At 71.3% G+C, this 56,976-nt stretch carries 54 protein-coding genes (2 of these 54 only partly in view); 24 read left to right on the forward strand and 30 right to left on the reverse strand.

Annotation, left to right across the window (positions count from 1 at the left end; all coding sequences use genetic code 11):
- A protein-coding gene (gene dhaK, locus Q9R26_RS07865) for a dihydroxyacetone kinase subunit DhaK (protein ID WP_259577856.1) crosses the window boundary here: on the reverse strand, nt 1-678 show its 5' portion. Its footprint begins 324 nt before the window's first position; the window shows 678 of its 1,002 coding nt (coding positions 1-678); its start codon is at nt 676-678; its stop codon lies beyond the left edge, outside the window.
- Nucleotides 679-994: 316 nt separating this feature from the next.
- Between dhaK and Q9R26_RS07870 the strand changes: the two genes are divergently transcribed.
- Nucleotides 995-1,720, forward strand: coding sequence for an MIP/aquaporin family protein (locus Q9R26_RS07870; protein WP_182065025.1), 726 nt, complete (start codon nt 995-997; stop codon nt 1,718-1,720).
- Nucleotides 1,721-1,803: 83 nt separating this feature from the next.
- On the forward strand, nt 1,804-3,315 hold the full coding sequence (gene glpK / locus Q9R26_RS07875) for a glycerol kinase GlpK (RefSeq protein WP_182065024.1): 1,512 nt from the start codon (nt 1,804-1,806) through the stop codon (nt 3,313-3,315).
- A gap of 306 nt (nt 3,316-3,621) precedes the next feature.
- Here glpK and trpD read toward each other — a convergent pair whose 3' ends face one another.
- Nucleotides 3,622-4,677: an anthranilate phosphoribosyltransferase gene (gene trpD / locus Q9R26_RS07880; protein WP_311226954.1), complete on the reverse strand. Its 1,056-nt coding sequence runs from the start codon at nt 4,675-4,677 to the stop codon at nt 3,622-3,624.
- A gap of 70 nt (nt 4,678-4,747) precedes the next feature.
- On the opposite strand from trpD, the gene Q9R26_RS07885 reads away from it, so the two are divergent.
- From Q9R26_RS07885 to Q9R26_RS07905, 5 genes are all read left to right on the forward strand, one after another.
- Entirely contained in the window at nt 4,748-5,386 is a 639-nt protein-coding gene (locus tag Q9R26_RS07885) for a heme-copper oxidase subunit III (RefSeq protein ID WP_027465617.1), read from the forward strand.
- A gap of 21 nt (nt 5,387-5,407) precedes the next feature.
- Nucleotides 5,408-6,217 carry a cytochrome c gene (locus Q9R26_RS07890; RefSeq protein WP_182065022.1) on the forward strand — a complete coding sequence of 270 codons (810 nt, stop codon included), beginning with the start codon at nt 5,408-5,410 and terminating at the stop codon, nt 6,215-6,217.
- A gap of 33 nt (nt 6,218-6,250) precedes the next feature.
- A complete protein-coding gene (locus tag Q9R26_RS07895; RefSeq protein WP_027465615.1) occupies nt 6,251-7,315 on the forward strand; it encodes a ubiquinol-cytochrome c reductase iron-sulfur subunit in 1,065 nt (354 codons plus the stop codon).
- Nucleotides 7,315-9,003: a ubiquinol-cytochrome c reductase cytochrome b subunit gene (locus tag Q9R26_RS07900; protein WP_071403835.1), complete on the forward strand. Its 1,689-nt coding sequence runs from the start codon at nt 7,315-7,317 to the stop codon at nt 9,001-9,003. The genes Q9R26_RS07895 and Q9R26_RS07900 overlap by 1 nt, the downstream gene beginning before the upstream one ends.
- Before the next feature lie 167 nt (nt 9,004-9,170).
- Entirely contained in the window at nt 9,171-10,130 is a 960-nt protein-coding gene (locus Q9R26_RS07905; RefSeq protein WP_182065021.1) for a phosphodiesterase, read from the forward strand.
- 569 nt (nt 10,131-10,699) lie between these two features.
- On the opposite strand, the gene Q9R26_RS07910 is transcribed toward Q9R26_RS07905, so the two are convergent.
- Genes Q9R26_RS07910 through Q9R26_RS07925 form a run of 4 tightly spaced genes read right to left on the reverse strand, consistent with a single transcriptional unit; the run spans nt 10,700 to nt 14,868 of the window.
- Nucleotides 10,700-12,274, reverse strand: coding sequence for a stealth conserved region 3 domain-containing protein (locus Q9R26_RS07910; protein WP_311226955.1), 1,575 nt, complete (start codon nt 12,272-12,274; stop codon nt 10,700-10,702).
- A 49-nt stretch (nt 12,275-12,323) separates the two neighbouring features.
- Nucleotides 12,324-12,755: a DUF6804 family protein gene (locus tag Q9R26_RS07915; protein ID WP_182065019.1), complete on the reverse strand. Its 432-nt coding sequence runs from the start codon at nt 12,753-12,755 to the stop codon at nt 12,324-12,326.
- Entirely contained in the window at nt 12,755-13,339 is a 585-nt protein-coding gene (locus Q9R26_RS07920) for a GDSL-type esterase/lipase family protein (RefSeq protein ID WP_311226956.1), read from the reverse strand. Before Q9R26_RS07920 ends, Q9R26_RS07915 begins: the two co-directional genes overlap by 1 nt.
- Nucleotides 13,336-14,868, reverse strand: coding sequence for an SDR family oxidoreductase (locus Q9R26_RS07925; protein WP_247737742.1), 1,533 nt, complete (start codon nt 14,866-14,868; stop codon nt 13,336-13,338). The genes Q9R26_RS07920 and Q9R26_RS07925 overlap by 4 nt, the downstream gene beginning before the upstream one ends.
- Before the next feature lie 43 nt (nt 14,869-14,911).
- Here Q9R26_RS07925 and deoC point away from each other — a divergent pair, with 43 nt between their 5' ends.
- From deoC to Q9R26_RS07940, 3 genes are all read left to right on the forward strand, one after another.
- Nucleotides 14,912-15,643: a deoxyribose-phosphate aldolase gene (gene deoC, locus Q9R26_RS07930; RefSeq protein WP_111223670.1), complete on the forward strand. Its 732-nt coding sequence runs from the start codon at nt 14,912-14,914 to the stop codon at nt 15,641-15,643.
- A gap of 185 nt (nt 15,644-15,828) precedes the next feature.
- Nucleotides 15,829-16,782 carry an ROK family protein gene (locus tag Q9R26_RS07935; RefSeq protein WP_311226957.1) on the forward strand — a complete coding sequence of 318 codons (954 nt, stop codon included), beginning with the start codon at nt 15,829-15,831 and terminating at the stop codon, nt 16,780-16,782.
- 195 nt (nt 16,783-16,977) lie between these two features.
- On the forward strand, nt 16,978-17,559 hold the full coding sequence (locus Q9R26_RS07940; RefSeq protein ID WP_311226958.1) for a hypothetical protein: 582 nt from the start codon (nt 16,978-16,980) through the stop codon (nt 17,557-17,559).
- 311 nt (nt 17,560-17,870) lie between these two features.
- Here the strand turns inward: Q9R26_RS07940 and Q9R26_RS07945 are convergent, their stop codons facing one another.
- From Q9R26_RS07945 to ybaK, 17 genes are all read right to left on the reverse strand, one after another.
- Nucleotides 17,871-20,195, reverse strand: coding sequence for a bifunctional (p)ppGpp synthetase/guanosine-3',5'-bis(diphosphate) 3'-pyrophosphohydrolase (locus Q9R26_RS07945; protein WP_228513657.1), 2,325 nt, complete (start codon nt 20,193-20,195; stop codon nt 17,871-17,873).
- A gap of 69 nt (nt 20,196-20,264) precedes the next feature.
- Nucleotides 20,265-20,612, reverse strand: a complete 348-nt coding sequence (locus Q9R26_RS07950) for a rhodanese-like domain-containing protein (RefSeq protein WP_182065014.1) — start codon at nt 20,610-20,612, stop codon at nt 20,265-20,267.
- Complete coding sequence (gene secF / locus Q9R26_RS07955) at nt 20,612-21,616, reverse strand: protein translocase subunit SecF (RefSeq protein ID WP_152377858.1); 1,005 nt, start codon at nt 21,614-21,616, stop codon at nt 20,612-20,614. The genes Q9R26_RS07950 and secF overlap by 1 nt, the downstream gene beginning before the upstream one ends.
- Nucleotides 21,616-23,367 (reverse strand): protein translocase subunit SecD, encoded by a 1,752-nt coding sequence (gene secD, locus Q9R26_RS07960; RefSeq protein WP_311226959.1) that lies wholly within the window; start codon nt 23,365-23,367, stop codon nt 21,616-21,618. Before secD ends, secF begins: the two co-directional genes overlap by 1 nt.
- 91 nt (nt 23,368-23,458) lie before the next feature.
- Nucleotides 23,459-23,860 carry a preprotein translocase subunit YajC gene (yajC, locus tag Q9R26_RS07965; protein WP_051596726.1) on the reverse strand — a complete coding sequence of 134 codons (402 nt, stop codon included), beginning with the start codon at nt 23,858-23,860 and terminating at the stop codon, nt 23,459-23,461.
- A gap of 90 nt (nt 23,861-23,950) precedes the next feature.
- A complete protein-coding gene (ruvB, locus tag Q9R26_RS07970; protein WP_182065012.1) occupies nt 23,951-24,994 on the reverse strand; it encodes a Holliday junction branch migration DNA helicase RuvB in 1,044 nt (347 codons plus the stop codon).
- Nucleotides 24,991-25,611: a Holliday junction branch migration protein RuvA gene (ruvA, locus tag Q9R26_RS07975; protein WP_209134403.1), complete on the reverse strand. Its 621-nt coding sequence runs from the start codon at nt 25,609-25,611 to the stop codon at nt 24,991-24,993. The genes ruvB and ruvA overlap by 4 nt, the downstream gene beginning before the upstream one ends.
- A complete protein-coding gene (gene ruvC, locus Q9R26_RS07980) occupies nt 25,608-26,255 on the reverse strand; it encodes a crossover junction endodeoxyribonuclease RuvC (protein WP_259577849.1) in 648 nt (215 codons plus the stop codon). Before ruvC ends, ruvA begins: the two co-directional genes overlap by 4 nt.
- Before the next feature lie 2 nt (nt 26,256-26,257).
- On the reverse strand, nt 26,258-27,025 hold the full coding sequence (locus tag Q9R26_RS07985) for a YebC/PmpR family DNA-binding transcriptional regulator (RefSeq protein ID WP_182065009.1): 768 nt from the start codon (nt 27,023-27,025) through the stop codon (nt 26,258-26,260).
- A gap of 119 nt (nt 27,026-27,144) precedes the next feature.
- Complete coding sequence (pdxT, locus tag Q9R26_RS07990) at nt 27,145-27,741, reverse strand: pyridoxal 5'-phosphate synthase glutaminase subunit PdxT (protein ID WP_396136822.1); 597 nt, start codon at nt 27,739-27,741, stop codon at nt 27,145-27,147.
- On the reverse strand, nt 27,735-28,655 hold the full coding sequence (gene pdxS, locus Q9R26_RS07995) for a pyridoxal 5'-phosphate synthase lyase subunit PdxS (protein WP_182065007.1): 921 nt from the start codon (nt 28,653-28,655) through the stop codon (nt 27,735-27,737). Before pdxS ends, pdxT begins: the two co-directional genes overlap by 7 nt.
- A 12-nt stretch (nt 28,656-28,667) precedes the next feature.
- Entirely contained in the window at nt 28,668-29,237 is a 570-nt protein-coding gene (locus tag Q9R26_RS08000; protein ID WP_311226961.1) for an HIT domain-containing protein, read from the reverse strand.
- On the reverse strand, nt 29,237-31,258 hold the full coding sequence (gene thrS / locus Q9R26_RS08005; protein WP_181436744.1) for a threonine--tRNA ligase: 2,022 nt from the start codon (nt 31,256-31,258) through the stop codon (nt 29,237-29,239). The genes Q9R26_RS08000 and thrS overlap by 1 nt, the downstream gene beginning before the upstream one ends.
- Before the next feature lie 122 nt (nt 31,259-31,380).
- Nucleotides 31,381-31,923: an adenine phosphoribosyltransferase gene (locus Q9R26_RS08010; RefSeq protein ID WP_017887364.1), complete on the reverse strand. Its 543-nt coding sequence runs from the start codon at nt 31,921-31,923 to the stop codon at nt 31,381-31,383.
- A gap of 173 nt (nt 31,924-32,096) precedes the next feature.
- Entirely contained in the window at nt 32,097-32,330 is a 234-nt protein-coding gene (locus tag Q9R26_RS08015) for a hypothetical protein (protein ID WP_311226962.1), read from the reverse strand.
- Between the two features lie 835 nt (nt 32,331-33,165).
- Nucleotides 33,166-35,775, reverse strand: coding sequence for an ATP-dependent Clp protease ATP-binding subunit (locus Q9R26_RS08020; RefSeq protein WP_311226963.1), 2,610 nt, complete (start codon nt 35,773-35,775; stop codon nt 33,166-33,168).
- A gap of 96 nt (nt 35,776-35,871) precedes the next feature.
- Nucleotides 35,872-36,357 (reverse strand): Cys-tRNA(Pro) deacylase, encoded by a 486-nt coding sequence (ybaK, locus tag Q9R26_RS08025; protein ID WP_071244681.1) that lies wholly within the window; start codon nt 36,355-36,357, stop codon nt 35,872-35,874.
- 66 nt (nt 36,358-36,423) lie between these two features.
- Here ybaK and Q9R26_RS08030 point away from each other — a divergent pair, with 66 nt between their 5' ends.
- Together Q9R26_RS08030 and Q9R26_RS08035 are read left to right on the forward strand one after the other, a co-directional pair.
- Entirely contained in the window at nt 36,424-36,717 is a 294-nt protein-coding gene (locus Q9R26_RS08030; RefSeq protein ID WP_182065001.1) for a hypothetical protein, read from the forward strand.
- Nucleotides 36,718-36,778: 61 nt separating this feature from the next.
- On the forward strand, nt 36,779-37,516 hold the full coding sequence (locus Q9R26_RS08035) for a membrane protein insertase YidC (protein ID WP_311226964.1): 738 nt from the start codon (nt 36,779-36,781) through the stop codon (nt 37,514-37,516).
- On the opposite strand, the gene Q9R26_RS08040 is transcribed toward Q9R26_RS08035, so the two are convergent.
- Nucleotides 37,513-37,728, reverse strand: coding sequence for a hypothetical protein (locus Q9R26_RS08040; protein ID WP_027465592.1), 216 nt, complete (start codon nt 37,726-37,728; stop codon nt 37,513-37,515). The genes Q9R26_RS08035 and Q9R26_RS08040 overlap by 4 nt on opposite strands.
- Nucleotides 37,729-38,133: 405 nt before the next feature.
- Here Q9R26_RS08040 and Q9R26_RS08045 point away from each other — a divergent pair, with 405 nt between their 5' ends.
- A complete protein-coding gene (locus Q9R26_RS08045; protein WP_146248620.1) occupies nt 38,134-38,739 on the forward strand; it encodes a hypothetical protein in 606 nt (201 codons plus the stop codon).
- A 229-nt stretch (nt 38,740-38,968) separates the two neighbouring features.
- Nucleotides 38,969-40,330 (forward strand): MFS transporter, encoded by a 1,362-nt coding sequence (locus Q9R26_RS08050; RefSeq protein WP_259577842.1) that lies wholly within the window; start codon nt 38,969-38,971, stop codon nt 40,328-40,330.
- A 189-nt stretch (nt 40,331-40,519) separates the two neighbouring features.
- Here Q9R26_RS08050 and Q9R26_RS08055 read toward each other — a convergent pair whose 3' ends face one another.
- Nucleotides 40,520-42,601 (reverse strand): carboxypeptidase regulatory-like domain-containing protein, encoded by a 2,082-nt coding sequence (locus tag Q9R26_RS08055; protein ID WP_311226965.1) that lies wholly within the window; start codon nt 42,599-42,601, stop codon nt 40,520-40,522.
- A gap of 208 nt (nt 42,602-42,809) precedes the next feature.
- Complete coding sequence (locus Q9R26_RS08060; protein ID WP_311226966.1) at nt 42,810-43,274, reverse strand: NUDIX domain-containing protein; 465 nt, start codon at nt 43,272-43,274, stop codon at nt 42,810-42,812.
- 175 nt (nt 43,275-43,449) lie between these two features.
- On the opposite strand from Q9R26_RS08060, the gene Q9R26_RS08065 reads away from it, so the two are divergent.
- Nucleotides 43,450-44,319 (forward strand): universal stress protein, encoded by an 870-nt coding sequence (locus Q9R26_RS08065; protein WP_209134414.1) that lies wholly within the window; start codon nt 43,450-43,452, stop codon nt 44,317-44,319.
- Here Q9R26_RS08065 and Q9R26_RS08070 read toward each other — a convergent pair.
- The 3 genes from Q9R26_RS08070 to Q9R26_RS08080 all read right to left on the reverse strand — a co-directional run bounded on the left by Q9R26_RS08070 (nt 44,276) and on the right by Q9R26_RS08080 (nt 46,808).
- Nucleotides 44,276-45,232 (reverse strand): SGNH/GDSL hydrolase family protein, encoded by a 957-nt coding sequence (locus Q9R26_RS08070; protein WP_311226967.1) that lies wholly within the window; start codon nt 45,230-45,232, stop codon nt 44,276-44,278. The two genes, Q9R26_RS08065 and Q9R26_RS08070, sit on opposite strands and share 44 nt — an antisense overlap.
- A 185-nt stretch (nt 45,233-45,417) precedes the next feature.
- Nucleotides 45,418-45,774 (reverse strand): PRC-barrel domain-containing protein, encoded by a 357-nt coding sequence (locus tag Q9R26_RS08075; protein WP_027465587.1) that lies wholly within the window; start codon nt 45,772-45,774, stop codon nt 45,418-45,420.
- Nucleotides 45,775-45,824: 50 nt separating this feature from the next.
- Nucleotides 45,825-46,808 carry a glycosyltransferase family 9 protein gene (locus Q9R26_RS08080; RefSeq protein ID WP_209134417.1) on the reverse strand — a complete coding sequence of 328 codons (984 nt, stop codon included), beginning with the start codon at nt 46,806-46,808 and terminating at the stop codon, nt 45,825-45,827.
- A 100-nt stretch (nt 46,809-46,908) separates the two neighbouring features.
- Between Q9R26_RS08080 and Q9R26_RS08085 the strand changes: the two genes are divergently transcribed.
- From Q9R26_RS08085 to Q9R26_RS08115, 7 genes are all read left to right on the forward strand, one after another.
- Complete coding sequence (locus Q9R26_RS08085) at nt 46,909-47,466, forward strand: HAD-IIIA family hydrolase (RefSeq protein WP_182067085.1); 558 nt, start codon at nt 46,909-46,911, stop codon at nt 47,464-47,466.
- Nucleotides 47,463-48,542 carry a glycosyltransferase family 9 protein gene (locus tag Q9R26_RS08090; RefSeq protein ID WP_311226968.1) on the forward strand — a complete coding sequence of 360 codons (1,080 nt, stop codon included), beginning with the start codon at nt 47,463-47,465 and terminating at the stop codon, nt 48,540-48,542. The genes Q9R26_RS08085 and Q9R26_RS08090 overlap by 4 nt, the downstream gene beginning before the upstream one ends.
- 87 nt (nt 48,543-48,629) lie before the next feature.
- Nucleotides 48,630-49,631 carry a glycosyltransferase gene (locus Q9R26_RS08095; RefSeq protein WP_311226969.1) on the forward strand — a complete coding sequence of 334 codons (1,002 nt, stop codon included), beginning with the start codon at nt 48,630-48,632 and terminating at the stop codon, nt 49,629-49,631.
- Complete coding sequence (locus Q9R26_RS08100; RefSeq protein WP_311226970.1) at nt 49,628-50,956, forward strand: glycosyltransferase; 1,329 nt, start codon at nt 49,628-49,630, stop codon at nt 50,954-50,956. Before Q9R26_RS08095 ends, Q9R26_RS08100 begins: the two co-directional genes overlap by 4 nt.
- Nucleotides 50,953-51,576, forward strand: coding sequence for an SIS domain-containing protein (locus tag Q9R26_RS08105; protein ID WP_110859969.1), 624 nt, complete (start codon nt 50,953-50,955; stop codon nt 51,574-51,576). The genes Q9R26_RS08100 and Q9R26_RS08105 overlap by 4 nt, the downstream gene beginning before the upstream one ends.
- Complete coding sequence (locus Q9R26_RS08110; protein WP_311226971.1) at nt 51,573-53,006, forward strand: PfkB family carbohydrate kinase; 1,434 nt, start codon at nt 51,573-51,575, stop codon at nt 53,004-53,006. The genes Q9R26_RS08105 and Q9R26_RS08110 overlap by 4 nt, the downstream gene beginning before the upstream one ends.
- Before the next feature lie 62 nt (nt 53,007-53,068).
- Nucleotides 53,069-53,773 carry an SDR family oxidoreductase gene (locus Q9R26_RS08115; protein ID WP_027465581.1) on the forward strand — a complete coding sequence of 235 codons (705 nt, stop codon included), beginning with the start codon at nt 53,069-53,071 and terminating at the stop codon, nt 53,771-53,773.
- 412 nt (nt 53,774-54,185) lie between these two features.
- Here the strand turns inward: Q9R26_RS08115 and Q9R26_RS08120 are convergent, their stop codons facing one another.
- Nucleotides 54,186-55,274 (reverse strand): glycosyltransferase family 9 protein, encoded by a 1,089-nt coding sequence (locus tag Q9R26_RS08120; protein WP_311226972.1) that lies wholly within the window; start codon nt 55,272-55,274, stop codon nt 54,186-54,188.
- A gap of 133 nt (nt 55,275-55,407) precedes the next feature.
- Here Q9R26_RS08120 and Q9R26_RS08125 point away from each other — a divergent pair, with 133 nt between their 5' ends.
- Entirely contained in the window at nt 55,408-56,946 is a 1,539-nt protein-coding gene (locus Q9R26_RS08125) for an aldehyde dehydrogenase family protein (protein ID WP_311226973.1), read from the forward strand.
- Nucleotides 56,943-56,976: the 5' end (the start) of a D-glycero-beta-D-manno-heptose 1-phosphate adenylyltransferase gene (rfaE2, locus tag Q9R26_RS08130; protein ID WP_259577827.1), read on the forward strand. 1,460 nt of this gene lie beyond the right edge of the window; 34 of the gene's 1,494 nt are visible here — the first part of the coding sequence; the start codon lies at nt 56,943-56,945; the stop codon falls past the right edge of the window. The genes Q9R26_RS08125 and rfaE2 overlap by 4 nt, the downstream gene beginning before the upstream one ends.

Consider the following 56,976-nt stretch of genomic DNA (forward strand, 5'->3'; position numbering starts at 1 on the left):
CCGCTCACGGCCCGGCTCGCCGTGGATGCCGATGCCGAGCTCGACCTCGTCGTCGGCCAGCACGAACGACGGCTCCCCCGCGTGCGGGACGGTGCCCGATGTCAGCGCGAGCCCCATCGACCGCGTGACGTCGTTGACGTGCCGGGCCACCGCGGCGACCGCGTCCAGGTCGTCCCCGCGCTCGGCGGCGGCGCCGGCGCACTTCTCCACCACGACGGTCCCGGCGACACCGCGACGGCCGGCGGTGAACAGGGAGTCCTGCACCGCGACGTCGTCATCCACCACGACGGACTCGACGCGGACGTCGTCCATCGCCGCGAGCTCGGCGGCCGTCTCGAAGTTGAGCACGTCGCCGGTGTAGTTCTTCACGATGTGCAGCACGCCCGCACCGCCGTCGACGGCCTTCGTCGCGGCGACGATCGGGTCGGGCGTCGGGCTCGTGAACACCGGGCCGGGCACCGCGGCGTCGAGCATGCCGTACCCGACGAAGCCGGCGTGCAGCGGCTCGTGGCCGCTGCCACCGCCGCTGACGATCCCGACCTTGCCGGCGACGGGTGCGTCAGCGCGGTGCAGGTGGATCGGGTCCTCGACCAGGACGACGTGCCCGGCGTGTGCCCGGGCGAAGCCCCGGACGGTCTCCTCGACCACGGCCTGCGGGTCGTTGATGAGCTTCTTCATGCGGTGCCTCCACGGGTACGGGGTCGAACCGTGGCGGTCACACCGCGCGTCGTCGACCGGAGTGCGCCCAATCTACATCGGCGGCACGAGCGGCCGTCCGGTCACGATGCACGTTCGTGCAGCGTGCCGAGGACGCGTCACCGGGTCAGGATCGTGCTGGGGACACTCGTCCTGCACGTTCGTGCACGATGCCGCACTTCGCTCACGAATTCATCGCCGGGCCGCGAACCGCATCACTATGGTTGGCCTCAATCACTCAACGGGGAGTGCGGCGCAGCACGGCCGGACCCCCACCCTCACGCACTGGAGGTCACCGATGGACGGCATCGGCGTCAATTTCCTGTCCGAGCTCGTCGGTACGGCGATGCTCATCATCCTGGGTGGCGGCGTCGTCGCCGCCGTCTCGCTGGCGAAGTCCAAGGGCTTCGGAGCCGGGTTCCTGATGGTCACGATCGGCTGGGGCTTCGCGGTCTTCGCCGGTGTCACCGTGTCCTACAAGTCCGGCGGACAGCTCAACCCCGCGGTCAGCCTCGCGCAGGCGATCCTCGGCAACATCACCGTCGGCGAGATGTTCCTCTACTGGCTCGCACAGCTGATCGGCGCGATCATCGGTGCGGTCATCGTCTGGCTCGCCTACAAGCAGCACTTCGACGAGGAGCCCGACGCGGCCGCCAAGCTCGGCGTCTTCTCGACCGGCCCCGCGATCCGCTCGTACGGCTGGAACCTCGTCACGGAGATCATCGGCACCTTCGTGCTGGTCTTCGTCGTCATCGCGTTCACCAACGGGCAGACCCCGTCGGAGCTCGGTGCGATCCCCGTCGCGTTCCTCGTGATCGCGATCGGTGTCAGCCTCGGTGGCCCCACCGGCTACGCCATCAACCCGGCCCGTGACCTCGGCCCCCGCATCGCGCACGCCTTCCTGCCCATCAAGGGCAAGGGCTCGAGCGACTGGGCCTACGCCTGGGTGCCGGTCGTCGGACCGCTGATCGGTGGCGCACTCGCCGCCGGGCTGTCCTACGCCCTGCTGCCCGTCGTCAGCTGACCAACCCCCACCCCGAAGGCGTGGACGGCCGTTCCGTACGACCGAACACGCACCCGCACCGAACACACCCGTAAGGAGCACCAATGGCCGACTACATCGTCGCCATCGACCAGGGCACGACCTCGACCCGAGCAATCGTGTTCGACCACTCCGGTTCGATCATCTCGACCGGGCAGAAGGAACACGAGCAGATCTTCCCGCGCGCCGGGTGGGTCGAGCACGACCCCGCCGAGATCTGGGACAACACCCGCGAGGTGATCGGTCAGGCACTGTCGCGTGCCGACATCACGCGCCACGACGTCGCAGCCGTCGGCATCACCAACCAGCGCGAGACCGCCGTCGTGTGGGACAAGACCACCGGCAAGCCGATCTACAACGCGATCGTCTGGCAGGACACCCGCACGCAGGCGCTGGTCGACAAGCTCGCCGACGGCGACACCGACAAGTACAAGGCCATCGTCGGCCTGCCGCTCGCGACGTACTTCGCCGGGACCAAGATCATGTGGATCCTCGAGAACGTCGAGGGTGCTCGTGAGAAGGCCGAGGCGGGCGACCTGCTCTTCGGCACCACCGACACCTGGGTCCTCTGGAACCTGACCGGTGGCGTCGACGGCGGCGTCCACAAGACCGACGTCACGAACGCGTCCCGCACGCTGTTCATGGACCTCGAGACGCTGCAGTGGCGCGATGACATCCTCGCCGACTTCGGCGTGCCGAAGTCGATGCTCCCCGAGATCGTCAGCTCCTCCGAGGTCTACGGCCACGTCGAGTCCTCGAGCCTGCTGCGCGAGGTCCCGATCGCCGGCATCCTCGGCGACCAGCAGGCCGCGACCTTCGGTCAGGCCGCGTTCGACCAGGGCGAGTCGAAGAACACGTACGGCACCGGCAACTTCCTGATCTTCAACACCGGTACCGAGATCGTCCGCTCCGAGAACGGCCTGCTCACCACCGTCGGCTACAAGCTCGGCGACCAGGAGACGCACTACGCCCTCGAGGGTTCGATCGCCGTCACGGGCTCGCTCATCCAGTGGCTCCGCGACAACCTCGGTCTGATCGGGAGCGCCCCGGAGGTCGAGGCCCTGGCCAAGACCGTCGAGGACAACGGCGGCGTGTACTTCGTACCGGCGTTCTCCGGGCTCTTCGCGCCGTACTGGCGCCCGGACGCCCGCGGTGCCATCGTCGGCCTCACCCGCTACGTCAACAAGGGCCACATCGCCCGTGCCGCCCTCGAGGCCACGGCGCTGCAGACCCGCGAGGTGCTCGACGCGGTCAACGCCGACTCCGGCGTGGACCTGACCGAGCTCAAGGTCGACGGCGGCATGACCGCGAACAGCGAGCTCATGCAGTTCCAGGCCGACATCCTCAACGTGCCGGTCGTCCGTCCGGTCGTCGCGGAGACGACCGCGCTCGGTGCGGCCTACGCTGCCGGTCTCGCGGTCGGCTTCTGGGCCAACCTCGACGAGCTCCGTGCCAACTGGCAGGAGGACAAGCGCTGGGAGCCCCAGCTCGACGACGCCGAGCGCGAGCGCACGCTCCGTCTGTGGAAGAAGGCCGTCACGAAGACCTTCGACTGGGTCGACGAGGACGTCCAGTAACGACGTGCAGTGACACTGCAGGCGCACGCTGACCGCGTGCACTGATCGCACCGACGGGAGGCCCGGTGCCGGTTCCAGGAACCGGCACCGGGCCTCCTGTGCGTTGCGTCTCCTGCGGGCCGGTCGCGGTCGGCCGGGCGTCGAGTGGTCGGGTGTTCGGGTGGTCGACGGTACGGCGCGGGGCGCGGTTGTTCACCGGGTGCAGCGCTGACCGATCGGTGCGCGCTCGCAGCGCAGCACCGAGCCGCCAGGCTCGCACCGGGCAACGCACCGCGCATGGTGCGAGCCGGGCGGAAGCGGCGCGGACTACGCGGCGGGAGCTACGCCGACCCAATCAGCCAGTTTGCGCGCACCGGCGCCCGAGTCGATCGCCTCGGCGGCGACGACGAGCTGTTCGCGGAAGCGCTGCAGGATCGGCCGGTCGGACTCGTTCGGGTCCTGTGCCAGCCGGAACGAGACGAGGCCGGCCGCGGCGTTCAGCAGGACGATGTCGCGGACGGGTCCGGACTCCCCCGCGAGCACCCGGTGGACGACGGCGGCGTTGTGCTCCGGGTCGCCGCCGAGCAGGTCCTCGGTGCGTGCCCGGGCGATGCCGAGGTCGCGCGGGTCGAGGTCGTGCTCGGTCACGCGGCCGCCGGTGACCTCCCAGATGTGGCTGTGCCCCGTGGTGGTCAGCTCGTCGAGACCGTCGTCGCCGCGGAACACGAGGGCCGTCGCGCCACGCGTCTGGAACACGCCCGTGATGATCGGGACGAGATCGAGCTGCGCGACGCCCACGGCGTTGGCCTCACACCGCGCGGGGTTGACGAGCGGGCCGAGGAAGTTGAACACCGTCGGCACGCCGATCTCGCGCCGGACCGGGCCTGCGTGGGCGAAACCGGGGTGGAACGCGTTGGCGAAGGCGAACGTCAGCCCGACACGCCGGAAGGTGTCCGCGACACGCGCGGCGTCCATCGTGAGATCGAGTCCGAGGGCGGCGAGCACGTCGCTCGAGCCGGACTTCGACGAGCTGGCCTTGTTGCCGTGCTTGACGACCGGGACCCCGGCAGCCGCGATCACGATGGCCGCCATGGTCGAGACGTTCACGGTGCCGACCACGTCGCCACCGGTGCCCACGATGTCGAGCGCCATCGGGTCGACGTCGAGCGGAACCGCGGCGTCCAGGATCGCGTCGCGGAACCCGACGACCTCGTCGACGGTCTCGCCCTTCGCGCGGAGCGTCACGGCGAAGGCTGCGATCTGTGCCTGGGTGGCCCGCCCGTGCACGATCTCCTCCATGGCCCATGTGGATTGCCTGATCGTCAGGTCTTCGCGCGCCATGAGCGCGCTGATCACCGCTGGCCAAGAAAGTGCGTCAGGCATGGCTCGATCGTAGTGAATTCGAGAGACCCGCCAGTCTCCTGCGAAAACACTGTCGGGGGTTTCGGCCATAATGGAGGACGTGACTAGCACCTCTCTCTCCAGATCAGCCAGCGGTCCGGCCCTCAACAGGCCGAACGCCGTGGCCGTGGGGACGATCGTGTGGCTGGGCAGCGAGGTCATGTTCTTCGCCGGCCTGTTCGCGATCTACTTCACGCTCCGCAGCACGTCCCCTGAGCTCTGGGCGACCGAGACCGCGAAGCTCGAGGTGCCCTTCGCCTCCGTGAACACGATCATCCTGGTGCTGTCCAGCTTCGCTTGCCAGTTCGCGGTGTTCGCTGCGGAGCGCTTCCAGGTGCACCGGACGAGCTGGAACCCGCGCCACTGGGGCATGACGGAGTGGTTCTTCGTCACCTACGCGATGGGCGCGATCTTCGTCTGCGGCCAGATCTTCGAGTACGCCAACCTCTGGCACGAGGGCGTGACGCTCTCCTCCAGCGCCTACGGCTCGGCGTTCTACATGACCACCGGGTTCCACGGACTCCACGTGACCGGTGGCCTCATCGCCTTCCTGCTGACGCTCGGCCGCGGTTTCGCCGCCAAGAACTTCGGTCACAAGGAAGCGACCACCGCCATCGTCGTGTCGTACTACTGGCACTTCGTCGACGTCGTGTGGATCTTCCTCTTCGCCGTCATCTACCTTCTCAAGTAGGAACTGGACACCCCCCAGCACATGTTCAACAGAACCAAGTCCAAGAAGGGCCGCCGTTCACCGATGGCGACCGTGTCGCTCATCGTCGTGGGTCTCATGACCACCGGTGGCGCGTACGCACTGTTCAGCTCCACGGCGAACGCCGACGACAGCACGAGCACCGTCGCCGCATCGAGCCAGTCGCAGGTGAACGAGGGCGAGAAGCTCTTCGCCTCGAACTGCGCCACCTGCCACGGTCTCTCCGCGCAGGGCACGAGCGAGGGCCCGTCCCTCATCGGTGTCGGCGCCGCCTCGGTCGACTTCCAGGTCGGCACCGGCCGCATGCCGATGGCCGCTCAGGGCCCGCAGGCAGAAGAGAAGCCCGCCCAGTTCACGGACGAGCAGGTCGACGCGCTCGCGCAGTACGTCGCTTCCCTCGGCCCCGGCCCGTCGGTCCCGTCCACCGAACTCACCAACGGTGAGGACGGCGACGCTGCCGAAGGCGCCGAGCTGTTCCGCATCAACTGCGCCATGTGCCACAACGTGGCCGGCGCCGGCGGCGCGCTGACTGAGGGCAAGTACGCCCCGAACCTCGAGACGGTCTCCGGCAAGCACATCTACGAGGCCATGCTCACCGGCCCGCAGAACATGCCGGTCTTCAACGACCTGAACCTGACGCCGGAGCAGAAGGCCGACATCATCACGTACCTCAAGTACGTGCAGGACAACAAGTCCCCCGGTGGCTTCGCACTCGGCTCCCTGGGGCCGGTCGCCGAGGGTCTGTTCATCTGGATCTTCGGACTCGGCGCGGTCGTCGCGATGACCGTCTGGCTGACCGCGAAGTCCAACTGATCGTCCGTGTCGAACGACACTGAAGGGAACACCATGGCAGAGCACGACGACGAGACGCTGAACTCGTCCTCGGCTGTCGAGAAGCACGGCACGACCACCTCCCCCGGGATCGCGGTCCTCCCCGTCGACCCGTTCGAGAACCCGGGCGAGCCGCCGCACCGCCCGCGTCGCACCGACGTCGACCCGAAGAAGCAGCGTCTGGCCGAGCGCCAGGTCGCCGCGTACTTCTACCTGTCGATCGTCGGCAGCGTCCTGTCGATCGCGGCCTACGTCGCCTTCCCGATCGACCCGAGCGACTTCGGAACGGTCCGTACTGCGAACCTCTTCCTGGGCCTGTCGATCGCCCTCGCGCTCCTCGCCCTCGGCCTCGGTGCCGTCTACTGGTCGAAGTCGCTCGTCGTCGACCGCGAGATCACCGAGCTCCGCCACGGGACCCGCGGCACCGATGCGACCCGTGCCAAGGCGGTCGAGGCGTTCCAGCTCGCCGACAAGGAGTCGGGTTTCAGCCGTCGCAAGCTGATCCGCAACTCGATGATCGGTGCCCTGGCCGCGTTCCCGCTCCCCGGCATCGTCCTGGTCCGTGACCTCGCTCCGGCCGAGGACCCCAACGAACTGCTCCGCCACACCTTCTGGAAGCAGGGCCTGCGCCTGACGAAGGACCCGACGGGTCTGCCGATCAAGGCCTCCGACGTCACCATCGGTTCGGTGTTCCACGTCATCCCCGAGGGCATGCTCGAGTCCGAGCACATGCTGGAGGAGAAGGCCAAGGCCTCCGTCCTCCTCATGCGTCTCGACCCGAAGGACCTCAACCCGTCCAAGGGTCACGAGAACTGGGGCTACGACGGCATCGTCGCGTACTCCAAGATCTGCACTCACGTCGGTTGCCCCGTCGCGCTCTACGAACAGCAGACGCACCACCTGCTGTGCCCGTGCCACCAGTCGACCTTCGATGTCTCGAACAACTGCGAGGTCATCTTCGGTCCGGCAGCACGCCCCCTCCCCCAACTTCCGATCGCGATCGACGACGACGGCTACCTGGTTGCCCAGAGCGACTTCCACGAGCCGGTCGGACCGTCCTTCTGGGAGCGTGAACGCTGATGACCAGCACCACCACCACCGCACCGAACACGTCGACGAACAAGCCGGCGCCGGAGCGCGGATCCCGCATCATCGGCGGGGTCGCCAACTACATCGACGAGCGCACCAGCATCTCGGGCCTCGTCAAGGAAGTCGGCCGCAAGATCTTCCCGGACCACTGGAGCTTCATGCTCGGCGAGGTGGCGTTGTACAGCTTCGTCGTCGTGCTGCTCTCCGGGACCTTCCTGACGTTCTTCTTCCAGGCGTCCATGACCGAGGTCGTCTACAACGGCTCGTACGTCCCCCTCAAGGGCGTGGCGATGTCGACGGCCCTGCAGTCCACGCTCGACATCTCGTTCGACATCCGCGGCGGGCTCTTCGTCCGCCAGGTCCACCACTGGGCGGCCCTGCTGTTCGTGGCGTCGATCATGCTGCACATGGCCCGAGTGTTCTTCACCGGTGCCTTCCGCAAGCCGCGTGAGCTCAACTGGGTCTTCGGATTCCTGCTCTGGGTCCTCGCCATGGCCGAGGGCTTCACCGGCTACTCGCTCCCCGACGACCTGCTCTCCGGGAACGGGCTGCGGATCATCGTCGGCATGATCGAGGGCGTCCCGGTGATCGGCGTCTGGATCGCCTACCTGCTGTTCGGTGGCGAGTTCCCGGGGACCGACATCGTCGGCCGCCTGTACACGCTGCACATCCTGCTGCTGCCGGCGATCCTCGTCGCGGTGCTCGGTGTCCACCTCGTGCTCGTCGTGATCAACAAGCACACGCAGTTCGCGGGTCCGGGCAAGACCAACGAGAACGTCGTCGGTGTCCCGATCCTCCCGGCGTTCGCCGCGAAGGCCGGTGGGTTCTTCTTCATCGTCGCGGGCATCCTGGCCCTCATCGCGTCGCTGTTCACGATCAACCCGATCTGGAACTACGGCCCGTACGACCCCTCCCCGGTCTCCGCCGGTACCCAGCCCGACTGGTACATCGGCTTCGCCGACGGCGCGCTCCGACTGGTCCCGCCGCACTGGGAGGTCGTGTGGTTCGGCTACACGGTGTCGTTCAACATCCTGGCGCCGATCGCGGTCCTGGTGCTGCTCATCCTGGCGATCCTGCTCTACCCCTTCATCGAGGCGTGGGTCACGGGCGACAAGCGTGAGCACCACATCCTCGACCGCCCGCGCAACGCCCCGACGCGCACGGCGTTCGGTGCCGCTGGCATCACGCTCTACGCCAGCCTCTGGGCGGCAGCCTCGTCGGACATCATCGCGACGCACTTCCTGGTGTCGATCGAACACGTGATCCACGTGATCCAGGCAACGACGGTCCTCGGTCCGTTCATCGCCTTCTGGATCACCAAGCGCGTGTGCCTCGCCCTCCAGAAGAAGGACCGCGAGATCGTCCTGCACGGCTACGAGTCGGGGCGCATCGTCCGACTCCCCCACGGCGAGTACATCGAGGTGCACGAGCAGCTCGACGAGTACGAGCGGTGGAAGCTCCTGCAGTTCAACGAGTACAAGCCGCTCATGATCCGCCCGAACGCCAAGGGCAAGATCACGGGTCTGCAGAAGGTCCGCGCCGGCGTCTCCCGCTTCTTCTTCGAAGACCGCATCGAGCCGGTCTCGAAGGCCGAGCTCGAGGCAGCGCACGCCGCGCACCACGGCCCGAACCTCGAGGGTGGCCACCAGGCTCCCCAGGTCGGCCCCGGCGATCACTGATCGGTAGCGCACGAAGCAACCCCCGTCACGAAGTGACGGGGGTTTCTTCGTGCACAGGGCAACACGCCGCCCCCAGTTCACGGCTGGTTCACCCTCGCGTGCTGGACTCGTCCAGGACGGTGTGGCAACGTGTTGCACCACGCATCCGCCAACGGAATGAGACCCCGATGGACAGCCGGACGGCCGAACACCCCAGGCCGAACCACTTCCTCCTCCACCTCAGCGACACGCACCTCGTCTCCGGGGACCGCGACCTGTACGGCGACGTCGACTCGGCCGCCCGGCTCACGCAGATCGTCGCTGACATCGAAGCCTCGGGCACGCGTCCCGAAGCGATCGTCGTCACCGGCGACGTGGCCGACAAGGGCGAGCCGGGCGCGTACGCCCGTGTGCGCGAGATCCTCGAGCCGGCCGCCCAGCGGATCGGTGCGCAGATCATCTGGGCGATGGGCAACCACGATGAGCGCGGCGCCTTCCGTCAGGAGCTCTTCGGCCTGCAGCCCACCGATCGCCCGGTCGACTTCGTGTACGACGTCAACGGTCTCCGTGTGATCACGCTCGACACGAGCGTGCCCGGTCACCACCACGGCGAGGTCTCCCCCGACCAGCTCGACTGGCTCGCCGAGGTCCTGTCCGAGGCAGCGCCGCACGGCACCATCCTGGCGATGCACCATCCGCCGGTGCCGAGCGTCCAAGACCTCACCGTCCTCGTCGAGTTGCGCGACCAGCAGGCCCTTGCCGAAGTCGTCGAGGGCAGCGACGTCCTCGCCATCATCGCCGGTCACCTGCACTACTCGACCAGTGCCGTGTTCGCCGGCATCCCGGTGTCCGTCGCCAGCGCCACCTGCTACACCCAGGACCTCACCGAGTACCAGGGCGGTACCCGCGGCCGCGACGGTGCGCAGTCGTTCAACCTCGTGCACGTCTACGGGCGCAACGTCGTCCACTCGGTGGTGCCGATCGGCCACTACGCCACCGTCGGACAGCCCGTGTCTGCGCTCGAAACCGAAGCGAAACTCGCCGCGCACGGCGTGACGATCCCGGCGGCCGTCGAGCCGGCACCGGTCACCTCGAGCATCCCGGTGTTCACGCTCGACTCGGTGCCCGTCTCCCCCGTTCACCGGTAGCGCCGCGCGCGAGGAGTCGCGCACCACGAGTGCAGAAGAGGTCGGGTCCGTCATGCGGACCCGACCTCTTCTGCTCACCAGGCGGGTGCGGGCGTCCTACGCCCCGAGCGACGAGCGGTCACGACTCCCCACGCGTGCAACGTCGCGTGGTCACGATGCGTCGTCTGGCGGCACCGCACGCAACGGTTCGTGACCGCTCGACGGGCAACCGGCGGGGTGACCTGACCGCGCGCCGGCGTGTACGTCCCGACGGCACGCAGGACGGCCGGGAGGCCCGTGGCGGCGCCGACTCGCGCCTCCCGGCACGCGGGGTGGTCGCGACACCCCGCACGGCCTGCGAAGCGTGGTCACGTTCCGTTGGTTGCGGGCGGCGGAGGCGACGGTCTGTGACCGGTCGGCGTGGGGTTGGCGGGGTGGGGCGACCGGTCGAGGCCGATGGAGGGCCCGAACCCGGTGGCTGGGTTCCGGCGTGGGACCGGGCTCGCAGGCCCGCCCGGAGCGCCCCAGCAGGCCGCTGGCGCGTCCTCATCGCCCCGTGGGACCGGGCTCGCAGGCTCGCCCGGAGCGCCTCAGCAGGCCGCTGGCGCGCCCTCATCGCTGGGGCGCTCCCACGGCGCGGGGAACGGGAAGTAGCGCTCCAGGAAGTCCGTCACGCGCTGCGTGCGCTCGTCGTCGCTGACCTCCGGGAAGCTGCCGTCGTTGAGGCAGAAGAAGTCGGCGTTCCGCTTCTTCAGCAGCTCGTCGAGTGACCGGAGCCCGGACTGCATCGTCGTGTCGATGTACCGGACGTCGGCGTTCTCCTGCACGATGGCGCGCCCGGTGAGCAGCGAGTAGTAGTGGTACAACGAATTCGTCACCGAGATGTTGTCCGCGGCCCGGAAGCGCGAGGCTGCCGTCGACGCGAACTCGTCAGCGAACTCGTGCTCCATCTCGGTCATGATCGAGGCACGCAGGGGCGTCGGAGCGTGCTCGAGGTGCCGGGTCGTCACCGCACCGAAGCGCTGCTGCAGCAGGCGACGGTTCACGCGGGCGGAGTTCTCGAAACCGCTGCGTGCGGGGTTGTTCGACCCGAGCCCGATGCGGGTGGTGGCGAGGATGAACTTCGTCACGGATCCGGGGCTGAAGAACATCGACGGGTCGGTCAAGCGCCCGAAGAACATGTCGTCGTTCGAGTAGATGAAGTGCTCGCTGATGCCCGGGATGTGGTGCAGCTGTGACTCGACGGCCTGCGAGTTGTGGGTCGGCAGCACCGACGGGTCGGCGAAGAACTCCTCGCTGCGGACGATCCGGACCTTCGGGTGCTCGGCGAGCCAGTGCGGTGCCGGGGAGTCCGTTGCGATGTAGATCTGGCGGATCCACGGCGCGAAGGTGTGCACCGAGCGGAGCGCGTACTTCAGCTCGTCGATCTGCCGGAACCGGGCAGGGGCATCGTCGCCCTCCCCCAGGACGGCGTTCGACTGCGCGGCCTGGCGGGCACGCTGGTACTCGATGGCGTTGCCGTCGACCCACGAGAAGACGATGTCGATCGGGAAGCGGATGTCCGAGACGTGGTCGTCGAACATGTGCTCGACGGTGCGCCAGGTGCGGCCGTAGCGCTCGATGTCGACGAGGACGAACTCCTCGATCGGCAGACTGCGCCGCATCAGGGCGTTCTCGACGGGTGCGAGGACCTCGGTGTCGGTGACCCGCCAGAACTCGAGCTGGACGCTCGTCTCTGCGCCGTACCGCAGACGCCCGAGGGGCTCGAGCCGCGGTCGGAACACGCGGAGCACGGGTTCCTCGACGGAGCCGAGTCCGTCGTCCTGCACGAGCACGGCAGGCTTGCCCGGGGGCTTCGCGTAGAAGGGCTCGTTGACGGCCGCGGACATCACGGCGCTCTCGGCACGCTGACGGTCACGCTCGTCGAGGGCGATCACCGGACGCTGGTCGTTGCCGCGGATGAGCAGGTGGTCGACGTCAGCCGCGGTGAGCGCGTCGTCGAGGAACAGCAGGTCCTCGATCATCGACTGCTGCGGTGTGAGGTGTCCGTTGATGAGCGTCAGTCGCCCCTTGCGGACGACGACGTCGGATCGGTCGAGACCGCCGGAGGACGGTCGAGGGTTCAGCAGAGGACTCTCGGTCACCGGCTCGGTCTCGTCGTTCATCCATGCCCTTCGGGTCGTGCGGTCGGGTCCTGTACCCGACCTGCCGATCCTACCGTCCGTCCGACTCGCGGGGCACCTTGACGACGATGCCCACCACGATGAACAGTGCGGCTGCCACCAGCTGCAGTGCTGCCCACACCTGTCCGGGGATCGGCACCGTGACGAGCGGGTTCCAGCAGACGGCGACGGCGGCCATGAGCAGGGCAGCCCACCAGGCCTTCCCGCGCACGCTGAAGACGAGCACGATGAGCGCGAGCACCGTGACACCCCAGCGGGCGAAGACGAAGCCCGACGAGTCCACGATGGCGACACACGCGAGCAGCACGATCGCCGCGATCATCGACGGCGCCAGTGCGGGGCGGGTGAAGGGTGGCGTGGTCCGGGCGCCGTTGGCCGGTGCGGCGGCTGCGGGTCGAGGGGACCCGGCGGGCACGCCGTGCTGGGACGACCCCACCGGGGGCCGCCCCTTGCGTGCGGCCATCAGTCCGCGGAGCCGTCGAGGTCGATCGCCTGGATCGACCGCGACATCGGCGGCAGGTCACGGACGCGCTCGAGCGCCGGCACCAGTTCACCGACCAGCGCGCGGTAGCCCTCTTCGGTCAGGTGCAGGCCGTCTTCGGTGAAACGTGCGTCGAGGTGGTCGCCGTCGGCCAGGGCCGGCCAGGCGTCGAGGTACTGCGCGTGACACGTCGCGACGAACTGACGGAGGTGCCGGTTGGCCTGCTCGATCTTCGCGGCGTACTCGGCCTGCCTGGGCAGGATCGACACGAGCAGCAGGCGCACGCCCGGCAGCTCGCGGCGGAGCGTGACGAGGATGGTCTCGACGTTGCGGACCACGTGCTCGGCGCTGGCGCGGTGGTTGCCGAAGTCGTTCGTGCCGATGAGCAGCACGATCACCTCGGGCTGTTCGGCGACGACGGCGTCGAGGCGCGTCAGCACGCCGTCGGTCGTGTCGCCACCGATGCCCTGGTTCAGCGTGTACTCGTCGGGGAGCCACGTGTCCCAGTCGCCCTGTTCGGTGATGCTGTCCCCCAGGAAGAGGACGGGGCTGCGGTCGTCGGTCATGCTGCCTCCTCGTGCGCCGGCTCAGGGGTCCCGGTCTGCTGCGTCCGGTTGCGCTGCGTGGATTCGGTGTGGTCGGACTCCCGCTCGGCGGCGGCGGTGATGCGCTCGACCATACCGGGGAAGATGATGCCGTGGAACGGCAGGATGCCGTACCAGTACAGCCGCCCGGCGAGCCCCTGCGGGAAGTAGATCGCCCGCTGGTGGTAGTCACTGCCACCGTCGGGGTTCGGCGTGACGGTCATCTCGAGCCACGCACGGCCGGGCGACTTGAACTCGGCGCGGAGCCGCAGGTAGCGGCCGCGCTCCAGGCGTTCGACGCGCCACCAGTCGAGCGCGTCGCCCTGCTCGAGGCGCTGCTGGTCACGACGACCGCGGTTCAGCCCCACACCGCCGGCGATCTTGTCCATCCAGCCGCGGGCCACCCAGGCGAGCGGGAACGAGTACCAGCCGTTCTCGCCGCCGATCGACTCGACGACGCGCCAGACGTCCTCGGCGGACGCACTGGAGTGCCGCTTCCGGTCGTCGACGTAGACCGTGTGCCCGGCCCAGTCGGGGTCGTTCGGCATCGGGTCGGCCGAGGCGCTCGAGAGCGTCGCGCTGCGCCAGCTCGTCTCGACCTGACCGGACCGCATCTTGTTGAGCGCCAGACGGACGGCCCGCCGGTACGAGGTGAGCCCGCCCTCGGGCTGCGGCACGACGTCGTCGATGTCGTGCTCGCGCTGCACGCACTCGAACTGCAGCGACTCGATGATCGGCGTCGCGAGCTTGCGCGGGATCGGGGTGACGGCGTTGAACCAGTGCGCGGCGAGACGCGGGGTGAGCACCGGCAGGACCGTGATCGGGCGCTGGGGCAGCTTCGCCTCGACCGCGTAGCCGTTCAGCATCTGGCCGTACCGCAGGACGTCGGGGCCGCCGATGTCGAAGGTGCGGTTGACGTCGGCGGGGACGTCGAGCGCGGCCACCAGGTAGTACAGGACGTCGCGCACCGCGATCGGCTGGATGTGGTTGCGGACCCAGCGCGGCGCGGGCATCCACGGCAGGACGTCGGTCAGGTGCCGGATCATCTCGAACGAGGTGCTGCCCGAGCCGATCACGACGCCCGCCTGGTACGCGACCGTCGGCACGCCGGAGCCGAGGAGGATCTCGCCCACCTCCTTGCGGCTGCGGAGGTGCTTGGACAGCTCCCCGTCGGGGTGGAGCCCGCCCAGGTAGACGAACCGGCTGACACCAGCCGCGTTCGCCTCGCTCGCCATGGTCTCGGCGGCTTCGCGCTCGGCCGACTCGAAGTCGCCGTCGGCCCCCATCGCGTGGGCAAGGTAGTAGACCGCCTCGATCCCGTCGACGGCGGCGCGCACCGCGTCGGCGTCCTGGAGATCACCCTCCGCGACGTCGACGTCGCTGCTCCACGGGACGTCCTGGAGCTTCCGGGGGTTGCGCACGAACACCCGGACGGAGTGGCCGGCTTCGAGGAGACGAGGGACGAGACGACCACCGATGTACCCGGTGGCGCCGGTGACGAGGACCTGCATGCCCTGCACGCTACGCGGCACGCCTGACGGGTAGGCTTGCCGGGTGGACAACGCAGCCTTCCCCGTCACCGTCGATGCCGTCCGCGGCCTCATCGACCACGCGATCCTGAAGCCCGAACTCACCCGCGCGGACGTCGACGCCCAGCTCGACGAAGCCGCCGCTCACCGCGTCTTCAGCGTCTGCGTCCGTCCGAGCGACGTCGCCCACGCCGTCGAGCGCCTCACGGGCACCGGCGTCGGCGTCGGCACCGTGATCGGCTTCCCGCACGGCACCACGTCCACCGCCGCGAAGGTCGCCGAGTCGCTGCAGGCCCTGGCCGACGGCGCGTTCGAGCTCGACATGGTGCAGAACATCGGTGCCGCGAAGTCGGGTGACTGGCAGCGCGTCGAGCAGGACGTCCGCGCGGTCGTCGACGCCGCCGGCGACACCGTCGTCAAGGTGATCCTCGAGACCGCGTTCCTGACCGACGACGAGATCGTCGCGGCGTCGCGTGCGGCACAGACCGCCGGGGCCGCCTTCGTGAAGACCTCGACCGGGTTCGCCGGCGGCGGCGCGACGGCCGAGCACATCGCCCTCATGCGCCGCACGGTCGGTGCCGACACCGGCGTGAAGGCGTCCGGCGGCGTCCGCGGGCTCGACACCCTGCTCGAGATGGTCGAGGCGGGTGCCGACCGCATCGGCACGAGCGCATCCGCCCGCATCCTCGACGAGGTCGCGCACCGCGCCGAGACGGGTGCCGCCTCGGCGCTCGGCGACGACACGACGTCCTACTGAACCGACCGAGCTAAGCCGACCGGGCTGGGCCGACCGAGCTGAGCGGACCGAGCTGACCCGGCGCGTCCAGCCCACCTGACCCACCCCACCCAGCACGACCCACCATGACCAGGCCGGTGCCCACCGGACGCGACGACGCGTCGGCGACCCGCACCGTGCCTCCAGACCGCCGCATCGGAGCGCGCATGTCCAGCACCGCACCCCAGTCCCCCGCCCTCGCCCTGGCCGTCGACCTCGGCGGCACGAAGGTCGAGGCCGCGCTCGTCACCGACCAGGGCGTCGTGCTCCCGGCGACCCGGTTCCGCAGCCCCACCGGGCCGCAGCGCACCTCCGACGAGCTGCAGGCCGCCGTCGACGAGGTCGTCACGGCCGCGCTCGGCGCGCTGCCGGCCGACGCGACGCTCGTCGGCGTGGGCATCGGTTCCGCCGGGCCCGTCGACGAGGAGCACGGCCTCGTCTCCCCGCTCAACATGCCGGTCTGGCGCGGCCACCCGCTGCGCGACCGGATCGCGGCGCTCGTGCCCGGCAGCGTCCCGGTGACGCTCCGCATGGACGGCCTGGCGATCACCCTCGCCGAGCACTGGGTCGGCGCGGCCCAGGGCTCGGACCACGTCATGGGCATGATCGTGTCCACCGGTGTCGGCGGCGGGCTCATCCTGCACGGTCGCACCGTCAGCGGACCGACGGGCAACGCCGGACACATCGGCCACGTCGAGTGCGGCGGCTACGACGATCCCTGCGCCTGCGGGGGAACCGGTTGCCTCGAGGCGATCGCCAGCGGCCCGAAGACCGTGGCCTGGGCACGTCGTCAGGGCTTCGCCGGCACGACCGGCGAGGAGCTCTCGGCCGCGTACGCCGCCGGCGACGAGATCGCCGTCGCCGCGGTCAAGCGGAGCGGCCGTGCCCTCGGGCAGGCCATCGCCGCCGCCACGAGCCTGGTCGACCTCGAGATCGTCGCCATCGGCGGCGGGTTCTCGCACGTCACGCCGGACCTGTTCGAGTACGCCCGGCAGGCCGTGGCGGAGCGCGTCGAGTTCGGGTTCGTGACGAAGGTGCAGATCGTGCCGACCGGGTTGTCCCAGGACGGTCCGCTCATCGGTGCGGCGGCGCTCGTGCACCGCGCCGACGTCCTGCGCTGAGCGCGCGCGTCGCCCCCGGCCGGGCCCGGTCTGGGGCGCGGCCGGCGGGTGGTCGCGTCGTCGACGCGGCTCACGCCCTGGACATGACCGACGACGGCCGGGAGGCGCGGTGCTGGCTGCCACGCGCCTCCTGGCCGGTCCGTGGCTTGTCCACAGGCCTGTCGGCCGCGTCCGCAGGTCGGGCAGGATGTGCGGGTGCCCCGCCCGCGACTCCTGACCAGTGACGACTGGCCGGAACCCGAGCTGCGTGCGGCCGTCCTGGCCGGCGAACTGGTCGCCGTCGGTCCCTGCTGGGCCTCCCCTGCCGAACCGCAGACGCCGTCGCTGCGTGCCGCCGCTGCCGCCTGGGTCCTGCGGGACGCGCGCCTGATCGCCTGCACCCTGACCGCCGCGTGGATCTGGGGAGCGGTGTCCCGGCCGTCGGTGCCGCTCGAGGCCTGCATCCCACCGCAGGTCCGCGTGCACGTCGGTCCGGACGTCCGCCTGCGGGAGGTGCGGATCGACGTCGACGACACCGCCGAGCTCGGGCAGCTGCGGGTCACGCTGCCGGCGCGGACCGCGGTCGACCTGCTCCGGACGCCGGGCCCCTCGGCTGGTGCGTTCGGGGTGGCCGAGGCGATGGCCGTGCACGGGCTGCTCGCGATCGGGGCGGTCACCGCTGCTGAGCTGCAGACGCGCCTGCGGTCCCTCGGGACGATCCCGATGGTGCGGCAGGCCGAGCGGCGGTTGCGGGGGCTGCAGGGGCTGCAGGACGCGGCTGGGGGTGCGGTCCGGTAGTGCGGTGGTCGGGGGTCGGGGGCGCGGGCGGTCACAACACCCCGCTCACGTTCGCCGGACGGTCACGAACCGTCGGTTGGCGGGGCGGCGGCCGACGGGTCGTGACCGGTCGACGGTTCCCGTGCGACGAGTCGTGACCGGTCGACGGGCAGGAGGCGCGGGGCGGGGCTGCCACGGGCCTCCGGCCGGGCGCGTGGGGGCGGCCAGGACACCCCGCTCGCGTTCGCCGAGTGGTCGCGGACCGTCGGTTGGCGGGGCCGCGGCCGATGGTTCGTGACCGGTCGACGGACGGGCCGCGCGGGGCCCCGCCGCTAGCCGGCGCTGACGCGGTAGACGTCGTAGACGGCGTCGATGCGTCGCACCGCGTTGAGCACACGGTCGAGGTGGATGGTGTCGCCCATCTCGAACACGAACCGGCTGAGCGCGAGCCGGTCGGACGAGGTCGACACCGTCGCGGACAGGATGTTCACGTGGTGGTCGGTCAGCACCCGGGTGACGTCGCTGAGCAGGCCCGACCGATCGAGCGCCTCGATCTGGATCTGCACCAGGAACACCGACTTCGACGACGGGGCCCACTCGACCTCGATCATTCGGTCGGGTTCGTTCATGAGCGACTTCACGTTGGTGCACGACGACTGGTGCACCGAGACGCCCTGGCCGCGGGTGATGAAGCCCACGATCTGGTCGCCCGGTACCGGCGTGCAGCACTTCGCGAGCTTGACGAGGATGTCGGGCGCACCGCGGACCAGCACGCCGCTGTCACTCGTCCGCAGCTGTCGACTGGTGACCTGGCGCGGGAACGCGAGTTCCGGTTCGTCCGTCTCGGTTTCGGTCTGGACGTTGCCGAGGACCTTCTCGATCACCGACTGGGTCGAGACGTGTCCTTCGCCGATGGCGGCGTACAGGGCGGAGACGTCCTCGTACCGCATCGACGAGGCGACCTCGGCGATGCTGTCCTGGCTCATGATGCGCTGGAGCGGCAGGTTCTGCTTGCGCATGGCCCGGGCGATGGCGTCGCGACCCTGCTCGATCGCCTCTTCGCGGCGCTCCTTGGTGAACCACTGCTTGATCTTGTTGCGCGCGCGGGGGCTGCGGACGAACTGCAGCCAGTCCTGCGAGGGGCCGGAGTCGGGGTTCTTCGACGTGAAGATCTCGACGACGTCGCCGCTCGACAGCTGGCTCTCGAGCGGGACGAGGCGGCCGTTGACCTTCGCACCCATGGTGCGGTGGCCGATCTCGGTGTGCACCGCGTAGGCGAAGTCGACCGGGGTGGCTCCGGCGGGGAGACCGATGACCTTGCCCTGCGGCGTGAAGACGTAGGTCTCCTTGGCTCCGATCTCGTAGCGCAGCGAGTCCAGGAACTCACCAGGGTCGCTGGTCTCGGCCTGCCAGTCGGTGATGTGGGCGAGCCACGCCATGTCCTGGTCGTCCGTGGTCGACGAGGTGCCGGCGTCACGGCCGGCAGCGCGCTGTTTGTACTTCCAGTGTGCGGCGACACCGAACTCGGCGCGCTGGTGCATCTCGTGCGTGCGGATCTGGATCTCGACCGCGCGACCCTGCGGTCCGAGCACCGTGGTGTGCAGCGACTGGTACAGGTTGAACTTGGGGGTCGCGATGTAGTCCTTGAAGCGACCGGGCAGCGGGGTCCACCGGGCGTGCACCGATCCGAGCATGGCGTAGCAGTCGCGCACGGTCGGCACGAGCACGCGGATGCCGACGAGGTCGTAGATCTCGTCGAACTCACGACCCCGCACGATCATCTTCTGGTAGATCGAGTAGTACTGCTTCGGCCGGCCCATGACGTCACCACGGACTTTGGCGGCCTTCAGGTCCTTCTTCAGGGTCCCGATGACGTTCTGGACGAACTGCTCGCGCTTCGGCTGGCGTTCCTTGACCAGGCTGTCGATCTCGACGTAGAGCTTCGGGTGCAGGACCGCGAACGACAGGTCCTCGAGCTCGAGCTTGATCATCTGGATGCCGAGCCGGTGTGCGAGCGGCGCGTAGATCTCGAGCGTCTCCTTCGCCTTGCGCGTGGCGGAGGTCGACTCGACGAAGCCCCACGTACGGGCGTTGTGCAGGCGGTCGGCGAGCTTGATGACGAGGACGCGGATGTCCTTCGACATGGCGATGACCATCTTGCGGACGGTCTCGGCCTGCGCGCTGTCGCCGTACTTGACCTTGTCGAGCTTCGTGACGCCGTCGACGAGCATCGCGATCTCGTCGCCGAAGTCGGCCCGCAGCTGGTCGAGCTGGTAGTCGGTGTCCTCCACGGTGTCGTGCAGGAGCGCCGCAGCGATGGTGATCGTGCCGATGCCGAGGTCGGCCAGGATCTGCGCGACCGCGACGGGGTGCGTGATGTACGGCTCACCGGACTTGCGCTTCTGCCCGTCGTGCGCGCGCTCGGCGACCGAGTACGCCCGCTCGATGAGCGTCACGTCGGCCTTGGGGTGGTGCGAGCGGACCGTGCGGATCAACGTGTCCACGGCACCGGCCGGCTGCGCACGCGAGAACAGGCGCGGCAGCAGCGAGCGGAGGGAACCGAGGTTGCCGGTGGTGTTCGGACCGATCGGGCTCGACGGCCGCGGGGCGGATCCCGGGCGGCTCGGCGCGGACGGCTCTTCGCGGGTGTCCGTCATGATGCGCCTCCCAGGACTCGGTCCGAGAGCTCGATCCGAGCTCGATCCGACAAGACTACGCGTCCCTGGTCAGTGCCCGTGACGCGGTTCGCCCTGGGCGTCGCGCTCCACCGGTGCCCCCGCCTGCTCCCAGGCGAGCATGCCGCCGGAGAGGTTGACTGCCGGGACCCCCGACTGCTCGAGCGCCGCGACGATGCGCGACGAACGGCCGCCCGAGTGGCAGACGACGATGGCCGGCTGGTCGCCACCGTCGATCTCCTGCCAGCGGTCCACGAACTCCGACATCGGCACGAGCGTGGCCTGGGGAGCGTGGACCTCGTCCCACTCCCCCTGCTCGCGGACGTCGAACAGGCGGGCTCCGGCGTCGATTCGGCGCTGCGCCTCGGCGACGTCGATCTCCTGGATCTCGATGGGCATCAGACGTTCGCCTCAGCCGCGTCGACCTCACGCCGGCGCTTCTCGGCCGCCGCGGTCTTCTTGGCGTCCGACTCCTTGATCTTCGGCTCGTTCTCGCGCAGCTGCGCGTACATCGGCGACGCGATGAAGATCGTCGAGTAGGTGCCGACGATGATGCCGATGAACAGCGCGAGCGAGATGTCGCGCAGGGTACCGGCGCCGAGCACGTACGACCCGATGAAGAGGATCGCCGCGACCGGCAGCAGCGCCACGACCGAGGTGTTGATCGATCGCACGAGGGTCTGGTTCACCGCGAGGTTGACCGACTGCTTGAACGTCCGGATCGATTCCTGCGCGGTGTTCTCACGCACCTTGTCGAAGACCACCACGGTGTCGTAGAGCGAGTACCCGAGGATCGTCAGGAACCCGATGACCGCCGCAGGCGTGACCTCGAGCCCGACGATGCCGTACACGCCGGCCGTGATGAGCAGGTCGTGCAGCAGCGCCGCCATCGCGGACAGCGACATCTTCCAGGTGCGGAAGTACAGCGTCATGAAGACCGCGGCGAGGGCGAGGAAGATCACGAGACCACGGATGGCCTGCGCGAGCACGTCGGCACCCCACGTCGCGCCGATGAAGGTCGCGGCGACCTGGCTCTCCGGGACGTCGTAGGCCTTCGCGAGGGCGTCCTGCACCTCGGTCGTCTGCCGGTCGGTGAGCTGCCCGGTCTGGACTCGGATGCCGTGCGTGCCGAGCTGCGAGACGCGCGGGATCGACTCCGGGACGACGTCCTCGACGGTCTCGGTGGCGATGTTCTGGTCGAGCGTCTTGACGTCGGAGATGGTGAACTCCGAGCCGCCGGTGAACTCGATGCCGAGCTGGTACCCGCCTCGGAGCCACGGGGTGACGAGCGAGATCACGATCATCGCGAGTGCGATGAGGTACCAGGTCTTGCGGCGCCCGATGATGTCGTACGACCGCTTCCCCGTGTAGAGGTCGCTGCCGAACTGGCTGAAGCTGGCCATCAGTCGTCCTTCCCGTCCGGCGTCGAGCCGTTGTCGCCGGAGGCCTGCTGGGCCTTCCGCTCCGCGATCGTCTGTCGGCGCTGTGCCTCACCGGCACTGCGCTGGCGCTTGCCGTCCACGACGGGTGCGCGGAACTGCGCGCGCCCCCGGTAGACGGCACCGAGTGCTGCCGGGTCGAGACCACTGAACCGGTGCCCCTCGCCGAAGAACCGGCTGCGGGCGATGAGCTGCATCATCGGGTGGGTGAAGAGCGCGACCACCACGATGTCGATGAGCGTCGTGAGGAGCAGCGTGAACGCGAAGCCCTTCACGTCGGCGACCGCGAGCACGTAGAGCGTGACGGCGGCGAGGAAGTTCACCGCGTCGGACGCCAGGATCGTCCGGAGGGCACGCTTCCAGCCGGACTCGACCGCACTCTCGAGGGCCCGGCCGTCACGGAGTTCGTCGCGGATGCGCTCGAAGTAGACGATGAACGAGTCCGCCGTGATGCCGATCGCGACGATCAGACCCGCCACACCCGCCAAGGACAGGCGGTAGTCGACGCGCCACGACATGATCGCGATCACCAGGTAGGTGAGTACCGCGGCGATCCCGAGCGACAGCACGGTGACGAAGGCCAGTGCCCGGTACTGGATGACCGAGTAGATGATGACCAGGATCAGCCCGATCAGGCCGGCGACGAGCCCACCGATGAGCTGCGCGGTACCGAGCGTCGCGGAGATGTTCTCGTTCGACTGCACCTGGAAGTTGATCGGCAGCGCACCGTACTTGAGCTGGTCCGCCAGGGTCTTCGACGACTCGGCCGTGAACGAGCCGGTGATCTGCGCCTTGCCGTTCGTGATCGCGGAGTTCGTCGTCGGAGCGGTGATGACCGAACCGTCGAGCACGATCGCGAACTGGTTCTGCGGCTGCTGGAGCGAGACGAGACGGTTCGTGACGGTGCGGAAGTCCTTCGAGCCCTCACCGTTGAACGTCAGGTTGACGGCCCACTGGCCCGTCGACGTGCCCTGCGAGTCGGTGGCGAGACCCGAGGTGGCGTTGCTGATGTCGGCACCGGAGACCTCGACCGGGCCGAGGATGTACTTCCCCGCGCCGTCCTGGTCGCAGGTGACCAGGGGCTCGTCGTCGGGCGCCGTGGTGACGTCGTCCGGCGCCGCGCAGTTGTAGTTGGTGTACAGGTCCTGCAGCTTCGGCGTGACCCAGTTCAGGTCGCTCGCGTTGGTCGGCTTCGCGCTCGGCGTCGCGGCGAGCGAGGCCGGCGGGGAGTACGGCGTCGGCGATGCGGTGCCCTTGCCTTCGTCACCGACCGCGGAGTTCGTCGCGGCCTCGGTGAAGAGCACCGGGCGGAAGGTCAGCTTGGCGGCTGCCTCGATCCGGTCGATCGTTGCCTTGTCCGGGCGGCCCGGGATCGAGACGACGATGTTGTTCGCACCCTGCGTGTTGATCTCCGACTCGGAGACACCGGTGGCGTCGATGCGCTGGCGGATGATGTTCACCGCCTGCTGCAGCTGCTGCGAGGTGACGGAGTCACCCTCGGTGTTCTGCGCCGCCAGCGTCAGCTGCGTGCCGCCCTGCAGGTCCAGAGCCAGCTCGGGGACCCAGCTCGCGCCCTGGTACCACTTGTCGCTGTCGTCCTTCGAAGAGCCGGCGAGGATCGACGCGGCGGTGTTCAGGCCGGCGAGGATCGCCATCAGGATCACCAACCAGGTGAGCGAGCGCAGCGCCTTCTTGACGGGTGTCGATCGTGCCACCGGTCGTCTCGTCTTTCTGTTCAGGACCGTCGGCACACCGTGCGACGGCAGAGGGAAGCCGCCGGGTCAGACGACCCGGCGGCCGAGGGCGTCAGTCGTCGGACTTGCGCTTCGTGGCGTCGGTCTCGTCGACACGGTCGGTGTCGACCCGCTCGCCGTAGACCGGCTCGCCGTTGAGCTCGGCCACCGGCTTCGGCTCGTCCTCGGTGGTCGTGGTGGTCTCGACGTCGGACGCGTTGTCGTCGACGACGCGCGACAGGGTCTGACGGTGCACGGTGACGATGGTCCCCGGCGCGATCTCGACGTCAGCGGTGACCTTCTCCTCGTTCACGGAGAGGAGCGTGCCGTAGAGGCCGAAGGACAGCATGACCTTGGCGCCCGGGACCATCTTGTCCACGAGTTCGGCCTGCTGCTTCTTGCGCTTGCGGCTGTTGTAGAACATGAAGGCCGCGAACGCCACGACGATGACGATGAGGATGACTTCTTGACCCATGATGCGTTGCCTTCTCTGGTTGCTCGGTTTCGGGCCGTAGCAGTCTAGGGCACGCCGGTGTCCGTGGCATGTCACCCGACTGATCGGCGGTCAGGCGGTGGGTTCCGGGTCGTCGAAGAGCCCCGGCTGCGCCCCGTCGCCCTGCCCCGGGGTGAGGCCGAGGTGTCGCCAGGCCCGCGGTGTCGCGATGCGCCCGCGGGGGGTGCGGGTCACCAGGCCGACACGGACGAGGAACGGTTCGACGACCGATTCGATCGTCTCGGATTCCTCGCCGACGCTGACGGCGAGGGTGTTGAGGCCGACCGGGCCCCCGTCGAACCGGGTCAGCATGGTCTCGACGACGGCTCGGTCGAGCCGGTCGAGGCCGAGCTCGTCGACGTCGTACAGGTCGAGCGCACCCCGGACCGCGGCCATGCCGTCGGTGGTGCGGTGCACGAGGGCGTAGTCGCGCACCCGGCGGAGCAGACGGTTCGCGATGCGCGGGGTGCCACGGGAGCGTCCAGCGATCTCACGCAGGGCGGTCCGGTCGATGTCGAGTTCGAGCAGGTGAGCCGCACGGATCAGGACCTGCTCGAGCTCGTCCTTCTCGTAGAACTCGAGGTGGGCGGTGAACCCGAAGCGGTCGCGCAGCGGGTTCGGCAGCAGGCCGGCCCGGGTGGTGGCACCGACGAGCGTGAACGGTGCGAGGTCGAGCGGGATGCTCGTGGCACCGGCACCCTTCCCCACCATCACGTCGATGCGGAAGTCCTCCATCGCCAGGTAGAGCATCTCTTCTGCCGAGCGGGCCATGCGGTGGATCTCGTCGATGAACAGCACTTCGCCCGGCACGAGCGACGACAGCACGGCTGCGAGGTCACCGGCGTGCTGGATCGCCGGCCCGCTCGACATGCGCAGCGGTCGCCCGGTCTCGTGCGCGACGATCATCGCGAGCGTGGTCTTGCCGAGGCCGGGGGGACCCGCCATCAGGATGTGGTCGGGCGTGCGCTCCTGCATGCCCGCGGCCTTGAGGAGCAGGTCGAGCTGCCCACGGACCTTGCGCTGCCCGACGAACTCGTCGAGCGAGCGCGGACGGAGCGCACCCTCGAAGGCGAGTTCCTCCTGCGACTCGGCGCCGGCGGACGTGATGCCGCTCACCGGCCGGCTGCCGCGGGTCGCAGGGCGCCGAGGGCGGCGCGGAGCAGGGCCTGGGTGCCCATCGCGGCGGCACCCGGCTCGTTGGCCACGGCGTCGTCGACCGCGGTCCGTGCCGCGTCTTCGCGCCAGCCGAGGCCGATGAGCGCCGAGACGACGTCCACCGCGGCGGGGTGGACTGCGGTCCCACGTGCTGCAGCGACCACAGCGGCCTGCTCGAAGGCCACGAGCTTGCCGGAGAGCGCGACGATGATGAGCTTGGCGGTCTTCGGGCCGATGCCGGAGACCTTGCGGAACGCGCCGTCGTCCTCGTTCGCGACGGCGTTCGCGATCTGTACCGGGTCCATGTGGGCCAGGACGCCCATCGCGGACTTCGGGCCGACGCCGGAGACGCCGCGGAGCAGGTCGAACACCTGCAGCGCGTCGGTCGACTCGAAGCCGAAGAGCAGGTGCTCGTCCTCGCGCACGATCATCGCCGTCCGCACGAACACCTCGGAACCGTGGCGCATCGTCAGCGCGTGCGCAGGCGTCACGGTGACGGCGTACCCGACTCCCCCGACCTCGATCACCACGGCCGAACCGGCGATGTCGATGCAGGTGCCCCGGAGACTCGCGATCATGCTCCGAGCCTAGGGCCGCCCACCGACGACGCCGTCCTGCCACGCTGCGGGCGGGCCGCGGCGGCGGCCGCACGGGCCAGCGGCGAGTCGACGGTGCCGCCCTGGGCGTCCCGCCAGGCGCGCTGTGCCGGGGTGAGGTTCGTGGCACGCGAGCCGGCGGCGTCGGGTGATCCGAGCCTCCAGGCATGGCACACGGCCAACGCGAGCGCGTCGGCGGCGTCGGCCGGCTTCGGGGCCTCGTCCAGCCCGAGTACTCGCGCGATCATGGTCTGCACCTGACGCTTGTCGGCGTTGCCGTAGCCAGTGACGGCGGCCTTGACCTCGGACGGGGTGTGCAGCCCGACGGGCAGCCCGCGGGCGGCCGCGGCGTGCAGCGCCAGGCCGGCAGCCTGCGCGGTGCCCATCACGGTGCGGACGTTCGCCTGCGCGAACACCCGCTCGACGGCGACCGCATCCGGGTGGTGCTCGTCGATCTCGGCGGCGATGCCGTCGGCGATCCGGAGCAGCCGCTGCTCGAGCGGCATGTCCGGTGGGGTGCGCACGACCGTCACGTGGACGAGTCGTGCGCGCCGGTTCGGTGCGACCTCGACGACGCCGACGCCGCACCGGGTGAGCCCGGGGTCCACCCCGAGCACACGGAGCACGGCTACTCGCCCTCGTCCTCGTCGAGCTCGGCCTGGACGTCCGCGGGGATGTCGAAGTTCGAGTAGACGTTCTGCACGTCGTCCGAGTCCTCGAGCGCGTCGATCAGGCGGAACACCTTGCGGGCGGTCTCGGCGTCGACCGGGACCTTGAGGCCGGGGACGAACTCGGCGTCGGCGGAGTCGTAGTCGATGCCGGCGTCCTGCAGTGCGGTGCGGGCGGCGACCAGGTCGCTCGCCTCGGTGATGATCTCGAAGCCGCCGCCCTGGTCGATGACGTCCTCGACGCCAGCGTCCAGAACCGCGGCCATCACGGTGTCCTCGTCGAGGCCGTCGGTCTTCGTGACCGAGATGACGCCCTTGCGCGAGAAGTTGTAGGCGACGCTGCCCGGGTCGGCCATGGTGCCGCCGTTGCGCGACATCGCGGTCCGGACCTCGGCCGCGGCACGGTTCTTGTTGTCCGTGAGGCACTCGATGAGCATCGCGACGCCGTTGGGGCCGTAGCCCTCGTACATGATCGTCGTGTACTCGATGGTCTCGCCCGTGAGACCTGCACCGCGCTTGACGGCGCGGTCGATGTTGTCGTTGGGGACCGAGGTCTTCTTCGCCTTCTGCACGGCGTCGACCAGGGTCGGGTTGCCGGACATGTCGGCACCGCCCATCTTCGCGGCGACCTCGATGTTCTTGATCAGCTTGGCGAACGACTTGGCACGGCGCTGGTCGATGACCGCCTTCTTGTGCTTGGTCGTTGCCCACTTGGAATGCCCGGACACGGTTCTCCTTGCGTCTTGCGGAAAGTCCCGCTCAGTTTAGCGGCCCTGTGGGCCGAACACCGGCCTGGAGGCGCGGCGCGGCTCCCGTTCCGCCGGTGCGGCGGGTGGATGATCACGCCTCAGGCGCTGCGCACCAGGTCCAGGAAGCGCCGGTGGAAGCGGTCCTCGCCCGCGACCTCCGGGTGGAACGCACTCGCGATGACGTTGCCCTGTTGCACCGCCACCACCTGGCCGTCCGGCAGGGCACCGAGCACGTGCACGTCGTCGCCGTGCTGCTCGACCACCGGTGCGCGGATGAAGACCGCGTGTACCGGCGCATCGCCGAGGTCGGGCATCGGGATGTCGGTCTCGAACGAGTCGTTCTGTGCGCCGAACGCGTTGCGCCGCACGGTGGTGTCGAGCACCTCGAGCGTCTGCTGCCCCGGGATCCCGGCGGCGATCCGCGACGACAGCATGATCATGCCGGCACACGTGCCGTACGTCGGCAGTCCCCCGCGGATCGCCTCGGACAGCGGCGCGGCGACGCCGAACGCGCGGGACAGCTTGTCCATCACGCTCGACTCGCCGCCGGGGATCACGACGCCGTCGATCGACGCGATCTCCTCCGGTCGACGGAGCGGCACCACGTCGGCGCCGAGCTCGGTCAGCGACGCGATGTGCTCACGGAAGTCGCCCTGCAGCGCGAGGACCCCGATCCGGGGCCGAGCACTCACCAGCCGCGCTCGGCGAGGCGGTGCGGCGCGGGGACGTCGGCGACGTTGATGCCGACCATCGCCTCGCCCAGCCCACGGGACACCTCGGCGATGACCTTCGGGTCGTCGTGGAAGGTGACGGCCTTGACGATCGCCGCGGCACGCTTGGCCGGGTCGCCGGACTTGAAGATGCCGGACCCGACGAACACGCCGTCGGCACCGAGCTGCATCATCATCGCGGCGTCGGCCGGGGTGGCGACACCACCGGCGGTGAAGAGCACGACGGGGAGCTTGCCGGTGCGGGCGACCTCCTGCACGACGTCGATCGGGGCCTGGAGCTCCTTCGCGGCGACGTAGAGTTCGTCGTCACGCAGGTTGCGGAGCGCCGCGATCTCCTTGGTGATGGTGCGGATGTGCTTCGTGGCCTCGGACACGTCACCCGTGCCGGCCTCGCCCTTGGAACGGATCATGGCCGCGCCCTCGGTGATGCGACGGAGTGCCTCGCCCAGGTTGGTGGCACCGCAGACGAAGGGGGTGGTGAACTTCCACTTGTCGATGTGGTTGACGTAGTCGGCCGGCGACAGGACCTCGGACTCGTCGATGTAGTCGACGCCGAGCTCCTGCAGGACCTGGGCCTCGACGAAGTGACCGATGCGGGCCTTCGCCATGACCGGGATCGACACGGCGGCGATGATCTCCTCGATCATCGACGGGTCGGACATGCGGGCCACGCCGCCCTGGGCGCGGATGTCGGCGGGGACGCGCTCGAGGGCCATGACGGCGGTCGCGCCGGCCTCTTCCGCGATGCGGGCCTGCTCTGCGTCGACGACGTCCATGATGACGCCGCCCTTGAGCATCTCCGCGAGTCCGCGCTTGACGCGGTCGGAGCCGGTGATCGAGGTGCCGGGGGTGCTCGGGGTGCTGCTGCTGTCGCTCATGATGCCGACAGTCTAGTGCTGTGCGGGCCAGCCCTCGGCGACGAGTCGGCGGGTCTCGCCGAGCATCTGCGACATCGACTTCGTCCGGGCGATGATCGGGAAGAAGTTCGCGTCGGACGCCCACCGTGGCACGATGTGCTGGTGCAGGTGCGCGGCGATGCCCGCTCCGGCGACCTCGCCCTGGTTCATGCCGATGTTGAAGCCGTCGCAGTGGGACACCTGCCGGAGCACGCGCATCGCGGTCTGCGTGAGCTCCCCCATCTCGCGCAGCTCGTCCGGGGTCGCCTCGTCGTAGAGCGGGACGTGCCGGTACGGGCAGACGAGCAGGTGGCCGTTGTTGTACGGGAACAGGTTGAGCAGGACGTAGGCGTGCTCGCCGCGCGCGACGATGAGGGCGTCCTCGTCGGTCTTGTGCGGCGCCTCGCAGAACGGGCAGTCGTCGCGGTAGCCGCGGCCCTCGCCCTCGCGGCCGGCGTCGATGTACGCCATCCGGTGCGGGTTCCACAGACGCTGGAAGGCATCCGGGACGGCCGCCGCGGTAGCGGCGTCCCGGATGACCAGCGGGTCCTGCTCGTCGGGCATCAGACTTGCGCGCGCTCGCGGATCGCGGTGAGGATGCGGTCCACAGCCTCGTCCACGGGCACCGCGTTGTCCTGGCGGCCGTCACGGAAGCGGAACGAGACGGCACCGGCGTCACGGTCGTCGCCACCGGCGATGAGCTGGAACGGCACCTTCGCCTTGGTGTGGGTGCGGATCTTCTTCTGCATGCGGTCGTCCGAGTGGTCGACCTCGGCGCGGACGCCGTGGGCGCGGAGCTTCGCGATGACCTCGTCGAGGTAGTCGCCGTACTCGGCCGCGACCGGGATGCCGACGACCTGGACGGGTGACAGCCACGCCGGGAAGGCACCCGCGTAGTGCTCGGTGAGGACCCCGAAGAATCGCTCGATCGAGCCGAACAGCGCGCGGTGGATCATCACCGGACGCTGGCGGGAGCCGTCGGCCGCGGTGTAGTCGATGCCGAAGCGCTCGGGCAGGTTGAAGTCGAGCTGCACGGTCGACATCTGCCAGGTGCGGCCGATGGCGTCGCGGGCCTGGACCGAGATCTTCGGGCCGTAGAACGCGGCGCCGGCGGGGTCCGGCACGAGCTCGAGGCCAGACTCCTCGGCGACCTGACGCAGGGTCTCCGTCGCGACGTCCCAGACCTCGTCGTCACCGACGTACTTCTCCGGGTCCTTCGTCGACAGCTCGAGGTAGAAGTCGTCGAGGCCGTAGTCGCGCAGGAGCGAGAGCACGAACGCGAGGGTCGTGGTGAGCTCCTCCTTCATCTTCTCCTGCGTGGTGAAGATGTGCGCGTCGTCCTGGGTCAGGCCGCGCACGCGGGTGAGCCCGTGGATCACGCCGGACTTCTCGTTGCGGTACACCGTGCCGAACTCGAACATCCGGAGCGGCAGGTCGCGGTAGGAGCGGGGCTGCGACCGGTACGCCAGGATGTGCATCGGGCAGTTCATCGGCTTGAGGTAGTAGTCGGCGCCCTGCCGGGTGACGTTGCCGTCCTCGTCCTTCGCCTCGTCCATGTGCATGGCCGGGAACATGCCGTCCTTGTACCAGCCGAGGTGCCCGGAGGTCTCGAACAGGTCGCCCTTGGTGATGTGGGGCGTGTAGACGAACGAGTAGCCGTTCTCCTCGTGCCGACGGCGCGAGTAGTCCTCCATCTCGCGGCGGATGATGCCGCCCTTCGGGTGGAAGATCGCCAGGCCGGAACCGATCTCGTCGGGGAACGAGAACAGGTCGAGTTCGGCGCCGAGCTTGCGGTGGTCGCGCTTGGCGGCTTCCTCGAGGCGCACCAGGTACGCCTTGAGCTGGTCCTTGTCGGGCCAGGCGGTGCCGTAGATGCGCTGCAGCTGCGGGTTCTTCTCGGAGCCGCGCCAGTACGCGGCGGCGACGCGCATGAGCTTGGCGGCGTTGCCGATCCAGCGGGTGTGCGGGACGTGCGGGCCGCGGCAGAGGTCCTGCCAGAGCACCTCGCCCGACTTCGGGTCGACGTTCTCGTACACGGTGAGCTCGCCGGCACCGACCTCGACGCTCTCGCCGGAGTCGCCGTCGGACGCTGCACCCTTGAGGCCGATGAGCTCCTGCTTGTAGGGCTCCCCCGCCATCAGCTCGCGCGCCTGCTCGTCGGTGACGACCACGCGACGGAAGCGCTGGGCCTGCTTGACGATGCGGTCCATGCCCTTCTCGATCGCCTTGAGGTCTTCGGGGGTGAAGGGCTCGGCGACGTCGAAGTCGTAGTAGAAGCCGTCGGTGACGGGCGGCCCGATGCCGAGCTTGGCGTCCGGGTTGATCTGCTGCACGGCCTGCGCCAGCACGTGGGCGGCCGAGTGGCGGAGGATGTCGAGCCCGTCCTGCTCCTGCAGGGTGACGGCCTCGGCGGTCTCGCCGGCCTGCACGTCCGCCGCGAGGTCCTTGAGGACACCGTCGACGCGGATCGCGACGATGCCGCGCTCACCGTCGAAGAGCTCGGTGCCGGTCGTGGTCGTCGTCGCGGTCCGGGGCTCGGGTGCCTGGGGAAGCTCGGCGGGCGCGGGTGCGACTGACTCGGTCACGATGATGGGACTCCTCGATCGAAATGGTGCGTCAAGACTAGTGCGAGACGTGCTCGCGCGCGGACGCCGGGACGCGCCTGTGGAGAGAACGGATGCGGCCCCGACCGCGCAGTTGCCCGCGATCAGGCCGGGACGGCGCCGAGCGTCGCGACGGGCAGGCGCGGCTCGAGGCGCTCACGACCGTTCAGGCCGTCGAGCTCGAGCAGGGCGGCGAACCCGATGGCCTGGTACCCAGCCCGTTCGAGCAGGGTGATGGTCGCCGCGCCGGTCCCGCCGGTGGCCAGGACGTCGTCGACGACGAGCACCCGGGTGCCGGCGGGCAGCTGGCCGGGGCGCAGTTCGAGTTCGGCCTCGCCGTACTCGAGCGCGTACTGCTCGCTGAGGACCTCGCCGGGGAGCTTGCCCGCCTTGCGCACGGTGAGCACGCCGACCTGGTGCTGGGCGGCGATGCCCCCGGCCAGTGCGAAGCCCCGGGCCTCGATGCCGGCGACGGCGTCGAACCCAGCCCCGACCGCGAACGGTGCCGCGAGTGCTTCGCACACGCGGCCGAACGCGACGGCGTCGGAGAACACCGGCGTCACGTCACGGAAGAGCACCCCCGGCTTCGGGAAGTCCGGCACGAGGGCGGTGAGGCGTTCGACGAGTGCAGCAGCGGTTTCGGTCACCCACCAACGGTACGGGAGGCCCGGGGTGCGTCCGACCCGTCGGCGCACGGTGCGAGGGTGGCCCGGCGTGGTGCGAGGTTCCGGACGTGGTGCCACCCCGAGGGGCGGCCACGGACTACGGAACCTCGCACCATGCGTGCGAGCGTGTGGCGCCGCCGACGCAGCGCCGCGGGTCAGCGCCACATCCGCATGGTGGCGCCCTGGGTGATCCAGTCGGCCTCGCGCTGCTGGCGTTCCCGCTCGAGGCGGGCCAGCGTGGCGAGGTCGAGCTCGGGCCGCTCCTTGCGGGTGCGTCGGCTCCAGATGATGAGCGACATCCCGACTCGGAGTGCGATGCGGTCGGCGAGTGAGACCCGGCGGCGCACCGCGCGGGTATCGGGTGGACGGGTGGTGGTCTTCGTGGACACGGTGTTCCCCTTCAGGGCACGGCAGAGCTGCCCGGGTGTCGGGCAGGACGAATCCGCCCGGGTTGCGGGCAGCAGGAATTGAATGCGTGAGAATGCACTCCGGGATGGTCCGGAAATGTTCGGACAACGATCGCGGAATGCTCGCCGCCACCGAGAGCGTCACACTGTCCACCGACATTCTTCCGGCGTCGTCCGCGCAGATCGGACGGCACGCATCGACGAGTCGACGAACCGTTCAGCAGACGAACGAACCGGTGCTGCGCGGGCCTGATCGGCTCAGCGCACGGTGCCCGGAGGCACAGGTGTCAGGAGAGTGGGACGCTCCGGGTCAGCGGACGCGGAACGGGGTACCGACGCGTCCACGGATTCCACGGAACGGAGTGGTTGCGGAGATCATCATGGTCGGCCCCCTTTCGGTCTCGAGCTGGCGGAGTCGTCCGGGTCGAATGTTCGACCGTTCGCGACGAGTGAACACTATCGGTACCGCAATTCGGAGCGCAACCCTTTTTCCGGAGAACATCCGGAATTGCATTCCCGAACAGGCTGACCACGGTGCGAGGTTCGTGGTCTCGCGTCAACCTGCCGGCTGCGTGCCGAGTTCCCGTCGTGCTCCGGCGCCGGAACTCCCGGCTGCACGGTGCACCGTCGGCGGGCCGGTGGCAGCCCGCGCGCTCGGTGCGGGATCGCAGGCCTGCACGGTACGGGCAACCTGGCACCGCGTGACGGAGCACGCACGGTGCGCGGCGGCGCCGGCGCGCTGCGCCCCAACGCGGTCCGTGCACGCCGAGGGCCCGGTACCGGATCGGTACCGGGCCCTCGTGTGCGTGCGACCGGACTAGACCGCCGCGTGCTCCGCGACGCTCGCCGTCAGGGAGTCGCCCTCGACGTCGACCCGCACGGTGTCACCCGCGGTGACCCCGCCCTCGACCACCAGGGTCGCGATACGGTCGTCGACCTCGCGCTGGATGAGCCGACGGAGCGGGCGGGCGCCGTACTCCGGCTCGTACCCGTGCTCGGCGAGCCAGTCGACCGCCGCGTCGGACACCGACAGGAGCATGTCCTGTGCGACCAGCCGGAGCGCCGTGTCCTGCAGCAGCAGCGACACGATCGACGCGATCTGGGACCGGTCGAGCTTGCGGAACAGCACGATCTCGTCGATGCGGTTGATGAACTCGGGCCGCATCGCCTCGCGCAGCTTGCCCATCACGCGGGCCCGCAGGTCGTCTTCGGCGTAGCCCTCCGTCGCACCGACCGGGGAGAACCCGAGCGCTCCCGAGCGGGAGGCCAGGAACTCCGAGCCGATGTTCGACGTCATGATGACCACGGTGTTCCGGAAGTCGACCGTCCGCCCCTGCCCGTCGGTGAGCCGGCCGTCGTCGAGGACCTGCAGCAGCAGGTTGAAGACGTCCGGGTGGGCCTTCTCGACCTCGTCGAGCAGGATCACCGAGTACGGGTTGCGACGGACACGCTCGGTGAGCTGGCCGGCCTCGTCGTAGCCGACGTACCCGGGAGGGGCACCGACCAGGCGGGAGACGGTGTGGCGTTCGCCGAACTCGCTCATGTCGAAGCGGAGCATGGCGGACTCGTCACCGAACAGCGACGACGCCAGGGCCTTCGCGAGTTCGGTCTTGCCGACACCCGTCGGGCCGAGGAACAGGAAACTGCCCACCGGACGACGCGGGTCGCCCATGCCGGTCCGGCTGCGCCGTACCGCCTTGGCGATCGCCCGCACGGCGTCGTCCTGGCCGACGACGCGGTCGTGCAGCTCGGACTCGAGCGCTGCGAGCCGCGTCTTGTCGGCCGAGCCGAGGCGGGTCACCGGGATCCCGGTGGCACGTGACACCACGGCGGCGATGTCGGCCTCCGTGATCGACGTGTCCGCGGATTCCTGACGGGAGGGGCGGGTTGCGTCCGCCGACGAGGCGGCGGTGATCCGGGCCTCCAGTCCGACGATCTCGTCACGCAGGTCGGACGCTTCCTCGTAGTGCTCCTCGGCGACCGCGCGGTCCTTGCGGGCCGTCAGGTCGGCGACCTGGGCACGCAGTGCCTCGACGTCGACGTCGCCCGACAGGGCGAGGCGACGGCGTGCACCGGCCTGGTCGATGAGGTCGATGGCCTTGTCCGGCAGGTGCCGGTCGGTCACGTAGCGGTGCGAGAGCTCGACGGCGGCGCGGAGTGCCTCGGGCGTGTAGGCGACGCCGTGGTGCTCCTCGTAGCGCGGGGCGAGGCCGGTCAGGATCGCGACGGCGTCCTCGACGGTGGGCTCCCCCACCGTGACGGGCTGGAACCGGCGCTCGAGCGCGGCGTCCTTCTCGATCCGTCGGTACTCGTTGAGCGTCGTGGCGCCGACCAGGTGCAGGTCGCCGCGGGCGAGCCGCGGCTTGAGGATGTTGCCGGCGTCCATCGAGCCGCCCTCGCCGCCGCCACCGGCGCCGACGACGGTGTGGAGCTCGTCGACGAAGACGATGAGCTCGTCGGCGTGCGCCGCGATCTCGTCCATCGCCTTGGTGAGCCGCTCCTCGAAGTCGCCGCGGTAGCGGGTGCCGGAGAGCATGCCGGGCAGGTCGAGCGCGACGACCCGCTTGCCCTGCAGCAGGGCGGGGACGTCACCGTCGACGATGCGCTGGGCGAGGCCCTCGACGATCGCGGTCTTGCCGACGCCGGGCTCACCGATCAGCACCGGGTTGTTCTTGGTACGACGGAGCAGGATCTCGACGGTCTGCTCGATCTCGTCGGCGCGGCCGATCACCGGGTCGACGTGCCCGTCACGGGCGCGCTCGGTGAGGTCGGTGCCGAACTGGTCGAGCGTCGGGGTGTCGCTGTCGGAACCGGACTCGGCCGTTCCGATCGTCGCACCGGTTCCTGGCATGGGGCGCCCCTCTCGTGCTGCTGCCGCGGCCTGCTGGGCGTAGTCCTGCATGACCTGCGGGGTGATCCCGGCGCTGGCGAGCAGCTGGCCGGTCACGGTCTCCTGGTCCATCACGAGCGCGAAGAAGACGTGCTCGGGGTCGGTGTAGGTACTGCCGAAGCCCCGCGCTGCCTGCGTCGCCTCGACGAGGATGCGCTGGGCGGTGCCGGTCAGTGCCGGGCGGCCGGTCTGCTCGGTCAGCGGCTCGTGCGCCATCGGCAGGCGCTGCTCGATCTCCTCGGCGAGTCGCTGAGGGTCGACCCCGGCGGAACGCACGACGGCGTCGAACGGTTCGGTGCGGACGAGCACCTGCAGGATGTGCAGTGCGTCGATCTCGCGCTGCCCCTGCGCGACCGCGTACTCGGCGGTGTGCTGGAGCAGCTCGTGGGTCCGGCGGCTGAGCAGCCGGGTGATGTCGACCGGTCGACCGAACGCGCGGACGCGCTGCTGGTCACCGGTGCGCTGTGCCGCGAGCAGGCGGGCGAGGAACTCGTCGAACGAGTCGTTGCTACCGGTCGGGCCGAACGTCTCTGGCAAAGGGACCTCCTGGGGAACTTGAGTGCCTTCGACTCAATGCAACGCAGGAGGGCCCGGGTCATTCCCGGGTGCCGAAAAAACTTGCGGCGACCCGACTCAGGTCCGCGCGATGGGTGCTGCGACCGCCTCGGTGATCCGCGCGAGGTCCGTCGGTGCCACCTCGACGTCAAAGCCTCGACGTCCGCCGGACACGAAGATGCTCGCGTACGACAGCGCCGACTCGTCGAGCACGGTGCGGAGCCGGGTCTTCTGGCCGACCGGGCTGATCCCGCCGACCACGTAGCCCGTGCGCTTCTCGGCGAGGGCGGGATCGGCCAGCGTCGCCTTCTTGCCCCCGACGGCTGCGGCGATCGCCTTGAGGTCGAGCCGGTTCGCCACCGGCACGATCGCGACGGCGAGGGTGCCGTCGACGGAGACGACGAGGGTCTTGAAGACCTGCTCCTCGCGCAGCCCGAGGGCGGCGGCCGCCTCTTCTCCGAAGTTGGTGGCGCTCTCGTGGTGCTCGTACACATGCGGCGTGTACGGGACCCCGGCCGCCTCGAGCGCGACGGTCGCTGGGGTGCTCGGCGAACCTGCGGTCATGCCGTGATCCTCCCCCGCCGCACCTTCCGGTCCTCGACGGCACGCGGGCGTTACGCTGAACGGACCATGACCGCCGTCCTGCTGCTGCTCCGCGCCACCGCCGCGCTGGTGCTCGGCGACCCGGCCGCCGGGGTGCTGCCTCTGCTGGCCGTTGCGGCACTCGGGCTGACCGCGGTCGCCGTGGCCGTCGTCGTCGCCCGGCTGCTCGTCGCGGTGCTGGCAGCCGTCCTCGGGGTCGGATCGGCATCCGTGTCGGACCGGTCGGCGGTACCGGACCTGGTCACCCGGATCGGGTGGAGCCACCCCGACGCCGACGGCCACGTCCGCTCACGGGCACCGGGGGTCGCGACCCCGGCCTGACCACCGACCGGTGGCCGGGCCGCTCGCGCACCCCGCTGACCCACCACCGATCGGAACCGTCATGGACCTGTCCACCCTGCCCCTCATCGGCCCGCTGCTGCACGGCGGCGCTGACCTCGTCACCGCCCTCACCGCGGCGCTCTACCCCGTCGCCGGCTCGTTCGCCGCGGCGATCGCCGTCGTGCTCCTCACCCTGGCCGTCCGCCTGGTGCTCGTCCAGCTGTCCGTGCTGCAGGTGCGGGCCGAGCGGGACCGCCGGCGCCTCGCACCACAGCTCGCGGCGCTGCGGAAGCGGTACGGCCGCGACACCCAGCGCCTGCAGCGAGCGGTGCAGCAGCTGTACACCGACGAGAAGGTCTCGCCGCTGGCCGGCTGCCTGCCCGTCCTGGCGCAGGCGCCCGTCGTGTCGCTCGTCTACGCCCTGTTCACGCACGCCTCGATCGGCGGCACCACGAACGCCCTGCTGGAGGCGACGCTCGTCGGGGTCCCGCTCGGCCACTCGCTCGTCGTCACCCTGACGACGCCGCTGTGGGTGCACGCCTGGGTGGTGCTGGTCCTGCTGGCGGTGCTCGCGGTCGTCGTCGAGCTCAGCCGCCGGTCGAACGCGCACTGGAACCCGGTGCCGGCACCGGAACCGGGCGTCCCCGGCGCCGCCGCAACCGCCGCCGTGGGTCGGTACGTGCCGTTCGTCACGGTCGTGTTCGCGGCGATCGCACCGCTGGCCGCCGCGCTCTACGTCGTGACGAGTGCGACCTGGACGTACGGCGAACGCGCCGTGCTGCGACGCGTGGTCCGCTAGCCGCCCTGGCCCTCCTGCTGCGGTCCCTGGTCGACCGGGTCGTACTCGGTACCGCGGCCCTGCTCCTCGTCGGCGGTCGGCACGTGACGTTCCGTGCCGGCGCCGCCGGGGCTGGTCGCGACGTAGTCGGCCTCGCCGGACTGGGTGTCGTGGCTCAGCGGTTCGAGGGTCTCGGCGTCGGCGTCGTGCTGCGGCATGGGGTCGGTGCTCATGCACCACGCCTACTCCCTCGTTCTGGGTGCGCGCGCACGGCTCGGCGGTGCCACGATGGACCTGTCCACGCGACCGGCAGAGCGGGAGTGCGCATGGCCCACGACGACGTGGCAGCGGAACGGGCACGGCTCGAGGCCGTCGCCTGGGGAGCAGGATCGAGCCCGGCGGACGCGGCGCGCGCCCGGATCGCGCTGCAGGACCTGGAACGCGGACGACGACCCCGCGTGCGTGCGGGGTCGACGGCGCGGGATCCACTGCCGGGAGGCCCGGGCCCGGTCCGGACGTCGGTCCCGTCCGCGACGTGGTCGGGTCCGGGGCCCGCGCCGGTGCCCGTGTCTTCGCCCGCTGACGCGGCGGTCGTGTCCTCGCCCGCCAGTTCGGCGGCGGTGCCTGCCGGAGCCGACGTGTCGGAGGCGACCGACGGCGGTGGGGGCGACCACGTCGACGACGCGCGGGGCGAGGGCGGGGACGAGCCGGGCCTCCAGGCAGTGCCGACCGAGCGATCGCGGTGGGGGCGGTGGCTGTGGACGGAGCGACCACGCGCCTGGATCGCGGGCGGCGCGGCTGCGGCGGTGGGCGTCGCGTTCGCCGCCGGGACCCTCGTCGGGACTGCGCAGCCCGACGTCGCCGCGGCGCCGAGTGTCACGCCGACGGCGGGGACGGTGACGCTCGAACAGCTGCTCGACGTCCCGCAGACGTACGCCGACCAGCTGCCGGGGCCGGTCGCTGCGCCGGTGAGCCTGCACACGACCCGACTGGTCTTCACGAACCGGGCGCTCGACGGCGGGACCGCCGAGACCCCCTGGAACGTCTGGGCCGGCATCGGGACCGACCGGTCGACGATCTGCCTGGTGGCCACGGCGGACCGCATCGAGTCGTCGACGGCGTGCTTCCCGCGGCAGGCGGCGCTGCACGGGTCGGTGTCGATGTCGGCGCAGTCCAGGAGCGGCACGTTGACGATCGAGCTGCGCGGCGGCGGGGTCCAGGGCCGGGTGACGAACGAGTACTGAGCGGCGACGGCGTAGCTGAGTGTTTCGTTGGAGCGCTCCGATGTATTTGCCGGATGCCCTCGCGAGAGTCGTTCCATCGTGCAACACTGGATGAGCGCACTCGTCGTGGAGTCGTACCCACATCATCCACATCCGCCAGCGAGCGCGCCCCGCAGACCCTCCCGGTCACCGCCGTCAGAACGATCGGCATCGTCGCGCGCTCCACCGTGCCTCGGAGGAGGTCAGCAGCGTGTCCACCAACACCACCACCTCGGCCGTGTCGACCCACACGCGGCCGATCACCGTCACCAGTCAGTCCATCGTCGGCATCGCCGTGCTCGGACTGGCCACGTTCTTCGCCATCACCACCGAGCTCATGCCCGTCGGGCTGCTCGGCACGATGAGCGCCGACCTCGGCGTGACCGAGGCCACCATGGGCATCGTCATCACCGTGTACGCCGCGGCCGTCGCGCTCCTCGCGCTGCCGCTCACCGCGTTCACCGCGAAGCTGCCCCGCAAGACCGTGCTCGTCGCCACGCTCGTCGGCTACACCGTGTCGAACCTGATGGTCGCGCTCGCGCCGTCGTTCGCCGTGGTCTGCGCCGGACGCGTCGTCGGCGGCATCGCGCACGCACTGTTCTTCTCGGTCGCCTCGGCGTACGCCACCCGGATCGTCCCGCCGCGGCTGGCGGGACGGGCGATCGCGTTCGTGTACTCGGGCAGCTCGCTCGGGTTCGTGCTCGGCGTGCCGGTCGCGACCTGGGTCGCGCAGCACATCGGCTGGCGCCAGGCCGTGTTCTCCGTCGGTGTCGCAGCGGCGGCACTCGCGGTCGTCGCCCTGCTGTTCCTGCCCGCCGTCCGCGGTGCCTCGTCGCCGCACATCGGGTCGCCGAAGGCCTGGGCGCGCACCGGACTGCTGTCCGTCGTGATCGCCGACATGCTCCTGTTCGGCGGGCACTACGTCGTCTACACCTACATCGGGCCGTACGCGATCGACGCCGGGCTCGACGCCGGAATGGTCAGCGGGGCGCTGCTCGTGCTCGGTGGCACCGGTGTCGTCGGGCTCTGGCTCGCCGGCATGTTCGTCGACCGTGCGCCCCGGCAGACGCTCATCGCCTCGGTCGCCGTGATGGCCGTGGCCTTCGCGACGATGCCGTTCGTGCACGGCTCCCTGATCGGGACGATGGTCGTCGCGGGCGTCTGGATGGCCGCGAACGGCACGACCGGCACGCTCTTCATGGCCGCGGCGATCCGTGCCGGGGGCGTCTCCCCCGACATCGCCGGCGCGCTGGTCAACGGGGCGTCGAACATCGGCATCGCCGGCGGGGCGGCGTTCGGTGGGCAGGCCCTCGGGATCGTCGGGCTGCAGTACCTGCCGTTCGCCGGTGCCGCGGTGCTGGTCGGGGCGCTCGGGGTCGTCGTGCTGGCGCGCCGTGGGTTCCCGGTGCACACGCACACGCAGGAGCACCTGTCGACGTCGTCCATCGAGGCCATCACGTCGTCGCTCGCGGTCGTCACCACGTCGGTGCCGGTCGTCGGGCGGGCGATCCAGACGGTCACGGGGTCGATCGGCGTCGCCACGGGTTCGGTGCGGCGGCCGCGGACGCGCTAGGGGCTTGCACGAGCGCCGGCGCGGATCACGGGCGCGGTCGCCGAGTGGTCACGACATGCCGTCAGCAGGGCGCCGGGGTCGCACGAACTGTCGTCTGCAGGCTCGTCTGGCGACGGTTCGTGACCCCTCGGCGTACGCGGGGGGCGTGTCGTGCGACCTCCGCCTCCGCCCGCCACGCCCGCCGCTCGGTCAGTCCTGCAGGTGGTCCGTGCGGCGGCGGTTGCGCACCGCACGGGAGGTCAGCAGTGCCGCACCGAGCAGCACGAGCACCCCGGCGGCGACGAGTCCAGGCCGGAGGTCCGCCCCTGTGTAGGCCAGCGGGCCACTGTCGCCCGCGTCGCCCCGGCCCGACACCGGTGCCGAGCCCGAGCCGGCAGCGGGGGCGGCCGGAGCCGCCGAAGGAGGGCCGCTCGGAGCAGGCGACGGAGCGGGAGCGGGAGCGGGAGCCGGAGCCGGACCCACTGCTGCCCGCACGACGAACGCCAGCGGCGTCGCGGCCCCGGACTCCGGAGTGACGACGGTCGCCGTCTCGGCCCCCTCGACGTCGACCGATACGACGTACTCGGTCGTCGGCTCCAGCCCGGGCAGGTCGAACGCACCGTCGTCGTCCGTGACGACCGACACGGGATCGCCGGACTGCGGGTCCGTCGGTGTCGCGACGACCTCGACGTCGGGAACGGGTTCGCCGTTCGTGTCGGCGACCGTGCCGGGCTGGTCGGTCGTGACCTCGGCGGCGGGGGCTGCTGAGGCGAACGGCAGGTCGGACGAAGCACGCTCGCCGGCGACGGCCGTCACACCGGTGTTCGAGGTCGTCCCGGTCGCCCCCGCCTCCGGTCGTCCGGTCCGGACGGTGAACGTGCCCGCCGCGGTGGCGAAGACGTAGCGCCCGTCGGCATCGGTCTCCGTCGATGCGACCACGGCGCCGGTGCCGTCGACGAGCTCGACCACCGCTCCTGCGGGCACGGGTGAACCGTCGAGCGAGACCACACCGGCGACCGTCGCGACGACGGCGGCCGGGACGTCGATCTCGTCGGGGATCGCCGGCGCTGCGTCGTCGGTCGTGATGGTCACGGGCGGCTCGTTCGCCACGGAGACGTCGAGGTCGGTGTCCGCAGGCAGGTCCGAGCCGGTGTAGACCCCGTCGCTGTTCGTGGTCGTGTCGACGAGGACGTCCCCGGAGACCGGGTCGGTGATGACGACCTCGAGGTTCGAGACCGGTCGGCCGTCCTCGTCGACCACGGTGCCGATGACCGACACGGTGTCCTCTGGCGACGTGAACGCGAAGTCGGCCTGCTGGTCCACACCGCCCGGCGAGCCGGTCTGGGCGAGGGAGACCCTCGCGGGCTGGTCGGGCCCGTCGGCACCGTCCGGCGGGGCGATCTCGACGCGGTAGTTCGCGATGACCGGCAACTGCGGGAACGCGTAGGTGCCGTCGGGACTGGTGGTCGTCGTGTACACGGTGCCGCGCGGAGCGGTGACGCGGACGATCGCCCCGGCGATGGGGACGCCGTCGAGGGTCGCCGTACCGGTGATCGCGGCGGTGCGGTTGGCGAACCAGGTCTGGTAGACGGGGAATCCGCTCCGCTGCTGGTACGTGATCGTCAGGCTGGTGAGCGAGACGGTCGGCGTGAACCAGGCCGTGGCGCCGGCGGTGTCGACGGCTCCGCTGTTGCCCGTCAGGGTGCGGGTCGCGGGGTCCCAGGTGGGCAGGTCCTGCCCGGTCGTGCCGTCGGGGTCGGCGACGCACGACGGCCCTCCGGCGGCGGCGGCTGAGCACGAGTTGTAGGAGCTCACGTAGCCGAGCTGCTCCGCGGTCGCGGCGCCGCCTCCGGAGACGGTGGCCGAGATGGTCGCCCGGTCGGCATCGACGTCGCCGAGCACGAACGACCAGCTCTGGGCACCCGGCGTCGGTTCGGCGAACGTGTAGGTGGTGGTCGATGCGCCGGAGCTGGGCGAATCGACGTTCGGCCGCTGGTTCATGTACGTCTGGCCGCGGCTCGTCCCGTAGACCGCGCCCGTCGGTGTCGACGCCGACTGCCAGGTCGATGCCCCGCTGACGACGGTCGACTGCCGGGAGTCCGACGTGAAGGTCGTCTCGGGGAACCCGGCGAGCGTCATCGTGCCGGTGTAGGCGCGGCTCGCTCCGCTGAGGGTGAAGGTCCCCCAGTTGCCGACCGGCTCCGCCGACGCACTGGTCGCGCCGCCGATCGCGAGTCCTGCTCCGAGTGCGAGGGCCGTCAGCCCCGCCGTGACCGCGCGCCAGCGCCGCATGCGTACTCCCCTGATGTGGCGCCGGAGAACCCGACACCCCCTCAGACTATCCAGCGGGCACGGCTCGTGTCCGGGGCACGACACGAGCAAGAAGGTTCCGCCGAGCGGTCAGGACCTGCCGCGCGCCGATCCCCGAGGGGCCGAGAAGTGTCGGTTGCAGGGCCGCCGGACGACAGTTCGTGACCCCTCGAACAAACCGAACGGCGCGTCAAGGACGGAGCGCGACCAGGGCGTCGAGCGCCGCGACCTGCCCGGCCACCACCAGCTCCCGCGCGTGGTCGAGGCCGACCCACCGTGCGTCGTCCACCTCGGGCACCTCGACGAACCGCCCCGACCCGCGCGGCAGCTCGAGCCGCACGGTGTTGCTCCGCACGGTGTCGACCGAGAACGCCGACGCCTCGGCCGCGAAGACCCGCACGCGCTTGCCCGACGCCTGCCGGAACTCCCCCAGGTCGGTGACGTCGGCGGCGGTCACCGGGGCGGGCACGCCGATCTCCTCGGCGAACTCGCGCAGCGCGGCGCCGACCGGCTCCTCGCCCGCCTCGACCAGCCCCTTCGGGATCGACCAGGCACGCGCCCGGTTCCGCCAGAACGGCCCGCCCATGTGCGCGAGGAAGACCTCGGGCACGGACGGACCGGTCCGGTGCAGCAACAGTCCGGCGCTCACGACCACGCCCCGAGACTACGCAGACCCGGCCGGGAGGCCCGGATCACCACACGCGCGCCACGTACCACCCGACGCGCCCGGCCCCACCGCCGGTTCCCCACGTCCCGCCGGGAGTACCGTGTGGCGCACGGAGCGCCGTGTGACGCCCCCGGAGGACCTGCGATGGAGGAGGCCGATCGGGATGGACGAACGATGGACGACGGTGACGCTGGCCGCAGACGCCGCGATGCCGCACGACGAGGCGCTGCGGTGGATCGTCGCCCGCGCGGACAGCGGGATCGAGCGGGTCCGGATCATCGGCGCCGACCCGGCGATCGAGGGCCCCGGACCCGTCGCCGACCGCCTCGCCGAGGCCGCTCGCGCAGCCCTGCCCGGAGCCACCGTCGAGGTGCACCGGCACGCCGGGCCGTTCGCCACCGCCCTGGTCGAGGAGTCGGACGGCGGCGACCTGCTGGTGATCGGGACGTTCCGGAGCCGACGGGGTTCGACCGCCGGCGGCGATCCGGCGCGCGTGGCGATCCGCGCGGCCGTGCCGACCGTGGTCGTCCCCGAGGGCCCGCACCCGATCGACGGCGACGTGGTGTTGGCCGTCGAGGAACCGATCGACGAACGGGCCGTCTCGATCGCCGTCACCGAAGCCGTCCGGCTGCACCGGCGACTGACGCTGCTCCGGGCGTGGGAGATGCCCGTGCTGACCCGGACCGGGCTCACCGACTTCGCCGAGGACCCCCTGCGGTGGCGCGCCCGGAACGCCGAACTGCTGCAGCGGGTCACCGAGGACCTGACCGCGCGGTTCCCGGCGGTACGCATCCGGCCACTGCTCGTGGAGGGACACCCGGGGCACGCCATCGCGTCGCGCACGCGGCGGGCGTCGCTCGTGGTGCTCGGACGGGGACACGTGCGGGTGCTTTCGGGCGCACTGCTCCACGACGTGGTGCGTGAGACGGCGGCACCGGTCTGCGTCGTCCCACCGGCGGCCCACGCGGACACCGCGGGGTCCGGACGGGTCAGCCGGCGAGTTCCCGGATCGCGTCGGCCATCTGGTCGGTGAGGTACGCGACACCGCGGCCGTTGGGGTGCAGGGCGCCGGCCTGCAGATCGATGCGCCGCAGGTCGCTCGAGCCGGTGAGGCTGACGCCTGCGACGTAGCGCTCGTCCGCCGGGGCGCAGGCCGAGTGGGCCTCGGTGCGTTCGAGGACGTCGACGAACCGCACCCCGGCGGCGTCGGCGGCGGACGCGGACACCGCATCGAGCTCCTCCTGCACGCCGTGCAGGTACGCCACGTCGTCGTCGGTGAAGGGGAAGGTGTCCGAGGGAAACGACCCGGCGAGCGTGCCGAGGTCGAGCGCCGATCGGAAGCAGCCCTTCGCCGGGGTGTGCTCGGCGTCCGGGAAGATCGCCGGGTACCCGAGGAACACGACGACGGCGTTCGGCGCGGCCCGTTGCACCGCTGCGAGGGTGTCGGCGATGCCGAGCGCGACCCGCGACTGGATCTTCACGCTGAGCTGGTCCTCACCGTCCTGCACGAGCGTGCTCCTGCACGACGGCGCGTCACGTCCGGAGAACACCGGGCCGTCGGCCGAGATCGCCAGGCACGACGCGGCCGTGCCGAACAGGTCCGCGTCGTTGCCGCCGATCGTCAGGGTCACGAGCCGAGTGCGCGAGGACAGCGACTCGATCTGCGGGGGGACGCCCTTGAACTGGTGTCCGGTCGTGACGTCCTCGCTGGTGGCGCCCGCACACGTGACGTCGGTCAGGTCGAGGCCGAACCGCGCCGCGAGCCGGTGCGGGTAGTCACGGGCGGACTGCACGCACGCGCTCGTGGGCAGCCGGGTCCGGTCGCCGAGGCCGTAGCCGGCGGAGTACGAGTCACCGAGGGCGACGTACTCGCTGCCGGGCGGGAGGTCGGCGAGCGGCTCGGCCGGATCGTCCGGCACCGGGTAGGGCTGCGGGACGGGCCACATCGGCGCGGCCGACGCCCGTTCCACCGGCCCCGGTGCCGCGACCCCGGCCACCACCAGCCCGACGACGGCGACCGCCGCCAGGGCGGCGAGCAGCGTCGTACGGGCGGTGCGGAGCAGTTGCGGCCTCCGGGCGGGTGCGGCGGATCGGTCGGTCGGACCGGGAGGGTCAGTGGGGCGTGACGGGCTCAGCGGCGTCCGAGTCGGCGTTCACCACCGCTGCCGGTGCGGTACTCCAGCCCGTAGTGCTGGAACAGCTCCGGCTCGGTCGCGGCGTCGAGCTCGCCGTCGGTCGAGATCGACGGGGCGTCCTTGACGAGCTTCTTCGGGAACGTCACACGCAGGTGCTTCGGGGCGACGGTCGCGCCGAACAGCGGGACGAAGACGAGCTTCTGGAACCCGACCATGCCGGTCGTCAGGGCACCGAACGCCGGCTCGGACGTGGCGGTGTCGTAGTAGATGCTCTCGAGCGTGCCGACCTTGTCGTCGGCCTCGTCGACGACTGGCAGACCGATCCAGTCACGGATGTTCGCGGCTTCGAACACGAAGGACTCCCTCCGAGCATCCGGCAGGTCCGGGTGGCTCTCGGTCGACGCTACCGCCCGGCCGCCTGAGCGGTCACCCGGAGCCGGTCCACCGCGCCGAGCACGTCGTCCGCGGTCACGGCCAGGATCGCCGGGTCCGGGTCCTCGGCGAAGACGTCGCCGCGGCGGACCGAAGCGTCGGTGAGCACGATGTGCGGGCCGGTCGACGGCGGGCCCCACGCCTCGGGCGGCGCCGGGCCGAACAGCACGACCGAGGGCACCCCGTACGCGGTCGCCAGGTGTGCAGCACCGGTGTCGACCGTGACGACGAGCCGCGCCGCGGCGATCACCGCGGCGAAGGCCTGCAGGTCCAGGGTGCCGGCCAGCACCGCCTCCGGCGCCAGACCGGCCGCGTCGGCGACGGCACGGGCACGCACGACGTCGTCCGAGCCTCCCGTCAGGACCACGTCGGCACCGCGCTCCTGCAGTCCGCGCACCACGTCGGCGAAGCGGTCCGTCGGCCAGTGCCGCGCACCGTGGAAGGCACCCACGTGCACGACGGCCGCGTCGGCGACCACCGGCGGCTCGGCGGGGCGGTCGATGTGCACCTCGGTCGCGTCCGCCTGGATGCCGTGCCACGTCAGCAGGTCCGCCCAGCGGTCGCGCTCGTGCACGTCGTCGGGCCACTCCGGGCCTTCGTAGCCGTGGGTCGGGTCGGCGTGGCCGATGACCCGCCGCGGGCCGAGCGCGGCGACGAGGTCCGAGGACTCCGGGCCGGCGCCGTGCAGGTTGACGGCGACGTCCACCGCACCGTGCGGCACCGCGATCGGGTGGTCGAGACCGTGCTGGGCCAGGTGCACGTCCACCGCCGGGACGAGCTCGACGACCGGTGCCAGCCATGCCGTGGTGGCCAGGGTGATGCGGTGGTCGGGGAAGGCGCGGCGGAGCGCGTGCAGTGCGGGGACGGCGACGAGCAGGTCGCCGAGCTTGATGGCACGGAGGACGAGCAGTTCCGGGCGTCCGTCGGGGTCGGGCAGGTTCTCGAGGGCGGTCACCGCCGCGACGGTAGACCCGGCACGCTGACGGTCCTGCCGAGAACGCGCTCCGCGGCTCTTCCTGGGGCGGTCCCCGGCCGTTGACCGGTAGTCACGGTGCATGGCCCTCGCACCGGACCGCGTCATCCGCGGCCTGCTCTTCGACCGCGACGACACCCTCGTGGTGGACGTCCCGTACAACGCCGACCCGCACCTGGTCGTCCCCGTCCCCGGTGCCCGCCGCGCCGTCGACCGGGCGCGTGCCGCCGGGTTGCGGCTCGGTGTCGTCACGAACCAGTCGGTGATCGCGAAGGGCATGGCCACGCGCGAACAGGTCGACGCCACCAACGCCCGGGTCGACGAGCTCGTCGGCCCGTTCGACGTGTGGTGCGTCTGCCCGCACGACGCCGGTGACGACTGCGCCTGCCGGAAGCCCCGGCCCGGGATGGTCCTCGACGCCGCCGAGCGGCTCGGCATCCCGCCGGAGTCGATCGTCGTCGTCGGTGACATCGGCGCCGACGTGCAGGCCGCCCGGAACGCCGGCGCGCAGGGGATCCTCGTGCCCACCCCGCGCACCCGCCGTCAGGAGATCGACGAGGCCGACACCGTCGCCGCGGACCTGGACGAGGCCGTCACCCTGGTGCTCGAGCACGTCGGCAGCGTGGCGGACCGGGCGTGAGCGCCGGTCGGCGCGTCCTCGTCGCCCGACTCGACTCCTTCGGCGACGTCCTGGTCGCCGGACCGGCGGTGCGCGCCGTCGCCGCCGGTGCCGCGCACGTGACGATGCTCTGCGGACCGCAGGGGGCGCCGGCCGCCGACCTGCTGCCCGGTATCGACCGGGTGCGGGTGTGGGCGGCACCGTGGGTCACCGAGACCGCACGCCCGATCGACGACGCCCTGCTCGCCGAGTTCCGCGCGCTGGTCGCCGAGGAACAGCCCGACGAGGCCGTCGTCCTGACGTCCTTCCACCAGTCGCCCCTGCCCCTCGCGCTCCTCCTGCGCCTGGCCGGGGTCCCCCGGGTCTCCGGGGCCTCGGTCGACCATCCCAGGTCCCTGCTCGACGTGCGGCTGCGCCCCGGCGAGGACCTGCCCGAGGACCTCCCCGAGCCCGAGCGCGCGCTGCGGATCGCCGAGGCGGCCGGGTTCCGGCTGCCGCCGGACGACGACGGGAGGCTCGAAGTGCGGCACGACGCCGTCCTGCCCCCGCCCGTGGCCGGCCTCGACCGCTACGTGGTCGTGCACCCCGGAGCCAGCGTCCCGGCACGGTCGTGGCCGGAGTCCCACCACCGTGCGCTCGTCGCCGCCTACGCCGAGCGCGGCGTCCCCGTCGTCGTCACGGGCTCCCCCGGCGAACGCGCACTGACCGCCGCCGTGGCGGGCGACACCGGCATCGACCTCGGCGGCCGCACCAGCCCCGCCGAACTCGCGGCCGTCCTCGCCGGCGCCGAGGTCGTCGTCGTCGGGAACACCGGTCCGGCCCACCTCGCCGCAGCCGTCGGGGCGCCCATCGTGAGTCTGTTCTCGCCCGTCGTCCCCGCCGTGAAGTGGGCGCCGTACGCCCCGCTGGTCGAACTGCTCGGCGACCAGGGCGCCCCGTGCCGGCTCAGCCGCGCTCGCGAGTGCCCGGTCCCCGGCCACCCGTGCCTGTCCGGAGTGCGCATCGCGGACGTCCTCGAGGCCCACGAACGGCTCCTCGACCGCGTTTCGCGGACTGATCGGAGAAGTCTGCGGAGCGGCCCAGAAGGCGCTGCGTAGCGTGCGCCACTGCTGCTCCTGCTCCTGCTCCTGCTGCTCCGGCAGCGGCGGGGAGCGCCCCCATCGACACTGACCGGAAGGCCCTGCATGCGGATCCTCGTGTGGCACGTGCACGGCGGCTGGATGGACGCCTTCGTCCGCGGCCCCCACGAGTACCTCATCCCGACCACCCCGGCTCGCGACGCCTGGGGACTCGGCCGTGGCGGGCGCGACTGGCCGGAGACCGCGATCGAGATCGACCCGGCCGACGTCGCCGAGGCCGAGGTCGACGTGGTCGTCCTGCAGCGCACCGAAGAGCTCGAGGAAGCCCGTCGTCTGCTCGGTGGCCGCGACGTACCGATCGTCTTCGTGGAGCACAACGCCCCGCGGGTCGACGTGCCGAACAGCCTGCACCCGATGCGCGACCGCGACGACCTGACGATCGCGCACGTGACGCACTGGAACGCCCTGATGTGGGACTGCGGCACCACCCGGACCACCGTCGTCGAGCACGGCGTCGTCGACCCCGGCCCGCTGTACACCGGTGCGCTCGGTCGACTCGGCGTCGTCATCAACGAACCCGTCCGACGCAACCGTGTCGTCGGCACCGACCTGCTCCCGCGTTTTGCCGAGGTCGCCCCGGTCGACGTCTGGGGCATCGGCACCGAACGTCTGCCGGAGCTCGGCTTCGGCGACCGCGTGGTCGCGCAGGGCGACGTCAAGGCCGACCCCATGCACGCGGCACTGGCCGAACGGCGGGCCTACGTGCACCCGAACCGCTGGACCTCGCTCGGCCTGTCGCTCATCGAGTCGATGCACATGGCCATGCCGGTCCTGGTGCTCGCGACGACGGACGCGGCCCGCACGGTCCCGGGTGAGGCCGGGGCGATCGCGACGGACGTCGAGCAACTGGTGCGGGCCTCCAGGCTGCTGCTGGAGGACCCGGACGAGGCGCGTCGACGGGGAGTCGTGGCGCGGGAGGCCGTGCTCGCACGGCACGCGCTCGGTCGGTTCCTGGCCGACTGGGACGACCTGCTCGACGACGCCGTCGCGCGCGGTGCGCGACGGAACCGCGCGGCGGGAGCCGCGCTCGAAGGGAGCCTGCGATGAAGATCGCCATGGTGTCCGAGCACGCGAGTCCGCTCGCCGTGCTCGGCGGGGTCGACGCCGGTGGGCAGAACGTCCACGTCGCCGAACTGTCCGGCGCGCTGGCCGACCGCGGCCACCACGTGACCGTCTACACGCGGCGCGACGACGCGTCGCAGCCGGTCCGTGTGCCCCTGCGCCCCGGTGTGGACGTCGTGCACGTCGACGCCGGTCCCGCGCGTGCCGTACCGAAGGACGAGCTGTTCCCGTTCATGGGGACGTTCGCCTCGGTGCTCGCCGCCGAGTGGTTCCTCGACCGCCCCGACGTGGTGCACGCGCACTTCTGGATGTCGGGCCACGCCGCCCTCGACGCGGTGACGCAGGTGCAGGCCCGCACCGGTGGGGTGCGCATCCCGGTGGTGCAGACCTTCCACGCCCTCGGTGTCGTGAAGCGCCGTCACCAGGGTGCCGCGGACACCAGCCCGGCCGAGCGCGAGTGGGTCGAACCCGCCGTCGGTCGGAGCGTCGACCAGGTCGTCGCGACGTGCTCGGACGAGGCGTTCGAGCTCAAGGCCCTCGGTGTCCCGCTGCACCGCATCTCCGTGGTGCCCTGCGGCGTCGACGTGTCGCTCTTCCGTCCGGACGGCCCCGTCGAACAGCGTGACCGTCCGCTCCGGGTGCTCACCGCTTCGCGACTCGTGCAGCGGAAGGGCGTCGGGACGACGATCGCCGCACTCGCCGCGCTGGTCGAACAGGGCCGTGACGTCGAGCTCGTCGTCGTGGGCGGGGCCGGAGTCGCCGGTGCCGACCTGGTGGACGACCCCGAGTACCAGCGGCTCGACACCCTGGCCCGGTCGCTCGGCGTGCGCGACCACGTGACGTTCCGTGGGCAGCTCGGGCAGCACGACATGCCGGCCGTCTACCGAAGTGCCGACGTCGTCGTCTGCGCCCCCTGGTACGAGCCGTTCGGCATCGTGCCGCTCGAGGCGATGGCGTGCGGTCGCCCGGTGGTCGCGTCGAGCGTCGGCGGGCTCATCGACACCGTCGTCGAGGACGCCACCGGCCTGCACGTGCCGCCGCGCGACGAGTCCGCGGTCGCCGAGGCCGTCGGCGCACTGCTCGACGACCCGGAGCGCCGCGAGGCGTACGGCCGTGCCGGTCGACAGCGCGCCGAGTCCCGCTACACGTGGCAGAAGGTCGCGGCCGACAGCGAGCGCGTCTACGAGCGCCTGCTCGCCGGCGCGACGTCGTCCGCCAGCACCGCCGGGCCCGCCACCGGCCGCTCGCGCACCACCCATGCCGGCCGGGTCACCCGCGCCGCGCAGTCGACGGAGAGGACCGCACGATGACCATCGACCAGCAGACCGGGCTCGAGGACCGCGCCGTCACCGACAGCGCTCGCGTCGTCGTCGACCACGTCGCGGCGTCGGTCCCCGTGATCGCCTCCCTCGTCGATCACCGGGACCACATCGCCGAGTGGGCGGACGACATCGCCGGACGGCTCGTCGCCGGTCGCCGGCTGCTCGCCGCGGGGAACGGCGGGTCGGCAGCCGAGGCGCAGCACCTGACGTCCGAGCTCACCGGCCGCTTCGAGGGCGACCGACCGGCGTACTCGGCCATCTCGCTGCACGCCGAGACCTCCGCCGTGACCGCCATCGGGAACGACTACGGCTACGACCAGGTGTTCGCACGGCAGGTGTCGGCGCACGCCCGGGCCGGCGACGTCCTCGTGCTGCTGTCGACGAGCGGCAAGAGCCCGAACCTGCTGCGGGCCGCCGAGGCCGCCCGTGCCGTGGGTGCCCGTTCCCTCGCGCTGACCGGATCCCGACCGAACCCGCTCGCCGACCTGGTCGACGACGCGATCTGCATCGAGGGGCCGTCCGCCAACGTGCAGGAGGCGCAGCTCGTCCTGGTGCACGCGCTCTGCAAGGCGATGGAGCCGACGCTGCGTCGCGGGGGCCGTCGATGAGCGGGGCTGCTGCGGGCGCTCCGCGTTCCGGTGCTGCCGGTGGCCGTGCCGGCGCCCCGCGCTTCCGCATCGCCGTCGTCGGGGACACCCTGCTCGACGTCGACGTGTCCGGCACGAGCGAGCGCCTGAGCCCGGACGCACCCGTCCCCGTGGTGGACGTCGCCACCGACGACCGCCGCGCCGGTGGCGCCGGACTCGTCGCGACGATGCTCGCCCGCGACGGTCACGACGTCACCCTGGTCACCGTCCTGAGTGACGACGGCCGTGCCCGGGAGATCCGCGACCTGCTCCCCGACGTCACAGTCGTCGCCGGGCCGTCCGGAGTCGCCACCCCCGTGAAGACCCGGGTTCGCGTCGTCGACCATGCCCTCGTCCGGATCGACGAGGGCTGCGCGACCCCGCCCGTGCCCGAGGCCACGGACGCGATGACCGCCGCCCTCGACGGCGTCGACGCGATCGTCGTCGCCGACTACGGCCGCGGGGTCGCCGCTGCCCCGGCACTCCGTGACGCCCTCACCCGTGCTGCCGAGCACCTGCCGGTGGTCTGGGACCCGCACCCCAAGGGCGCCGCCCCCGTCCCCGGCACCACCGTCGCCACCCCGAACGCGGCCGAGGCACGACGCTTCACCGACGTCGAGGGACACGGTGTGCCCTTCGCGACCGTCGCCGCCGCCCGGCTCGTCGAGCAGTGGCGGGCCGGTGCCGTCGCCGTGACGATGGGTGACCGCGGCGCGCTGCTCGCCGATGCCCAGGGCGACAGCCGCTTCGTGCCCGCTCCGTCCGTCAGCGCCGGTGACCCCTGCGGTGCCGGCGACCGGCTCGCCGCGGGCGTCGTCGTCGCGCTGGCGTCCGGCGCGGACGTCCCCGACGCCGTCTCCGCCGGCGTGGTCGCCGCCTCCGAGTACCTGGCTGCCGGCGGCGTCACCGCGCTCTTCGCCGACGACGGTCCCGCGCCGCTCGCCGTGCCCGGGGCCGACCGGGACGCCATGCGCCTGGTGCACGACGTCCGGAGTGCCGGCGGCACCGTCGTCGCGACCGGAGGCTGCTTCGACCTGCTCCACGCCGGGCACGCCCGCACCCTGTCGGCAGCCCGTGCACTCGGCGACTGCCTGGTCGTGTGCCTCAACTCGGACTCGTCGGTCCGCGCACTGAAGGGCCCCGACCGGCCGATCATGACCCAGGACGACCGGGTCGAGCTGCTCCTGGCGCTCGACTGCGTCGACGCCGTCGTGGTGTTCGACGAGTCCACCCCCGACGAGGCCCTGCGCCGCTTCCGCCCGGACGTCTGGGCCAAGGGCGGCGACTACACCGCGAGCGAACTGCCCGAGACGGTGACCCTCGCCGAGTGGGGTGGCCGCGTCGTCACCGTGCCGTTCCACCCGGGCCGCTCGACGACCCGGCTCGCTGCCGCGATCGAACGCGTCGGCTGAGCGTCCGCTCGCCGTTCCGCACCAGCTCGACCACTTCCCGCACCACTACGCAAAGGACACCCATGCCCGTCCCCACCACCCCCATCGGCCGCGTCCTCGTCACCGGCGGCGCCTCCGGACTCGGCGCCGCCGTCGTGGCCGCCGTCACCGAGGCCGGCGGCACCCCGATCGTCCTCGACCTGCGGATCGACGCCGTCCCCGAGGGCGTCGACGCCGTCGCCGTGGACGTCTCGGACACCGACGCCGTCGAGCAGGCGGTCCGTGACGCCGCCGAGCGGCACGGCGGCCTCGATGCCGTCGTCACCGCCGCGGGCATCGACACGCCCGCCCCGATCGATGCGATCTCGTCCGGCAAGTGGGAGCAGATCGTCGGCGTCAACCTGATCGGCACCGCCTCGACCGTGCGCGCCGCCCTGCCCGCCCTCGAGGCCACGCACGGCCGCGTCGTCACGATCTCGTCGTCGCTCGCCCTGCGCGGCGTCGGCGACGGCACCGCGTACTCGGCGTCGAAGTTCGGCGTCCGCGGGTTCTCGCAGGCGCTGGCCGCCGAGACCGCCGGTCGCATCGGCGTGACCAACATCATCCCCGCCGGGATGCGCACGAACTTCTTCGCCGACCGGACCGAGCAGTACAAGCCGGGCCCGGACGCGCAGCTCATCGAGCCGGAGTACGTCGCGAACTCGATCATCTTCGCGCTGTCGCAGCCGGCCGGCTGCGAGATCCGCGAGCTCTCGATCATGCCGGCGACGGAGCCGAGCTGGCCGTAGCCGCTCGCCGCTGACGGACGGGAGGCGCGGTGCCGGCTGGCACCGCGCCTCCCGTGTGTCCGCGTGTGCCGTGCGCGGCTCGCGCCGCGCTCTGGTGCGAGCTTCCGAACTCCGTGCGAGGGCAGGAGCGTCGCACGGAGTGGGCAACCTCGCACCGCGCGCTGGTGACGCGACACGGGGCGGACTGGAGGCGCGTGGCGGGCTGGCACCGCGCCTCCAGGCCGGCAGCCGGTCGCGTTCACCGCTCGGTGCGAGCTTCCGAACTCCGTGCGGGGGCAGGAGCGTCGCACGGAGTGTGGAACCTCGCACCGCGCGCTGGTGACGCGACACGGGGCGGACCGGAGGCGCGTGGCGGGCTGGCACCGCGCCTCCCGTCGGTCGGCCGGCCGCGCCCACCGCGCGGCGCGCAGCGTCAGACCGTACGGAGCAGGTCCTCGACGTCGGCGAGGACGACCTCCGGCTGGACCTCGTCCACGTAGGACGGGTCGTGCTCGCACCGTTCGGCGGTCCAGCCGACCTGGGTGACGTCGATGCCGCACACCGGGCACCGCGTCACGAAGGCCAGGTGTACCCGGTGCCGACCACGGTCGAAGGGTCCGGCGTTGATCACGTTGCCGAACCAGAACACCCCGACGGTCGGGGTCCCGACGGCCACGGCGAGGTGCCGCGGACCGGAGTCGTCGGCGACCATGACGTCGGCGGCGGCCAGGACGTCGGGGAGTTCGCGCAGGGGCAGCGAGCCGGTGAGGTCGTGCATGCGCTCCCGCAGCTCGGGCGGCAGCGACGCGACGATGGCGGACGACGCCGGCACGTCGGAGTCGTCGCCGACGAGGACCACGTCGTCCCCGGCGGCGAGCCGGGCACGGGCGACCTCGGCGAAGCGCGAGGGGCTCCAGCGGCGACGCGGGTCGGTGGCGCCGGGGTGGATCGCGACGAGCCGCCGCCGGACCCCGAGACGCTGCCGGACCCCGGCCCGCGCGGCCTCGGACACGCGCAGCCGGGGGTCGAGCGTGACCGGTTCGGCGCCGGCGAGCGACGCCACCTCGAGCGCGCGGACGACCTCGTGCTGGTAGTAGACGTAGCGGACCCAGCGCTCCAGCACCTCGGCGTCCTCGGTGGCGGTCCCCACGGTGTGGCGGGCGCCGAGCCGGAGCAGGAAGGGGTTCGAGTTCCGCCCGCCGCCGTGCAGCTGGACCGCGAGGTCGAAGCGCCCGTGCAGGCGGTCGAAGAAGTCCTGCTCGGTCGGCGCCCCCTCGCCGGAGTCCCGGACGCCGGGCACGACGGGGAGCTCCTCGAAGGCGTGGACGGCCTCGGTGCGACCCTCGAGCACCGGCCGCGCCGTCGGTGCCCCGAGCAGCGTGATCCGGGCTCCCGGGTAGGCCGCGGCCAGCGCCTCGACCGCCGGGAGGGCGAACATCAGGTCGCCCAGTCCCCCACCGCGGAGCACCGCGATCTCGCTGACACCGTCGAACCGTTCTCCGCCCACACCGATCTGTTGCACGGTTCCACGTCTACCGGTCGGACCCGTCCGGACGCCCAGCAGCGCCCCCGGATGGACGAGAAGCGCGATGCCGTGACCGCACACAGCAGAGCACGAGCACCGTGAGATGCCCGCCCGCCTCCGGAAGGACCCCATGACGATCGCACCCCCCGCCGCCGACGACCTCGTGGTGACCGACCCCGTGAACGGATCGATCGCGTCCACCGTGCGCCGCTCGACCGACGACGACGTCCGCAACGCCGTCGCCCGTGCCCGTGCCGCTGCCGGTGCCTGGGCCCGGACCGCGCCGGCCGAGCGCGGTGCACTGCTGCACGCCGCGGCCGAGCACCTCCGTGCGCACGCGCAGGAGCTGGCGGACCTGAACACCCGCGAGACCGGCAAGGTGCCCGGCGACGCACTCGGTGGGGTCGAGGCCGGCATCGGCACGCTCGTGCAGTACGCCGAGCTCGGGCCGGTGCACCGGGGTGAGGCCCTGCGCGGGCAGTTCGGTGCCGCCGACTGGTCGGTGCCGCACCCGCGCGGCGTGGTGCTCGCCCTGACGCCGTGGAACGACCCGGTCGCCGTGGCCTGCGGGATCTTCGGAGCAGCGATCGTCACGGGCAACACGGTGGTGCACAAGGGCAGCGAACGGTGCCCCGCGACCTTCGCCCGACTCAACGCGCTGCTCGCCGAGGTCCTGCCGGACGGTGTGCTCATCGGTGTCGACGGCGACGCGACCACCGGCGAGCAGCTCCTGGCGCAGGAGGGCATCGACGTCTACGCGCACGTCGGGTCGACCGCGACCGGTGACCGCCTGAGCGAGGTGGCCGCGACCACCCGCGCCCACGTCATCCGCGAGAACGGCGGCAACGACCCCGTCGTCGTCGACGCCGACGTCGACCCGGAGTGGGCTGCCGCACAGGTCGCCCTCGGCGCCTTCGCGAACACCGGCCAGATCTGCACCAGCGTCGAGCGGGTGTACGTGCACCAGGACGTCGCCGAGCCCTTCGTCGCCGCGCTCGTCGCCGAGGCGGAGCGCCGCACGGCCGCACCCGCCGCCGAGTTCGGGCCGCTCGTGGACGACCGGCTGCGCGGACTCGTGCAGCACCACGTCGACGACGCGATCGCCCGCGGTGCCGCCGTCCGGACCGGCGGCGTCACGCCCGGCGGGCTCGGGTCGTTCTACCCGGCGACCGTCCTGACCGACTGCACGGACGACATGCTCGTGCTGACCGAGGAGACCTTCGGCCCGATCGCTCCGGTACGCGTCGTTTCGGACTTCGCGGAGGGCCTCCGGCTCGCCGCCGCCGACCGCTACGGCCTCGCCGCCACCGTGCTGACGAACGACACCGCGCACGCGCTCCGTGCCGCGGCCGAGCTGCCCGTCGGCACGGTCAAGGTGAACGCCGTGTTCGGTGGCGCTCCGGGCGGCAGCGCCCAGCCCCGCGGCGCCTCGGGCTCCGGGTTCGGGTACGGCCCGCACCTGCTCGACGAGATGACGACCACGACGGTGGTGCATCTCGAGGCCGCACCGGCGCGGCGCACCGTCGAGCCGCCGACAGCGGGCTCCGGCAGCACGCTCGCGGGCACCGGCACCGGCACCGGCACCGGCACCGCAACGGGCGCACCCGGCCCCGCAGCCGCTGCCGGCGCCACCGCCGGCAGCGCCGACACCGTGGGAGGCACCCGATGACCGCCGACGTCCGCCTGGTGCGCGACCTCG

Source organism: Curtobacterium sp. BRB10, assembly GCF_031844325.1.
Classification (GTDB): Bacteria; Actinomycetota; Actinomycetes; order Actinomycetales; family Microbacteriaceae; genus Curtobacterium; species Curtobacterium poinsettiae_A.

Bases quoted from the DNA above. Each gene is read 5' to 3' on its own strand.
- pdxS (WP_182065007.1), bottom strand. From the start codon at position 28,655: ATGAGCGACAGCAGCAGCACCCCGAGCACCCCCGGCACCTCGATCACC.
- Q9R26_RS08055 (WP_311226965.1), bottom strand. From the start codon at position 42,601: ATGCGGCGCTGGCGCGCGGTCACGGCGGGGCTGACGGCCCTCGCACTC.
- yajC (WP_051596726.1), bottom strand. From the start codon at position 23,860: ATGGGTCAAGAAGTCATCCTCATCGTCATCGTCGTGGCGTTCGCGGCC.
- ruvA (WP_209134403.1), bottom strand. From the start codon at position 25,611: ATGATCGCGAGTCTCCGGGGCACCTGCATCGACATCGCCGGTTCGGCC.
- Q9R26_RS07910 (WP_311226955.1), bottom strand. From the start codon at position 12,274: ATGAACGACGAGACCGAGCCGGTGACCGAGAGTCCTCTGCTGAACCCT.
- Q9R26_RS07950 (WP_182065014.1), bottom strand. From the start codon at position 20,612: ATGCCCATCGAGATCCAGGAGATCGACGTCGCCGAGGCGCAGCGCCGA.
- Q9R26_RS08030 (WP_182065001.1), top strand. From the start codon at position 36,424: ATGACCGCCGTCCTGCTGCTGCTCCGCGCCACCGCCGCGCTGGTGCTC.
- Q9R26_RS08105 (WP_110859969.1), top strand. From the start codon at position 50,953: ATGACCATCGACCAGCAGACCGGGCTCGAGGACCGCGCCGTCACCGAC.
- Q9R26_RS07935 (WP_311226957.1), top strand. From the start codon at position 15,829: ATGTCCAGCACCGCACCCCAGTCCCCCGCCCTCGCCCTGGCCGTCGAC.
- Q9R26_RS08065 (WP_209134414.1), top strand. From the start codon at position 43,450: ATGGACGAACGATGGACGACGGTGACGCTGGCCGCAGACGCCGCGATG.
- Q9R26_RS08110 (WP_311226971.1), top strand. From the start codon at position 51,573: ATGAGCGGGGCTGCTGCGGGCGCTCCGCGTTCCGGTGCTGCCGGTGGC.
- trpD (WP_311226954.1), bottom strand. From the start codon at position 4,677: ATGCCTGACGCACTTTCTTGGCCAGCGGTGATCAGCGCGCTCATGGCG.
- Q9R26_RS07905 (WP_182065021.1), top strand. From the start codon at position 9,171: ATGGACAGCCGGACGGCCGAACACCCCAGGCCGAACCACTTCCTCCTC.
- Q9R26_RS07925 (WP_247737742.1), bottom strand. From the start codon at position 14,868: ATGCAGGTCCTCGTCACCGGCGCCACCGGGTACATCGGTGGTCGTCTC.
- Q9R26_RS08115 (WP_027465581.1), top strand. From the start codon at position 53,069: ATGCCCGTCCCCACCACCCCCATCGGCCGCGTCCTCGTCACCGGCGGC.
- Q9R26_RS08040 (WP_027465592.1), bottom strand. From the start codon at position 37,728: ATGAGCACCGACCCCATGCCGCAGCACGACGCCGACGCCGAGACCCTC.
- glpK (WP_182065024.1), top strand. From the start codon at position 1,804: ATGGCCGACTACATCGTCGCCATCGACCAGGGCACGACCTCGACCCGA.
- Q9R26_RS07900 (WP_071403835.1), top strand. From the start codon at position 7,315: ATGACCAGCACCACCACCACCGCACCGAACACGTCGACGAACAAGCCG.
- ybaK (WP_071244681.1), bottom strand. From the start codon at position 36,357: ATGACCGCAGGTTCGCCGAGCACCCCAGCGACCGTCGCGCTCGAGGCG.
- Q9R26_RS08000 (WP_311226961.1), bottom strand. From the start codon at position 29,237: ATGCCCGACGAGCAGGACCCGCTGGTCATCCGGGACGCCGCTACCGCG.
- Q9R26_RS07915 (WP_182065019.1), bottom strand. From the start codon at position 12,755: ATGGCCGCACGCAAGGGGCGGCCCCCGGTGGGGTCGTCCCAGCACGGC.
- Q9R26_RS08095 (WP_311226969.1), top strand. From the start codon at position 48,630: ATGCGGATCCTCGTGTGGCACGTGCACGGCGGCTGGATGGACGCCTTC.
- Q9R26_RS07945 (WP_228513657.1), bottom strand. From the start codon at position 20,195: ATGACGGACACCCGCGAAGAGCCGTCCGCGCCGAGCCGCCCGGGATCC.
- Q9R26_RS07895 (WP_027465615.1), top strand. From the start codon at position 6,251: ATGGCAGAGCACGACGACGAGACGCTGAACTCGTCCTCGGCTGTCGAG.
- secF (WP_152377858.1), bottom strand. From the start codon at position 21,616: ATGGCCAGCTTCAGCCAGTTCGGCAGCGACCTCTACACGGGGAAGCGG.
- Q9R26_RS08085 (WP_182067085.1), top strand. From the start codon at position 46,909: ATGGCCCTCGCACCGGACCGCGTCATCCGCGGCCTGCTCTTCGACCGC.
- Q9R26_RS08035 (WP_311226964.1), top strand. From the start codon at position 36,779: ATGGACCTGTCCACCCTGCCCCTCATCGGCCCGCTGCTGCACGGCGGC.
- Q9R26_RS08100 (WP_311226970.1), top strand. From the start codon at position 49,628: ATGAAGATCGCCATGGTGTCCGAGCACGCGAGTCCGCTCGCCGTGCTC.
- Q9R26_RS08070 (WP_311226967.1), bottom strand. From the start codon at position 45,232: ATGTGGCCCGTCCCGCAGCCCTACCCGGTGCCGGACGATCCGGCCGAG.
- Q9R26_RS07920 (WP_311226956.1), bottom strand. From the start codon at position 13,339: ATGACCGACGACCGCAGCCCCGTCCTCTTCCTGGGGGACAGCATCACC.
- Q9R26_RS07890 (WP_182065022.1), top strand. From the start codon at position 5,408: ATGTTCAACAGAACCAAGTCCAAGAAGGGCCGCCGTTCACCGATGGCG.
- Q9R26_RS07885 (WP_027465617.1), top strand. From the start codon at position 4,748: ATGGAGGACGTGACTAGCACCTCTCTCTCCAGATCAGCCAGCGGTCCG.
- Q9R26_RS08125 (WP_311226973.1), top strand. From the start codon at position 55,408: ATGACGATCGCACCCCCCGCCGCCGACGACCTCGTGGTGACCGACCCC.
- Q9R26_RS07870 (WP_182065025.1), top strand. From the start codon at position 995: ATGGACGGCATCGGCGTCAATTTCCTGTCCGAGCTCGTCGGTACGGCG.